This window comes from Mycobacterium sp. Marseille-P9652, from assembly GCF_902652685.1.
GTDB lineage: Bacteria > Actinomycetota > Actinomycetes > Mycobacteriales > Mycobacteriaceae > Mycobacterium.
In genome coordinates this window covers 1-57,671 of the sequence record NZ_CACRUY010000029.1, presented here as the reverse complement: position 1 = coordinate 57,671, position 57,671 = coordinate 1, and the positions used below count along the sequence as shown (strand labels likewise).

Annotated in this window: 52 protein-coding genes and 2 tRNA genes (1 of these 54 running past the window's edge); 29 read left to right on the top strand and 25 right to left on the bottom strand. The window is 68.7% G+C overall.

What is annotated here, in order from left to right; translation table 11 throughout:
• Nucleotides 1–340 carry the 5' portion of a DUF881 domain-containing protein gene (locus GPY60_RS16175; protein ID WP_197283697.1) on the bottom strand. The gene continues 413 nt to the left of window position 1, outside the view, so only the first 340 of its 753 coding nucleotides appear in the window; the start codon lies at nt 338–340; its stop codon lies beyond the left edge, outside the window.
• A gap of 141 nt (nt 341–481) precedes the next feature.
• Here GPY60_RS16175 and crgA point away from each other — a divergent pair, with 141 nt between their 5' ends.
• On the top strand, nt 482–763 hold the full coding sequence (gene crgA, locus GPY60_RS16170) for a cell division protein CrgA (RefSeq protein WP_066951011.1): 282 nt from the start codon (nt 482–484) through the stop codon (nt 761–763).
• A gap of 155 nt (nt 764–918) precedes the next feature.
• Nucleotides 919–1,344 carry a PH domain-containing protein gene (locus GPY60_RS16165; RefSeq protein WP_156688704.1) on the top strand — a complete coding sequence of 142 codons (426 nt, stop codon included), beginning with the start codon at nt 919–921 and terminating at the stop codon, nt 1,342–1,344.
• A 10-nt stretch (nt 1,345–1,354) separates the two neighbouring features.
• Here the strand turns inward: GPY60_RS16165 and GPY60_RS16160 are convergent, their stop codons facing one another.
• Nucleotides 1,355–1,903, bottom strand: a complete 549-nt coding sequence (locus GPY60_RS16160) for a peptidylprolyl isomerase (RefSeq protein WP_156688688.1) — start codon at nt 1,901–1,903, stop codon at nt 1,355–1,357.
• Nucleotides 1,904–2,008: 105 nt separating this feature from the next.
• Here GPY60_RS16160 and cwsA point away from each other — a divergent pair, with 105 nt between their 5' ends.
• Entirely contained in the window at nt 2,009–2,443 is a 435-nt protein-coding gene (gene cwsA / locus GPY60_RS16155; RefSeq protein ID WP_156688687.1) for a cell wall synthesis protein CwsA, read from the top strand.
• A 7-nt stretch (nt 2,444–2,450) separates the two neighbouring features.
• Here cwsA and GPY60_RS16150 read toward each other — a convergent pair whose 3' ends face one another.
• The 13 genes from GPY60_RS16150 to dnaA form a co-directional block, all read right to left on the bottom strand.
• Complete coding sequence (locus GPY60_RS16150; protein ID WP_156688686.1) at nt 2,451–2,804, bottom strand: VOC family protein; 354 nt, start codon at nt 2,802–2,804, stop codon at nt 2,451–2,453.
• A gap of 3 nt (nt 2,805–2,807) precedes the next feature.
• Nucleotides 2,808–3,209: a VOC family protein gene (locus GPY60_RS16145; RefSeq protein ID WP_156688685.1), complete on the bottom strand. Its 402-nt coding sequence runs from the start codon at nt 3,207–3,209 to the stop codon at nt 2,808–2,810.
• A complete protein-coding gene (locus tag GPY60_RS16140) occupies nt 3,163–4,005 on the bottom strand; it encodes a helix-turn-helix domain-containing protein (protein WP_156688702.1) in 843 nt (280 codons plus the stop codon). The genes GPY60_RS16145 and GPY60_RS16140 overlap by 47 nt, the downstream gene beginning before the upstream one ends.
• A 244-nt stretch (nt 4,006–4,249) precedes the next feature.
• Nucleotides 4,250–4,322: transfer RNA gene (locus tag GPY60_RS16135), tRNA-Ala, on the bottom strand.
• Entirely contained in the window at nt 4,313–4,456 is a 144-nt protein-coding gene (locus tag GPY60_RS26660; protein WP_197283696.1) for a hypothetical protein, read from the bottom strand. The genes GPY60_RS16135 and GPY60_RS26660 overlap by 10 nt, the downstream gene beginning before the upstream one ends.
• Before the next feature lie 5 nt (nt 4,457–4,461).
• Nucleotides 4,462–4,535, bottom strand: a tRNA-Ile gene (locus tag GPY60_RS16130).
• Nucleotides 4,536–4,612: 77 nt separating this feature from the next.
• Nucleotides 4,613–5,473: a DUF3566 domain-containing protein gene (locus tag GPY60_RS16125; RefSeq protein WP_156688684.1), complete on the bottom strand. Its 861-nt coding sequence runs from the start codon at nt 5,471–5,473 to the stop codon at nt 4,613–4,615.
• Nucleotides 5,474–5,611: 138 nt separating this feature from the next.
• Nucleotides 5,612–9,382: an intein-containing DNA gyrase subunit A gene (gene gyrA / locus GPY60_RS16120; protein WP_156688683.1), complete on the bottom strand. Its 3,771-nt coding sequence runs from the start codon at nt 9,380–9,382 to the stop codon at nt 5,612–5,614.
• A gap of 8 nt (nt 9,383–9,390) precedes the next feature.
• Nucleotides 9,391–11,412 (bottom strand): DNA topoisomerase (ATP-hydrolyzing) subunit B, encoded by a 2,022-nt coding sequence (gene gyrB / locus GPY60_RS16115; RefSeq protein ID WP_370462739.1) that lies wholly within the window; start codon nt 11,410–11,412, stop codon nt 9,391–9,393.
• 243 nt (nt 11,413–11,655) lie between these two features.
• Nucleotides 11,656–12,210, bottom strand: a complete 555-nt coding sequence (locus GPY60_RS16110; protein WP_156688681.1) for a DUF721 family protein — start codon at nt 12,208–12,210, stop codon at nt 11,656–11,658.
• A complete protein-coding gene (gene recF / locus GPY60_RS16105; protein ID WP_156688680.1) occupies nt 12,204–13,349 on the bottom strand; it encodes a DNA replication/repair protein RecF in 1,146 nt (381 codons plus the stop codon). The genes GPY60_RS16110 and recF overlap by 7 nt, the downstream gene beginning before the upstream one ends.
• Nucleotides 13,350–14,549, bottom strand: coding sequence for a DNA polymerase III subunit beta (dnaN, locus tag GPY60_RS16100; RefSeq protein ID WP_156688679.1), 1,200 nt, complete (start codon nt 14,547–14,549; stop codon nt 13,350–13,352). It abuts the gene before it with no gap.
• Between the two features lie 533 nt (nt 14,550–15,082).
• Nucleotides 15,083–16,603 carry a chromosomal replication initiator protein DnaA gene (gene dnaA / locus GPY60_RS16095; RefSeq protein ID WP_156688678.1) on the bottom strand — a complete coding sequence of 507 codons (1,521 nt, stop codon included), beginning with the start codon at nt 16,601–16,603 and terminating at the stop codon, nt 15,083–15,085.
• Nucleotides 16,604–17,204: 601 nt separating this feature from the next.
• Between dnaA and rpmH the strand changes: the two genes are divergently transcribed.
• From rpmH to GPY60_RS16050, 9 genes are all read left to right on the top strand, one after another.
• Nucleotides 17,205–17,348, top strand: coding sequence for a 50S ribosomal protein L34 (gene rpmH / locus GPY60_RS16090; RefSeq protein ID WP_156688677.1), 144 nt, complete (start codon nt 17,205–17,207; stop codon nt 17,346–17,348).
• Between the two features lie 16 nt (nt 17,349–17,364).
• Complete coding sequence (rnpA, locus tag GPY60_RS16085; RefSeq protein WP_156688676.1) at nt 17,365–17,727, top strand: ribonuclease P protein component; 363 nt, start codon at nt 17,365–17,367, stop codon at nt 17,725–17,727.
• Nucleotides 17,724–18,047: a membrane protein insertion efficiency factor YidD gene (gene yidD / locus GPY60_RS16080; RefSeq protein ID WP_156688675.1), complete on the top strand. Its 324-nt coding sequence runs from the start codon at nt 17,724–17,726 to the stop codon at nt 18,045–18,047. The genes rnpA and yidD overlap by 4 nt, the downstream gene beginning before the upstream one ends.
• The gene (gene yidC / locus GPY60_RS16075; protein WP_156688674.1) at nt 18,031–19,146 is read left to right on the top strand and encodes a membrane protein insertase YidC; all 1,116 of its coding nucleotides are present in this window, start codon (nt 18,031–18,033) and stop codon (nt 19,144–19,146) included. The genes yidD and yidC overlap by 17 nt, the downstream gene beginning before the upstream one ends.
• A 70-nt stretch (nt 19,147–19,216) precedes the next feature.
• Nucleotides 19,217–19,777 (top strand): Jag family protein, encoded by a 561-nt coding sequence (locus GPY60_RS16070; protein ID WP_156688673.1) that lies wholly within the window; start codon nt 19,217–19,219, stop codon nt 19,775–19,777.
• 43 nt (nt 19,778–19,820) lie between these two features.
• Nucleotides 19,821–20,546, top strand: coding sequence for a 16S rRNA (guanine(527)-N(7))-methyltransferase RsmG (gene rsmG, locus GPY60_RS16065; protein ID WP_156688672.1), 726 nt, complete (start codon nt 19,821–19,823; stop codon nt 20,544–20,546).
• Complete coding sequence (locus tag GPY60_RS16060; protein WP_231639683.1) at nt 20,543–21,478, top strand: ParA family protein; 936 nt, start codon at nt 20,543–20,545, stop codon at nt 21,476–21,478. Before rsmG ends, GPY60_RS16060 begins: the two co-directional genes overlap by 4 nt.
• Nucleotides 21,479–21,490: 12 nt before the next feature.
• Nucleotides 21,491–22,474 carry a ParB/RepB/Spo0J family partition protein gene (locus GPY60_RS16055; RefSeq protein ID WP_156688670.1) on the top strand — a complete coding sequence of 328 codons (984 nt, stop codon included), beginning with the start codon at nt 21,491–21,493 and terminating at the stop codon, nt 22,472–22,474.
• 254 nt (nt 22,475–22,728) lie between these two features.
• Complete coding sequence (locus GPY60_RS16050) at nt 22,729–23,475, top strand: acetyltransferase (protein ID WP_156688669.1); 747 nt, start codon at nt 22,729–22,731, stop codon at nt 23,473–23,475.
• On the opposite strand, the gene GPY60_RS16045 is transcribed toward GPY60_RS16050, so the two are convergent.
• From GPY60_RS16045 to GPY60_RS16010, 8 genes are all read right to left on the bottom strand, one after another.
• Entirely contained in the window at nt 23,472–24,692 is a 1,221-nt protein-coding gene (locus GPY60_RS16045) for an N-acetylmuramoyl-L-alanine amidase (RefSeq protein ID WP_156688668.1), read from the bottom strand. The two genes, GPY60_RS16050 and GPY60_RS16045, sit on opposite strands and share 4 nt — an antisense overlap.
• Before the next feature lie 144 nt (nt 24,693–24,836).
• Nucleotides 24,837–25,178 carry a thioredoxin gene (gene trxA, locus GPY60_RS16040; protein ID WP_156688667.1) on the bottom strand — a complete coding sequence of 114 codons (342 nt, stop codon included), beginning with the start codon at nt 25,176–25,178 and terminating at the stop codon, nt 24,837–24,839.
• On the bottom strand, nt 25,175–26,185 hold the full coding sequence (gene trxB / locus GPY60_RS16035; protein WP_156688666.1) for a thioredoxin-disulfide reductase: 1,011 nt from the start codon (nt 26,183–26,185) through the stop codon (nt 25,175–25,177). Before trxB ends, trxA begins: the two co-directional genes overlap by 4 nt.
• Nucleotides 26,186–26,276: 91 nt before the next feature.
• The gene (locus GPY60_RS16030) at nt 26,277–27,005 is read right to left on the bottom strand and encodes a hypothetical protein (RefSeq protein WP_156688665.1); all 729 of its coding nucleotides are present in this window, start codon (nt 27,003–27,005) and stop codon (nt 26,277–26,279) included.
• Complete coding sequence (sigM, locus tag GPY60_RS16025) at nt 26,998–27,603, bottom strand: RNA polymerase sigma factor SigM (protein WP_156688664.1); 606 nt, start codon at nt 27,601–27,603, stop codon at nt 26,998–27,000. Before sigM ends, GPY60_RS16030 begins: the two co-directional genes overlap by 8 nt.
• 64 nt (nt 27,604–27,667) lie before the next feature.
• Nucleotides 27,668–31,306 (bottom strand): murein biosynthesis integral membrane protein MurJ, encoded by a 3,639-nt coding sequence (locus tag GPY60_RS16020; protein WP_156688663.1) that lies wholly within the window; start codon nt 31,304–31,306, stop codon nt 27,668–27,670.
• Nucleotides 31,303–33,645 carry a hypothetical protein gene (locus GPY60_RS16015; RefSeq protein WP_370462738.1) on the bottom strand — a complete coding sequence of 781 codons (2,343 nt, stop codon included), beginning with the start codon at nt 33,643–33,645 and terminating at the stop codon, nt 31,303–31,305. Before GPY60_RS16015 ends, GPY60_RS16020 begins: the two co-directional genes overlap by 4 nt.
• A 44-nt stretch (nt 33,646–33,689) precedes the next feature.
• Nucleotides 33,690–34,424, bottom strand: coding sequence for an NUDIX hydrolase (locus tag GPY60_RS16010; protein ID WP_156688661.1), 735 nt, complete (start codon nt 34,422–34,424; stop codon nt 33,690–33,692).
• Nucleotides 34,425–34,556: 132 nt separating this feature from the next.
• On the opposite strand from GPY60_RS16010, the gene GPY60_RS16005 reads away from it, so the two are divergent.
• The 3 genes from GPY60_RS16005 to GPY60_RS15995 are packed head-to-tail and all read left to right on the top strand — an operon-like array spanning nt 34,557 to nt 37,893.
• Entirely contained in the window at nt 34,557–35,882 is a 1,326-nt protein-coding gene (locus GPY60_RS16005) for a DUF7373 family lipoprotein (protein WP_156688660.1), read from the top strand.
• Nucleotides 35,883–35,925: 43 nt separating this feature from the next.
• The gene (locus GPY60_RS16000) at nt 35,926–37,368 is read left to right on the top strand and encodes a CCA tRNA nucleotidyltransferase (protein WP_156688659.1); all 1,443 of its coding nucleotides are present in this window, start codon (nt 35,926–35,928) and stop codon (nt 37,366–37,368) included.
• An 18-nt stretch (nt 37,369–37,386) separates the two neighbouring features.
• Nucleotides 37,387–37,893 (top strand): pullulanase, encoded by a 507-nt coding sequence (locus tag GPY60_RS15995; RefSeq protein WP_156688658.1) that lies wholly within the window; start codon nt 37,387–37,389, stop codon nt 37,891–37,893.
• 14 nt (nt 37,894–37,907) lie between these two features.
• Here GPY60_RS15995 and GPY60_RS15990 read toward each other — a convergent pair whose 3' ends face one another.
• Nucleotides 37,908–39,755, bottom strand: a complete 1,848-nt coding sequence (locus tag GPY60_RS15990; RefSeq protein ID WP_156688657.1) for a putative alpha/beta hydrolase — start codon at nt 39,753–39,755, stop codon at nt 37,908–37,910.
• 215 nt (nt 39,756–39,970) lie between these two features.
• The gene (locus GPY60_RS15985; RefSeq protein WP_156688656.1) at nt 39,971–40,294 is read right to left on the bottom strand and encodes a DUF2563 family protein; all 324 of its coding nucleotides are present in this window, start codon (nt 40,292–40,294) and stop codon (nt 39,971–39,973) included.
• Nucleotides 40,295–40,989: 695 nt separating this feature from the next.
• Here GPY60_RS15985 and GPY60_RS27140 point away from each other — a divergent pair.
• From GPY60_RS27140 to GPY60_RS15915, 14 genes are all read left to right on the top strand, one after another.
• Nucleotides 40,990–41,184, top strand: a complete 195-nt coding sequence (locus GPY60_RS27140) for a hypothetical protein (protein ID WP_231639682.1) — start codon at nt 40,990–40,992, stop codon at nt 41,182–41,184.
• A gap of 1,465 nt (nt 41,185–42,649) precedes the next feature.
• The gene (locus GPY60_RS27745; RefSeq protein WP_156688654.1) at nt 42,650–43,381 is read left to right on the top strand and encodes a DUF5631 domain-containing protein; all 732 of its coding nucleotides are present in this window, start codon (nt 42,650–42,652) and stop codon (nt 43,379–43,381) included.
• 63 nt (nt 43,382–43,444) lie between these two features.
• The gene (locus tag GPY60_RS15970; RefSeq protein WP_197283693.1) at nt 43,445–44,407 is read left to right on the top strand and encodes a hypothetical protein; all 963 of its coding nucleotides are present in this window, start codon (nt 43,445–43,447) and stop codon (nt 44,405–44,407) included.
• Nucleotides 44,408–44,601: 194 nt separating this feature from the next.
• On the top strand, nt 44,602–45,393 hold the full coding sequence (locus tag GPY60_RS15965; protein WP_197283698.1) for a transglycosylase: 792 nt from the start codon (nt 44,602–44,604) through the stop codon (nt 45,391–45,393).
• 1 nt (nt 45,394) lies between these two features.
• On the top strand, nt 45,395–46,882 hold the full coding sequence (gene eccB, locus GPY60_RS15960; RefSeq protein ID WP_156688652.1) for a type VII secretion protein EccB: 1,488 nt from the start codon (nt 45,395–45,397) through the stop codon (nt 46,880–46,882).
• Nucleotides 46,883–46,884: 2 nt separating this feature from the next.
• Complete coding sequence (eccCa, locus tag GPY60_RS15955; protein WP_156688651.1) at nt 46,885–51,090, top strand: type VII secretion protein EccCa; 4,206 nt, start codon at nt 46,885–46,887, stop codon at nt 51,088–51,090.
• A gap of 161 nt (nt 51,091–51,251) precedes the next feature.
• The gene (locus GPY60_RS15950; RefSeq protein WP_156688650.1) at nt 51,252–51,551 is read left to right on the top strand and encodes a PE domain-containing protein; all 300 of its coding nucleotides are present in this window, start codon (nt 51,252–51,254) and stop codon (nt 51,549–51,551) included.
• A 9-nt stretch (nt 51,552–51,560) separates the two neighbouring features.
• A complete protein-coding gene (locus GPY60_RS15945; protein ID WP_156688649.1) occupies nt 51,561–52,769 on the top strand; it encodes a PPE family protein in 1,209 nt (402 codons plus the stop codon).
• Nucleotides 52,770–52,878: 109 nt separating this feature from the next.
• Nucleotides 52,879–53,205 carry a WXG100 family type VII secretion target gene (locus GPY60_RS15940; protein ID WP_156688648.1) on the top strand — a complete coding sequence of 109 codons (327 nt, stop codon included), beginning with the start codon at nt 52,879–52,881 and terminating at the stop codon, nt 53,203–53,205.
• Nucleotides 53,206–53,237: 32 nt separating this feature from the next.
• Nucleotides 53,238–53,531, top strand: coding sequence for a WXG100 family type VII secretion target (locus tag GPY60_RS15935; protein WP_156688699.1), 294 nt, complete (start codon nt 53,238–53,240; stop codon nt 53,529–53,531).
• Between the two features lie 32 nt (nt 53,532–53,563).
• Nucleotides 53,564–54,394 (top strand): ESX secretion-associated protein EspG, encoded by an 831-nt coding sequence (locus tag GPY60_RS15930; protein WP_156688647.1) that lies wholly within the window; start codon nt 53,564–53,566, stop codon nt 54,392–54,394.
• A 125-nt stretch (nt 54,395–54,519) separates the two neighbouring features.
• A complete protein-coding gene (locus GPY60_RS15925) occupies nt 54,520–55,545 on the top strand; it encodes a MinD/ParA family ATP-binding protein (protein ID WP_156688646.1) in 1,026 nt (341 codons plus the stop codon).
• Entirely contained in the window at nt 55,542–57,071 is a 1,530-nt protein-coding gene (gene eccD / locus GPY60_RS15920; protein ID WP_156688645.1) for a type VII secretion integral membrane protein EccD, read from the top strand. Before GPY60_RS15925 ends, eccD begins: the two co-directional genes overlap by 4 nt.
• Nucleotides 57,072–57,148: 77 nt before the next feature.
• On the top strand, nt 57,149–57,671 hold a 523-nt coding region (locus tag GPY60_RS15915), incomplete at its 3' end, for a S8 family serine peptidase (protein ID WP_370462737.1).

Here is a 57,671-nt window from a genome sequence, read left to right as displayed (position 1 = left end):
CCTGGAGGGTGACGACAAGGCCGGGACCGTGCACGGGATCCATGTCGGCCTCGGCGGCCAGCTCGGCCGAGCGGCGCAGCATGGCGGCCAGCGCGGTGTCCGGGTTGCGGCCGTGCATCGAGTCGATCTTGTTGGAGAGCTCCTCACGGCGGGCGCTCAGGCGGTTGACCGAAGCCTGGGCCTCGCGCACCAGATCGACCAGGCGTGGCGCGTCGCTGCGCCGGATCTCCGTCCCGCCGGACACCCCGTGTGTGGCCGCCAGCAGCAACCCCGCGAGCAGGCAGACCAACGGCACACCGAAGCGCCAGGGTGAGCGCCGCGCCCCGCGCTCATCACTCATCGGCTCTCCATTTCCTGGCCATCCGGCCAGGTGGGTTAATCTCATAGCCAGGCTATTGCGTGTAGCCGCCGTCGTCATCGTTGCATCCCGGCCCGCCGAGCGTGTTGTTCAGGCGGGCCCGAGATAACCCCCGAGGTGATCATGCCCAAGTCCAAGGTCCGCAAGAAGAACGACTTCGCCGTCGGCGCGGTGAGCCGCACACCTGTGAAGGTGAAGGTGGGGCCGTCGAGCGTGTGGTTCGTCGCGCTCTTCGTCGGTCTGATGCTGATCGGGCTCGTCTGGCTGATGGTTTTCCAGTTGGCGGCCGTGGGAAGTCAGGCCCCGACCGCGCTCAATTGGATGGCGCAACTCGGTCCGTGGAACTACGCCATCGCGTTCGCTTTCATGATCACCGGGTTGTTGCTGACGATGCGCTGGCACTGACCGCCGCCGCAGCGATGTTGAATTCATTTCGGCGTCAATCTTTAACTGGCTCAGCAACCTTCGCGCCACCCAATCACACGCGTGTTATTTATCCCCACTGTTGATAGCGCCTGTGGATAACCGCATCGGCAATGGTGGAGGGGGGTAGCTTCCACATGCAGCAAACCCAATGGGCGGCGCCCGCCGCGGGAGTCGCAGGTTGTGGCGTCGCCGGCGTCGCAATGGCTATCGCCTCTGTGACCGTGGTCACAGACCCCCCGGGCCGCGTGATGGCTGGGATAGCCGCCTTAGGATTGCTTTTGTTTGCGGGCGGCACGTGGCGCGCGCGCCCGAAGCTGGCAATTACGCCCGAGGGGCTTGCCATCCGGGGCTGGTTCCGAACGCAGGTATTGCGGCAGTCCGACATCAAGATCATCAGGATCACCGAGTTCCGCCGTTACGGGCGCACCGTCCGATTGCTCGAGGTGGAGACCGTCGGCGGGGGACTGGTCCTGTTCTCGCGGTGGGACCTCGGGACCGACCCGTTGAAGGTGCTCGACGCGCTGACGGCCGCCGGTTACGCGGGTCGCAACCGGCGGTGAACGGGGCCGGTCAGGTGATCGTGATCGACTCGATGACGACCGGCTCTGTGGGCCGGTCGTTGCCGTCGGTGGCAGTCGTGGCGATGGCGTCCACCACCTTCTGTGACTCGGGGTCCGTCACCTCACCGAAGATCGTGTGGCGCCGGTTCAGGTGCGGGGTCTTGCCGACGGTGATGAAGAACTGCGAGCCGTTGGTGCCCGGGCCGGCGTTCGCCATGGCCAGCAGGTAGGGCTTGTCGAACTGCAGCTCCGGGTGGAACTCGTCGGCGAACTTGTAGCCGGGGCCGCCGCGTCCGGTGCCGGTCGGGTCGCCGCCCTGGATCATGAATCCCTCGATCACCCGGTGGAACACGGCGCCGTCGTAGAACGGGCCGGAGGAGCCACCCGAGGCGTTCTGCGTCGAATACTCCTTCGTACCTTGCGCCAGGCCAACGAAATTGGCGACAGTCTTGGGCGCGTGGTTTCCGAACAGGGCGACCTTGATGTCGCCGCGGTTGGTGTGCAGGGTGGCGGTGGCGGTCTGATGGGGGCTGTTGGTCACGACAGGCAAGTCTGCCACCACACGCGGGGCCGTCTGCACCGGGTCCGCCCGGGCCGGGGCGGGGTCCCTAACCGACGCAAGTGCAATGATGAGGCACCGACGAGCGGACCAGAAAGGCGGCAGATGAGCGCGAAAACGGAATCCCGGCTGACCCCTCGACAGCGACTGGCCCGCGGACTGACGTACTCGGCGGTGGGACCGGTCGACGTCACCCGCGGGGTGGTAGGCCTCGGGGTCCAGTCCGCGCAGTCGACCACCGCGGAATTGCGCCGCCGCTACGCCGACGGCCGCCTGGCCCGCGAGATCGCCGCCGCGCAGGAAGCTCTGGTCGAGGAGTTGGCCGCAGCCCAAGATGTCGTCGCCGGGCTGCCACAGGCCTTGCAGGACGCCCGCCGTTCGCGGCGGCGCAGCAGGCGCCCGTGGTTGATCGCGGGGGCCGCGGTGGTCGTGCTGGGCGGTGGCGCCGTCGCGTTCAGCATCGTCCGGCGCTCCATGCGGCCCGAACGTGAGGAGCAGTCGCCGCGACCGCCGAGCGTCGACGTGCAACCGCGTCCGTGACTGCGCCTCAGTCCGGGTGGCCGACGATGTTCAGGACATTGCCGTCCGGCGCCCGCACGAAGAAGCGGCGCACGCCCCACGGTTCGGTGGTGATGGGGTGCACGATCTCGTAGCCGCGTTCCCGCGCCTCTGAGTACGCGCCGTCGACGTCGTCGGTGTGGATGGAGACCACCGAGTCTTCGGGCGCGGTCGCATCGCGCGTCACCAGCTGGACGTGCGCCCCGGTGTCGGGAGAGGTGTACCGCGCCACCCACCCGAGGTTGAACTCCTCGTCGTGCAGCCCGAGGTAGCCGGTATAAAAGCCCATGGCCGCCGCGATGTCGCGGGCGCGAAGGTTGGGCGTGATGCGGGTTACGCGCATGGCTCAGGCCGGCAGTTTCTCGCCGCGGTAGTCACCGAACGACCACAAGTTACCCTCCGGGTCGCGCACCGCGAATTCCCTTGCGCCGTAGTCCGTTTCGGACATGGGTCGGACGACCTCAGCGTCGCGCTCCCGGACGCGCCGGTACAGGGCGTCGGGATCTTCCACCACCACGTAGGCGGCGGCCGTGCCGGGTTCGCGGCACCATTGCGCGCCGGGTTTGTGGCTGCCGACCATCACGCCGCCGCTGCCCTCCGGCCAGTTCAGCTGCGCATGGTCGACGGCGTCCCCGGCGCCGTAGCGCGCGGCCAGCACGAAACCGAAGGTGTGCACGTAGTAGTCGATCAGCGCGGGCGCATCATGGGCTTGCAACGTCAGCCACACGGTCGGATTGGAACCAGTCATGGTCGCAGTCTGACCCGAACGCGTGACCGCCGTCTTGAATGTTTCGGAACTCCTCGGCCAGCCAGCGCCGCGGCGACGTGCCCGCGAACCGGACGAATTCCCGCGTGAGGTGCGCCTGGTCGCTGTATCCCGCCGCGGCCGCGACGGCCGCCAGGTCCACCCGCCCAGTGCGGCGCACCCCATCGGCGATCCGAGCGGTCGCATGCTCGAAGCGCATCAGCATCGCGACGGTCTTGGGCGATTGGCCGACCTCGCGCCGGAACAGCGTCGTCAACTGCCGCGCGCTCAGGCCGACGCGTCCCGCGACCGCGCCCACCGACGCCCGGCCCCGGCTGCGTTCGAGGAGGTGCCAGGCGTGGGCGAGCTCGGGGCGCACCGTCGCGCGGTCGCGTCGTCGTCGCGCGTCGACGAGGTACGCGGTGATGATTTCGAAGGCGGCCCGCCAGTCCCCGGCGTCGGCCACGCGCTCGTGCACGTCCAGGGCGTGGCGGCCCAGCACACCGGTGGCGTCGAAGCCCGCCTGAGCGAACTCGGCGCTCGGCGCCCCGAAGAGCGCCCGCGCGGCGAGGGGGTGAACCGCCAATTGCACGCCGGCCTGACCACGCTCCTGGCGCACATGGGCGGCGGAGACCTGCAGCGCGCCGAGCAGCAGCGGGTTGGGTCGGGCCGTCGCCGCCTCCTGCGGGCTGGCGGCGGCGCGCACGCCCTCGTCGGCGCTGATGATGAACGTCAGCCTGGCCGACGGCATGCCCCGGTGCATGGCGCCCGGTTCCTGCAGGGCGCGGTATCCGACCATCGAGGCGACCCCGGGAGCGCTCCACGCGGGCGCCTCGACGAACTCCCAGACGCGCGGCGGATCGGCGGCAGCCACATTTCCACGTTAGCCGCACGGTCTTTATCCCGGACGCGGCCGCGCAGTACTTGGCCTTCTCGCATCGAGCCCGCGCTCAGCGCCCCGACTCTGCGCACAGATCGAGAAAATCCGCGAAATCGCGCGCTGAGCGCAGTCTCGACGCATGCGGCGTGGAAGGTGAAATTTGTGGAGCCTAGGGGAATCGAACCCCTGACACCCGCCTTGCAAAGGCGGTGCTCTACCAACTGAGCTAAGGCCCCTCGTCGTGCGCGGGTGGCTCGTCCACGGCCACGTGCCAGACCTCGATGCCGCGCCGCGACCACACCACCGCCGCCGCGACGGCGATCAGTGCCAGCGGGGCCGCGAGTCTGACGCAACGTCTTGACGGGCACATGGTTGTGGGCCTAGGAGGACTCGAACCTCCGACCTCTTCGTTATCAGCGAAGCGCTCTAACCGCCTGAGCTATAGGCCCGTACGCGCGCGCACGGCCGAGCGACGAGATTACCGCACCGGGCGCCCTACCCCCAAAACCGCGGTGATCGGCCCGGGCTAATCCCGGTCGGCCAGCGTCACCTCGATGCCGCCGATGAGATCGGTGGTCAGGTTGTAGACGAACGCGGCGACGGTCGCCATCGCCGTCAGCAAAACGATGTTGACCAACCCGATCAGCACCGCGCCGCCGAAGATCGTGCTCGTCGAGATCAGTTCGCCGCTGCTGCCGCTGGTGTTGTTCAGGAGGTCGCCGACGTTGCTGTTCAGCTTCGCCCACACGCCCATGCCGCCGAGCACCAGGTAGAGGAACGCCACCGCGATCATCCACACGAAGAACAACGCCACCGAAAGCAGCAGCGACACCTTCAACGTGCTCCAGGGGTCGATCCGGCGGATCTGCATGCTGGCGCGGACGGGCCCCCGGGTGCGGCGTGTCACGTGCACGCGATTCTCCCGGCTCTCCCTGTCCTCGGTGGCGGCCGCCGGACGGCCCGAGCCGGACGCGCCGGAAGTCTCCGTGCCGCGCTCCGCGGCGGGCTTGCGCTGGGAAACGCGGGGGATGGGTCCGGACAGGTCGGGCAGCTCGCTGGCGTAGGCCTCCGCCGGCGGACCGTCGTTGCGGCCCGGCGCCGGGTCGTGCGGCGGGTTCTTTCCGGGTGCGGCGCTGCCGGAGATGAAGCGGTTCAGCCGGGCGTCGGCGCCGGCTGGTGGGCGCGCTCCGGGCTGGGGATCCGGCTGCCGGGGCGTGGGCTGCGGGCCACGCGGGGCGCCGCCCTGCCACTGCGGCGACTCGCCGGACTCCTGGACGCGGCCGCCCGACGCGGGCGCCGCCCGGTGTGCGCCGGAACGATCGGCCGAACCGTCCCCGTTATGGCCGTCGCCCGCCCTGGGGGCGCCCGGCTCGTTCGGTGAGGTCACCCCGGCTCCTTACTCCTCCTGCACAGTCCTGCGAGGCCGCCCGGCGGTGGCAGTCATGTGTCCAGTCGGGCTGAGTCTAGTTGCCCCTGGCACCGGCCTGGCCACCGCTTGCCCGCATCGTTACCCGGCGGGTGCCGGTCACGACTCGGCGCCGTCCTCATTCCCGACGACCTCGTCCGCGTTTTCTTCCGCGTTGCGCGCGATCGCCAGCAGGTTGTCGCCGTCGCCCAGGTTCATCAGCCGGACGCCCTTGGTCTGCCGTCCGGCCTTGCGCACCTGGCGCGCGGCCGTACGGATGACGCCGCCGCCGGACGTGATGGCGTACAACTCGGAGTCGTCGTCGACGATCAACGCCCCGACCAGGCGGCCGCGCCGGCGGTCGTACATCACCGTGAGTACGCCCTTGCCGCCGCGCCCCTGCACCGGGTACTCCTCGATCGCGGTGCGCTTGGCGTAACCACCGGACGTCGCCACGAGCAGGTAGGTGCCCTCGCGAACGACGTTCAGCGACAGCAGCCGGTCGTCGGCGTTGAATCGCATGCCCTGCACGCCGGAGGTGGCCCGGCCCATCGGCCGCAACGCCTCGTCGGTCGCCGAGAAGCGGATCGACTGCCCGTTCGCTGACACCAGCAACAGGTCGTCGTCGGACGAGCACAACACCGCGCCGACGAGCTCATCGTTGTCGCGCAGGTTGATCGCGACGATCCCCCCGGACCGGTTCGAATCGAAGTCGGTCAGTTTCGACTTCTTGACCAAGCCGTTCTTCGTGGCCAGCACCAGATACGGGGCGTCCTCGTAGCCGCGGATCTGGATGACCTGCGCGATGCGCTCCTCGGGCTGGAAGGCCAGCAGGTTGGCGACGTGCTGACCGCGCGCGGTGCGCGACGCTTCCGGAAGCTCGTACGCCTTCGCGCGATAGACCCGCCCCTGGGTGGTGAAGAACAGGATCCAGTCGTGAGTGGACGACACGAAGAAATGCGCCACGATGTCGTCCTGCTTGAGCCCCGCGCCCTGCACGCCCTTGCCGCCGCGCTTCTGGCTGCGGTAGAGGTCGGTCTTGGTGCGCTTGGCGTAGCCGGTCTCGGTGATGGTGACGACGACGTCCTCGCGGGCGATCAGGTCCTCGTCGCTCACCTCGCCGTCGGCCGCAACGATGCGGGTGCGGCGGTCGTCGCCGTGCTTGTCGACGATCTCGGCGAGCTCGTCGCGCACGATGCCGCGCTGGCGCTCCGGCGTCGCCAAAATGTCTTCCAGATCGGCGATTTCGGCCTCGATCTTGGCCAGGTCGTCGACGATGCGTTGGCGCTCGAGGGCCGCGAGGCGGCGCAGCTGCATGTCGAGGATGGCCTGGGCCTGGATCTCGTCGATGTCGAGCAGCTCGATCAATCCCGTGCGGGCGATGTCAACGGTCTCCGACGCCCGGATGAGAGCGATGACCTCGTCGAGCGCGTCGAGCGCCTTGACCAGGCCGCGCAAGATGTGCGCGCGCTCGTTGGCCTTGCGCAGCCGATACGTGGTGCGCCGCACGATGACGTCGAGTTGGTGCTCGACGTAGTAGCGGATCATCTGATCCAGCCGCAGGGTGCGCGGAACGCCGTCGACGATGGACAGCATGTTCGCGCCGAAGCTGGTCTGCAGCTGGGTGTGTTTGTAGAGGTTGTTCAGCACCACCTTGGCCACCGCGTCGCGCTTGATCTCGACGACGATGCGCAGGCCGACGCGGTCGCTGGACTGGTCCTCGATGTTGGCGATCCCGGCCAGCCGGCCGTCGCGGACCTGCTCGGCGATCGAGGTGATGAAGTTGTCGTGGTTCACCTGATACGGCAGCTCGGTGATGACCAGCGACGTGCGGCCGCGCGAATCCTCTTCCACCTCAACGACTCCGCGCATCCGGATGGAGCCGCGGCCCGTCTTGTAGGCGTCGGAGATGCCCTGCGTCCCCACGATCAGTCCGTGCGTGGGGAAGTCCGGGCCCTTGACCCGTTCCATCACCGCGGCCAGGGTGGCTTCCTCGTCGGCCTCGTGGTTCTCCAGGCACCAGAAGACGGCCTCGGCGAGCTCTCGCAGGTTGTGGGGCGGGATGTTGGTGGCCATGCCCACCGCGATACCGCCGGAACCGTTGGCCAGCAGGTTGGGGAACCGGCTCGGCAGCACGGTCGGCTCTTGCACCCGGCCGTCGTAGTTCGGGATGAAATCGACTGTCTCCTCATCGATTTCGCGGAGCATCTCCATGGCCAGGGGAGTCAGCCGCGCTTCGGTGTTGTGGCTGACGAACCCGTTGGTCAGGAACGCGTGGTCGTCCGTGTCGACACGCAGGCTGTAGACGGACTGGACACCGGCTTCCGTAACTGAGGCGACGCGCGCGTAGTAGAAACGCCCGTCGGTGAGGTCGGTCGCTATGGCGCGGACGTCGGGATCAGCAATGTGCGACAGGATTTCGACGCCACGTGTGCGCCACCGTTGGATGCGGTCGATGTTGTGACGATTGAGCCAGTCACGATCGGCCCACCGTCCACCCGCATGTTTGCGGACGAACGCCGCTAAACCGGGAACATGGTCGCTGTCCCTACCAGCACAGGTCGGCAGGGCACCCAGAATGCTCGTCAGCTTGGCCTGCTTGGCGCCGCCAAAGCCGATTTGGCGTGCGAACAGTTCAGCTTGCGCGCGATTAGTGATGACGACCTTGTGTTCGCCGACCGCATGTCGATAGCGCTTCGACACGACGCCCAGCTCGAGCAGCATCTGCTGCACGTCCGCCGCCAATCGCTCGCTACGAGTCGAGTAAGAAATCTGGATCGTGTTTCGCGGCAATAGCGAGCAGGATCCGTCACCTTCGAACAGCGCCTGCAGGAACGCTCGCTTGACTGGGGCGGAACCTTGCCATAACCAATCCGGGACAGCTTTGTTTGCTGACCGCTGACCGCACAAGTCGCCGAGTCGGGTCTTCTTGAAATCGCGGAGATTTTGAACGTCCAGTTCATGCAGCAGGGAGCCGGACGCGATCGTGCGAGAGGAGATATAGCGTCGGCCTCCGACTACGGCGTCGTAAGCACCCACAACGATGTTGAAGTAGTCGCGGTCAACGTTGTTGAACCCTGCTCGAGTCTGGGATGCGAATCCCTCGCTGATGAATGCTCCGAGCAGCAGCGCTTCCATGGCGTCGTACCAGTCCGCCGTTCCGAGTTCCATCGGTGGCGTGCGCTGCAGGACGACGTAGTCATCGGGCCGGATTTCTTCAATCAGTTTCCACAGAAGCGTGGGCACGCCGCCGACGTCGACTAGGCACAGCAGAGGGTGGTTGGCGGTGCCGGTCACCTCGTACCCGTCTGCCGTGCGCACGGTGTATGTCTGATGCTCGCCTGAGTGGAACAGGCGGTCAGCCACCACCGGGTTCCCATGGCGATCAAGCACTTTTAGTTCAACGGCGTTGTCAGAGTTCGGCTGGACGTTGCCAACGACGTCCTTGATCCGCACGGACTGCCCCAAAGGCAACCGCACCAATGCATCACCGGTTACGCAGTAGCGCATCGCCGCCGGCGGATCGTTGCCCGGGGAGCCGAAGTTGCCCTGCCCGTCGACCAGCGGGTAGCGCAGCGACCACGGCTGCGCCATGCGCACCAGGGTGTCGTAGATCGAGGCGTCACCGTGCGGGTGGTAGTTGCCCATGGTCTCGGCGACCGAGCGGGCGGACTTGGCGTGGCTGCGATCCGGGCGGAACCCCGAGTCGTACATCGCGTACAGCACGCGGCGGTGCACGGGCTTAAGGCCGTCGCGCACCTCCGGCAGCGCGCGGCCCACGATCACGCTCATCGCGTAGTCGATGTAGCTGCGCTGCATCTCCTGCTGGATGTCGACCGGCTCGATCCGGTCGCCGGCCTCGTCGCCCGGCGGCAGCGTGGTGTCAGTCATTTATGTCCTTAAACATCCAGGAAGCGAACGTCTTTGGCGTTACGGGTGATGAAGCTCCGCCGGGCGTCGACGTCCTCGCCCATCAGGATCGAGAACAACTCGTCGGCCGCTGCGGCGTCATCGAGGGTGACCTGACGCAGCACCCGAACCGCGGGATCCATAGTGGTTTCCCACAATTCCTTGGCGTCCATCTCGCCCAGACCCTTATAGCGCTGGATGCCGTCTTCCTTGTTGATCTTCTTGCCCGCCTTGAGCCCGGCTTCCAACAGCCCGTCGCGCTCGCGGTCGGAGTAGGCGAACTCGGGGTCGGTGCGCTGCCACTTGAGCTTGTACAGCGGCGGCTGGGCCAGGAACACGTGCCCGTTCTCGATGAGCGGCCGCATGAACCGGAACAGCAGCGTCAGCAGCAGCGTCGAGATGTGCTGGCCGTCCACGTCGGCGTCGGCCATCAGCACGATCTTGTGGTAGCGCAGCTTGCTGATGTCGAACTCGTCGTGGATGCCGGTGCCCAGCGCGGTGATGATCGCCTGGACCTCGGTGTTCTTCAGCACGCGGTCGATGCGGGCCTTCTCGACGTTGATGATCTTGCCGCGCAGCGGCAGGATCGCCTGGAACATCGAGTCGCGGCCGCTCTTGGCCGAGCCGCCGGCCGAGTCGCCCTCCACCACATACAGTTCCGACTTGCGGGGGTCGGTCGAGCGGCAGTCGGCGAGCTTGCCGGGCAGGCCGCCGAGATCGGTGGCGCTCTTGCGGCGCACCAGCTCCCGCGCCTTGCGCGCCGCGATCCGCGCCTGCGCCGATGAGACCGCCTTGTTCACAACCACTTTCGCGTCGGCCGGGTTCGCCTCGAACCAGTGCGTGAGCTGCTCGTTGCACACCTTCTGCACGAACGACTTGACCTCGGTGTTGCCGAGCTTGGTCTTGGTCTGCCCCTCGAACTGCGGTTGCGACACCTTGACGGAGATGACCGCGGCCAGGCCCTCGCGAATGTCATCGCCGGTGAGGTTGGGGTCCTTGTCCTTCAGCAGCTTCTTGTCTTTGGCGTACTTGTTGACCACCGACGTCAGCGCGCTGCGGAAGCCTTCTTCGTGGGTGCCCCCCTCGTGGGTGTTGATGGTGTTGGCGAAGGTGTGCACAGACTCCGAATATCCGCCGTTCCACTGCATCGCCACCTCGACCTCATGGCCATCGCCCTTGCCCTCGAAACCGATGACGCTCTGCTGGATCGGGCTCTTCGTGCGGTTGATGTGCTTGACGAAGTCCACGAGCCCGCCGGGGTAGTGGAACACCCGGTGCTTCACCTTGTGCGCGCCATCCGATTCGGCGGCCTTCTCCTCCGCGGACTTCGGCGCCTCAGCGGTGTCGCTGACCACCTCGTCGACGACTTCCTCTTTGGTGACCCGCTCGTCGGTGAGCTCGATGGTCAGCCCCTTGTTGAGGAACGCCATCTCCTGCAGCCGGCGGGCCACCGTCTCGAAGTCGTAATCGGTGGTCTCGAAGACATTGGGATCGGCCCAGAAGCGGATGGTGGTGCCCGTCTTCTTGGTTTTCTCGCCCTGCTTGAGGACGCCGGGCACCGAGTTCGTGTACACCTGCGACCACTCGTATCCGTCCCGGCTGATGTCGGCCTCGAGACGAGTCGACAGCGCATTGACGACCGAGACCCCGACACCGTGCAACCCGCCGGACACCTGGTAGGCGCCCTCCTCGAACTTGCCGCCGGCGTGCAGCACGGTCATCACCACATCGACGGTCGGCACACCCGTGGCGTGCATCTCGACCGGGATGCCGCGGCCGTCGTCGACGACCTCGACGCCGCCGTCGTCGAGCAGGCGGACCTTGACCTTGGTGGCGAAACCCGCCATCGCCTCGTCGACCGCGTTGTCCACCACCTCCCAGACGAGGTGGTGCAAACCTCGCTCGCCGGTAGAACCGATGTACATACCGGGGCGTTTGCGGACCGCTTCCAGCCCTTCGAGGACCTTGATTGAATCAGCGCCGTACTGGTTTTTGGCAGCCACGTTCGGAATGCTCTCCTTGGGGTTTCGTGCGAGCGGTCCCGTCACCGCAGCGGTCGCACCGGACAAGTCTACCGTGATCGGCGCTTGGGACCGATTTTCTGGGCGTGTTTCTGCCTAGCTAACTGCGCCGTGCGCACAATATTTTTATTCCGGGTGGGTCCTGACGCTAGTCGCGCCGGTCCGTTTCGTTCTGGCGGCTCTGAGCCGCCTGTTGACGAACGCCCGTCTGGGGATGATCGGACCCCGCCGGGACTAGCCGTAGGTGTCGCGCGGACCGCGGCCGGCGATGTGGCGGGGCCCCTTGCGCCACGACGGCGCCGCCGGTCCGGTGATCTTCAGGGAGGTCACCACGCCGTTGCCCACCGCCGCGGCGATCTTGGCCAGCAGCTGCGCCTGGACCATCCGCAACTGCGTGGCCCAGGCCGTCGACTCGGCGGCCACGCTGAGCACACCCTCGTTCAGCCCGGTCGGCGTCGCGTGGTCGGCGATCTGGTGGCCCACCACCAACGCCCATTGGCCCAGCACCGTCCCTTCGGCCACCCGGCCCGACCAGCCACGCTTCTTGGCGAGGTCACGCGCCACCCTCCCCAAGGGTTGGGGATCCCGGGTATCGGGCCCGGGCCCCGACCAGCTCCTGCGCTGTCCAGCGACCCGGCGCGGGGCAGACGGCACCGCCATACCGCGTCCCGCGTCCTTGCCTTGAGCGCGGGCCGCCGCCCGCGCCTCCTCGAGCGTGCGGCGAACCAGGTCGATGCCGGTCAATCCGCTTGGCAGATTGGGCTTTTCGCCGTCGGCTCCGGTCACGATCGCACCACCGAGATCCGCCCGGTGTCATCGTCGCGCAAGTCAATGTGCACCTTCTTGGCAGCCCAACCCTCCGGAATGTCCTCTTCGACCGCCGCCGTCACCAGCACCTGCTCGGCGGATTCGGCCACCGTGGCCAGGGCGCGCCGGCGCGCGGCATCGAGTTCGGCGAACACGTCGTCGAGCAGCAACACCGGCTCACTGCCCTCCGCACGCAACAACTCGTAGGCGGCCAGCCGCAGCGCCACCGCGAAGGACCACGATTCGCCATGGCTGGCAAAGCCTTTGGCGGGTTGATCACCGAGCCGCAATTCCAGATCGTCGCGATGCGGGCCGACCAAGCACATTCCCCGTTCGAGTTCGGCCTCGCGCCGCGACGACAACGCGGCCAGCAGGGCGGCCTCCAGAAACTCGCGATCACCACCCTCCAACTCGGCGCCGAGGCTGGGCCGGTAGACGATGGCCGCGGGCCGCGACCCGGGGGCCAGCAACTGGTAGGCCTTCTCCACCTCGGGCGCCAACTCGTTCACCAGATCGAGGCGGGCCGCCATCAGTTCGGCGCCGTGCTCGGCCAACCGGCCATCCCACACGTCCAGGGTGTCCAGGGCGCTCGGGTCGGCGCGGTGCCGCACCCCCGAGATCGACTTCAGCAGCGCGGTGCGCTGACGCAGGACCCTGTCGTAATCCGCACGCACGCCGGCGATCGCGGGCCGGCGCACGGTCGCGAGATCGTCGAGGTAGCGGCGCCGATCCGCGGGATCGCCGCGCACCAGCGCCAGGTCTTCAGGAGCGAACAGCACGGCGCGCAGCACGCCGACCACCTCGCGCGTGCCCCGCACCGGCGAGCGGTTCAGCCGGGCCTTGTTGGCCCGTCCCGCCGCGATCTCGAGATCGACCGCGCACTCCCGCCCCTCGTTGACCACGATGGTGGAAACCACCGCCCGGGCGGTGCCGGCGCGGATCAGCGGCGCGTCGGTACCCACCCGGTGTGAGCCAAGCGTGGTCGTATACCACAGCGCCTCAACGAGATTCGTCTTCCCGAAGCCGTTCGGCCCGACGAACACCGTCCGGCCCGGCTCCAATTCGAGGTCGGCGTGTGCCCAGGACCGGAAATCACGCAGTCCCAAATGCCGGACGTACACCTATCCGGGCAACCGAACGGGCATCAACAGGTAGACGTAGTCCGTCGGCAGTGCCGAGAACGGCCCGCTCCCGGAGGGCGGCGCGTCCTCGTCGGACGCCGGCCGCAGCAACGCCGGCTTGCCCGGAGTGGTGAAGCCGAACGACACGCGGTCGGAATGCACCGAGGCCAGCCCGTCAGTGAGATACGTCGGGTTGAACGCGATGGTCAGCGGTTCACCGACGAAGTCCACCGCAAGGTCTTCCTCGGCCCGTCCCACGTCGTCGGCGCCCGCGGACAGCCGCAGCATGCCGTCACCGAATTCCATGCGCACCTGGGCGCCGCGGTCGGCCACCAGCGCCACCAGCTTGATCGCCTCGGTCAACTCGGCCACGTTGATGGTCGCGACCGCGGTGTGCTCGGCCGGCAGCAACTGGCGGAATTTCGGGAACTCCGCGTCGAGCAGCCGCGTCGTGCTGCGCTTGCCATTGCCGCTGATGCCCAGCAGGCCCTCTTTGCCGACCCCCGTGCCGGCGCCCAACGACAGGCGAACCTCCGACCCGTCGGTGCCGGCGCGGGCCGCCTCGGCGAGTGTCTTGGCCGGCACCAGCACGGCGGCCTCGATGTCGGACGACGAGGCCGACCACGTCAGCTCACGAACCGCCAGGCGGAACCTGTCGGTCGCGGCCAAAACGACGGTGTCGCCGGAGATCTCGACGCGGATCCCGGTCAGCATGGGCAGGGTGTCGTCCCGGCCGGCCGCTACCGCCACCTGGCTGATCGCCTCGGCGAACAGGTCCGACGGCAGCGTCCCGGTCTCTTCGGGCAGCGCGGGCAGCGTCGGGTAATCCTCGACGGCCATCGTCGGCAGCGAAAACCTCGCGCTGCCGCAGGTCAGGGCGACGCGGTTGCCGTCCACGTAGAAGTCGACCGGCTTGTTCGGCAACGCGCGCGTGATGTCGGACAACAGCCGGCCGGAAACCAAAACGCTTCCAGGAGAAGCAATTTCAGCAGCGACCTGCGCCTCGGCGGAAACCTCGTAGTCGAAACCCGAGATCGTCAGGCCCTCGTCCGTGCCGGACAACAAAACCCCCGAGAGCACGGGAACCGCCGGCCTGGTCGGTAGGTTGCGCGCCACCCACGACACCGCGTCCGCGAAGGACTCGCGCACGAGGCGAAACTTCAAGTCGGTGAGGCCAGCCGTTGTCGTCGCCACGTCCATAGCGTCCCTTCACCTGCCAAGCTTCGTGATTCATTGACCAACCTCCGCAACGGTGGTCGAAGAACAACCGTAGAGCTTCTGAGGCCATCTTGAAAGCTAATCGAGCAGGCCGACAAGTCGCGTCAGCGACGGCGTCGCGCAGCCGCCTCCACGGATCGTCCCCAACGCCGTATTTCAAAGAGGAAGAGACGAAGATATCTCAGTAACAGTAATAAGGGCTGTGCATGTTGGGGACAGTTGGGTTCCGGTGCTGCTCGGGGGTTTGGTGCCTTGTGGATGCTTGCGTGGACAACCGGGCGTCGGTGTTCGGGCCGCTGGGGATGACGGCCCGTTGTGCACGTCCGTGTGGTTATTCCACGGATGTGTGACCGCCTTGTGCACAGCGCTGCGCACAGGGCCGGGGTGTGACTGCTGTGACAGGGGTGTGAGAAGTTTTTCGGAAAAAAGTTGGCGCGCAAGCGTCATTCGCCCGATATCGGCCGTCGGGACGCGCGCGACGGCCGCCGTGAAGCGGGGGAGGGGACTACAGAACCTCAGCGCTTGGAACGCTGACGGATGCGCGTGGTGAGTTCCTTGACGTGATCGAAGACCTCACGGCGCTCCGCCATCTCGGACAGGATCTTTCGCTGCGCGTACATCACCGTCGTGTGGTCACGGCCGAACGCCTGGCCGATCTTGGGCAGCGACAGGTCGGTCAGCTCGCGACACAGGTACATGGCGATCTGCCGCGATTGCGCCAGCGCCCGCGTCTTGCCCGGTCCGCGTAGTTCCTCCACGGTGGTGTCGAAGTACTCCGCGGTGGCGGCCATGATCGTCGCCGCGCTGATCTGCATGGTGCTCGCGTCGGCGATGAGGTCGCGCAACACGATCTCCGCGAGTGACTTGTCGATCGGGGTCTTGTTCAACGACGCGAATGCGGTGACCCGGATGAGGGCGCCCTCGAGCTCGCGGATGTTGCGCTCGATGCTGCTCGCGATGAGTTCCAGTACATCGTCGGGCACCGCCAGCCGCTCCATCTGAGCCTTCTTGCGCAGGATGGCGATGCGCGTCTCGAGCTCGGGCGGCTGCACGTCGGTGATCAGGCCCCACTCGAATCGCGTCCTCAACCGGTCTTCCAGCGTGGCGAGTTGCTTGGGCGGCCTGTCCGAGGAGATGACGATCTGCTTGTTGGCGTTGTGCAGCGTGTTGAAGGTATGGAAGAACTCCTCCTGAATACCTTCCTTGCCCTCGATGAACTGGATGTCGTCGACGAGCAGCACGTCGACGTCGCGGTAGCTGCGCTTGAAGGCGACTTTGCGGTCGTCGCGCAGCGAGTTGATGAAGTCGTTCGTGAATTCCTCGGTCGAGACGTACTTGACCCGCATGCCGGGGAACAGCCGCTGGGCGTAGTTGCCGGCCGCGTGTAAAAGGTGGGTCTTGCCCAGGCCGGATTCACCCCAGATGAAGAGGGGGTTGTAGGCGCGGGCCGGGGCCTCGGCGATCGCCAGGGCCGCGGCATGGGCGAACCGGTTGGAGGCGCCGATGACGAAGGTGTCGAAGGTGTAGCGGCGGTTCAGGCTGGCCCCGAGGGTGACGACGGGATCGGCGCTGCGCGCGCGATCGGTGAAGTAATGCGGCCAGCTGTCCGCGGCGGCCTCGCCGTTCTCCTCACCGTCGTCGAGCTCGATCCCGGAGTCGTCGTCGGCGATGGCCTCCGGAACACCGTCGGCCGTTGGCGTGAAGGGGATGTCGTCGGCGTCTTCCGCGGGTGGGGCGATGCGCACGCCGAGCTGGATCTGCTGGCCGAGTCGTCGGCTGAGGGCGTCGGTGATCGGCGCGCGCAGGTGACGTTCGATCTCGTTCTGCACGAAGCTGCTCGGCACCGACAGCAGCGCGAACCCCTCGACGATGGTCAGCGGCTGAACGAGATTGAGCCAGGCCCGCTGCTGCGGGGTCAGCGGCGTGATGAGGGTCGTGCGGTTGGCGGAGGCGCCGTCCGCGCCCGCGTCACCGTTGAGTTCGGACACGACGGCGTTCCAGACGGTGCTGAAGCCGGAACCGGGGTCATCGGTCAACGACGCATCCCCCTGGTTCTCACTCGTCCCGGGTCAAAAGTACAAAAGACGCCGGACGACAAAGCAACTGTCCACATAGTTATGCACAGGTGTGGACAGGATGATCGTAAAGCGAGCCGCAACCTATCGGCGACGGCACGCGATCTCCGTGCTGAAGAAAACCCGTTGAGGTCGTCTACGCAGCTAGTCGATCCGCCATCCTCGCTTCGTTGTCGAGCGCCGTTCCAGTCTAAAACGACCTTGGCAGAAGCTAACAGTTTTCCGTGCGGCTGCCAACAGTTCTGCTGCATTCCAATCGAGTTGTTTAGGGTCACTTGGGCCCCGGTTTGACTCACGGCGCGGGCGGGCTTCCCGGTGGGGCGGCGCGGACCGCGAACATTCCCAGCCTAGGCGAGCGGGTGCGTTGCCGCAGGCCAGGTTTGACCCGGCGAGGGCGCGTCAGTACCCTCAAACAGTCGCCCGAAAGTAGGCGATGCGGCTGCGACCTAGGGCATTGTTCCGGGGACCGCGCCGGCCAGCGAGCAAGAACCATCTCCGGCCGACCCGCTCGAAAGCGCGTGCGCGGCCGGTTGGCTGAGCGAGACACAACGAGGAGTACGTCGTGGCCAAGGGCAAGCGGACCTTTCAGCCGAACAACCGGCGCCGAGCCCGCGTACACGGCTTCCGTCTGCGGATGCGGACCCGGGCCGGGCGTGCGATCGTGTCGAAGCGGCGGGCCAAGGGTCGCCGCGCATTGACTGCCTGATCGCACGGATGTTGCGGTGCTTCCCGCACGCAACCGCATGAGGCGGTCAACCGAGTTTGACGCGACGGTGAGACACGGGACGCGGACCGCGCAACCCGACCTCGTCGTGCACGTCCGGCGCTGTGCCGACGCCGGCGAGGGGAGCGCGCCGCGCGTCGGACTGATCATCGCGAAGTCCGTGGGCTCGGCCGTGGACCGACACCGCGTCGCCCGTCGGCTGCGGCATGTGGCCCGCCCGATGTTGGCGGACTTCCGGCCCTGCGACCGCGTGGTGATCCGCGCGTTGCCCGGCAGTCGCACCGCGTCGTCCGCGCGCCTGGAACAACAACTGCGTCGGGCCCTGCGCCGCACCCTCGACGCCGCCGGGGCGGGTCGATGAGGGGGCGCGCCGCGCTGAACGCCGGGGGAGCCGCCGCGGTGCGGGTCGTCGTGTTCGTGATCAACCTCTACCGGCACATGGTGTCGCCGTTGCGACCACCGACCTGCCGCTTCATCCCGACCTGCAGCCACTACGCCGTCGACGCCCTGACCGAGCACGGCTTGGTTCGGGGAGGCTGGCTGGCGGTCGCCCGTCTCGCCAAGTGCGGGCCCTGGCATCCGGGAGGGTGGGATCCGGTCCCGGAGCGCCAGGACCTCGACGACACAAGCGACGCCCGGGTCCGGCCGGCGGCGCGAGGGGAGAGTGAGTCTCTTGTTTGATTTCTTCAGCCTCGACATCGTCTATTACCCGGTGTCCTGGATCATGTGGGTCTGGTACAAGCTCTTCGGCGCCATCCTGGGTCCGTCGAACTTCTTCGCGTGGTCGCTGTCCGTCATGTTCCTGGTCTTCACGCTGCGGGCGCTGCTGTACAAGCCCGTCGTGAGCCAGCTCCGCACGACGCGCCAGATGCAGGAATTGCAGCCCCAGATCAAGGCGCTGCAGAAGAAGTACGGCAAGGACCGCCAGCGCCTCGGCCTCGAGATGCAGAAGCTGCAACGCGAGCACGGCTTCAACCCGCTCCTCGGTTGCCTGCCGATGCTCGTGCAGATCCCCGTGTTCCTCGGCCTCTACCACGTCCTGCGATCGTTCAACCGGACGACGGGTGGCTTCGGTCAGCCGCACCTGTCGGTGGCACAGAACCGGGCGACCGGGAACTACGTGTTCACCCCGGCCGACGTCGGCCACTTCCTGGACGCCAACCTTTTCGGTGCGCCGATCGGGGCGTTCATGACGCAGCACGCGGGGTTGGACGCGTTCACACACTTCAGTCGTCCGGCGGTGATCGCGGTGGGTGCGCCGGTGATGATCCTCGCCGGCATCGCGACGTACTTCAACAGCCGCGCCTCGGTGGCGCGCCAGAGTCCGGAGGCGGCCGCCAACCCGCAGACCGCGATGATGAACAAGCTGGCGCTCTACGTCTTCCCGCTCGGGGTCGTCGTGGGTGGCCCGTTCCTTCCGCTGGCGATCATCTTCTACTGGTTCTCGAACAACATCTGGACCTTCGGTCAGCAGCACCTCGTGTTCCGGATGCTCGAGCAGGAGGAAGAGGCGAAGAAGCAGGAGGCGATCGCGCGCCGCGCCGCCAACGCGCCGGCGCCCGGCGCAAAGCCGAAGCGGGCGCCGAAGGCGACGTCGTCCGGTGGCAACGGCGCGGTGGCCGGTGGCGACGTCCCCACGGAGACCAAGAACGGCGACGGCCAGGGGGCCGACACCGGGGCCGGCATCTCGGAGGAGAAGCCGAGCCCGTCCGGGCGGACCACCAGCCCGGGCAATCGCACCCCGCGTCCCGGGGCGCGACCCAAGAAGCGCAAGCGCTGAGGACTCATTGGGTCGTCGCATCAGGCGACCCCGGTTTGGGCAGTGACCCGTGGATGAGGGAGAGAAAGGCATGACGGACGCCGACACCACCGAGCGTGACGTGGATTCAGACGTCGAGGAGACGGCCGCGGTCGAGGACGAGCAGAGCGAGGGCGGCTTCGACGATCTCGAGGAGCGCTTGGTCGCCGAGGGGGAGATCGCGGGTGATTACCTCGAGGAGTTGTTGGACCTCTTGGACTTCGACGGCGACATCGATCTGGATGTCGAGGGCAACCGCGCGGTCGTCAGCATCGACGGCAGTGACGACCTGAACAAGCTGGTTGGTCGCGGCGGCGAGGTGCTCGATGCGTTGCAGGAGTTGACGCGCCTGGCCGTGCACCAGAAGACCGGGGTGCGCAGCCGGCTGATGCTCGACATCGCGAGCTGGCGCCGGCGACGCCGCGAGGAGTTGGCCGCGCTGGGCGACAAGGTGGCCCGCCGGGTTCTGGAGACCGGCGAGCGCGAAGAACTCCGGCCGATGACGCCGTTCGAGCGCAAGATCGTGCACGACGCCGTCGCCGCGGTGCCGGGCGTGCACAGCGAGAGCGAGGGCGTCGAACCGTCGCGCCGCGTCGTCGTTCTGCACGACTAGCCACGCCGAGTTACAGCCGTGTAGTTCGTGCCGAGCGACGGGAATGTTTCACGTGAAACATGGCGAGACGGGCGGGTGCGCTGAGGCCGTCGACCCCGGCGCCCCGCCCGCCGCGGCGCACGACATCTTCGGCGAACGGCTTCACCTGGCCGAGCGCTACGCGCGGGCGCTCGCCGGGGCGGGTGTCGAACGCGGCCTTCTCGGGCCGCGCGAGGTTCCGCGCCTCTGGGACCGCCACATCCTCAACAGCGCCGTGATCGGCGAGGTGCTCGGCGAGGGGGAGCGGATTGTCGACATCGGGAGCGGAGCCGGGCTTCCGGGGATTCCGCTGGCGCTCGCACGACCCGACCTCGAGGTCGCGCTGTTGGAGCCGATGCTGCGGCGCAGCGAATTTCTCAACGAGGTCGTCGCCGAACTAGGGTTAGCCGTCGAGGTGGTGCGGGGCCGGGCCGACGAGGCATGGGTGCGCGACCGGCTCGGCGAGAGGGACGTGGCGGTGTCGCGAGCGGTGGCGGCGTTGGACAAGCTGACGAAGTGGAGTATGCCGTTGCTACGGCCGGGCGGGCGAATGGTGGCGATGAAGGGGGAGCGCGCTCCCGAGGAAGTCAAACAGCACCGGCGTGTGATGGGTGCTGCGGGCGCCGTTGATGCCAGGGTGGTGACATGTGGCGCGGACCTTTTGCGGCCCCCCGCAACCGTGGTCATCGCGCGGCGCGGCCAGCCGGCACGCCGGCGCCCGAAGCGGACGGGGGAGGGCGGAACCAGATGAGCGCGCCACACGACCGGCCAGCGGGCGCCGCGCCAGCGCCGCATGTTTCACGTGAAACATCGGACGAACTGGACACCCCGATCGGGGCGGCCGCGGAGCGGGCGATGCGGGTCATCCACACGACCTACGAGCCCCTGCGACGGCCGTCGCACCGCCGCGTGTTCACGGTCGCCAACCAGAAGGGCGGCGTCGGGAAGACCACCACGGCCGTCAACCTGGCCGCCGCGCTCGCCATCCAGGGACTCAAGACGCTCGTCATCGACCTCGATCCGCAGGGCAACGCGAGCACGGCACTCGGCATCGCCGACCGGCAGTCGGGCACGCCGTCGTCCTACGAGGTGCTCCTCGGCGAGGTGTCGCTGAAGGAGGCGATCCGGCCGAGCCCGCACAGCAGCCGGCTGTTCTGTGTGCCCGCGACCATCGACCTCGCCGGCGCCGAAATCGAATTGGTGAGCATGGTGGCGCGGGAGAACCGGTTGCGCACCGCGCTGGCGGGGCTGGACGACTTCGACTTCGACTTCGTCTTCATCGACTGTCCGCCGTCGCTCGGCCTGCTGACCATCAACGCGCTCGTCGCCGCGCCCGAGGTGATGATCCCCATCCAGTGCGAGTACTACGCCCTCGAGGGCGTCTCGCAGCTGATGCGCAACATCGAGATGGTGAAGGCGCACCTCAATCCGCGGCTCGAGGTCAGCACCGTCATCCTCACGATGTATGACGGGCGGACCAAGCTCGCCGACCAGGTGGCCGAGGAGGTCCGCCGGTACTTCGGGCCGAAGGTGCTGCGGACCGTGATCCCGCGCAGCGTCAAGGTTTCCGAGGCGCCGGGCTACAGCATGACGATCATCGACTACGACCCGGGTTCCCGGGGCGCGATGAGCTATCTCGATGCGAGCCGCGAGCTCGCGCAGCGCGACGAACACCAGTCCTAAAGAGGGAGCACCATGACGCAGCCGTTACGGAAGAAGGGCGGCCTCGGCCGGGGCCTGGCATCGCTGATCCCGACCGGCCCGGCGGAGGGCGACGCGGGCCCCGCGACGCTGGGCCCGCGGATGGGCGACGCGGCGGCCGACGTCCTGATCGGGGGACCGTCGCCCCAGGCGGCGGCCGTGGGTGCGGTGTACCGCGAGATCGCGCCGGGCGACATCGAACGCAACCCCCGTCAGCCGCGGCAGGTCTTCGACGAGGAGGCGCTGTCCGAGCTCGTGCACTCCATCCGCGAGTTCGGCCTGTTGCAGCCGATCGTGGTTCGCGCGATCCCCGCCACGCCGGGTGGGGCGCGCTACCAGATCGTGATGGGGGAGCGGCGCTGGCGGGCGGCCCAGGAGGCCGGCCTGGCGACCATCCCCGCGATCGTGCGCGAGACCGGCGACGACAACCTGCTGCGCGACGCCCTCTTGGAGAACATCCACCGGGTGCAGTTGAACCCACTCGAAGAGGCGGCGGCCTACCAACAGCTGCTCGACGAATTCGACGTCACCCACGACGAACTGGCGTCGCGCATCGGCCGCTCGCGGCCGCTGATCACCAACATGATCCGGCTGCTCAAACTACCGATACCGGTGCAGCGGCGGGTGGCTGCCGGCGTGCTGTCCGCCGGCCACGCCCGCGCGCTGCTCGCCCTCGAGGCGGGCCCGGAGGCGCAGGAAGAGTTGGCCGCCCGGATCGTCGCCGAGGGATTGTCGGTCCGCGCAACCGAGGAGGCGGTCACGCTCGCCAATCGCGGCGGCGCGACGCCACCACCGCCGCAGCGCCGCAAGCCCATTCACATGCCCGGGTTGCAGGACGTGGCCGAGCGGCTCTCGAACGCCTTCGACACCCGGGTGACCGTCAGCCTGGGGAAGCGCAAGGGCAGGATCGTCGTGGAGTTCGGCTCGGTCGACGATCTGCAGCGGATCGTCGACGTGATGACCACGCCCGAGGCGTGACCCACCACCCCGTGTAATTACGTCACTGTGACAAACATGGATCTTTTTCGCATCGACCGACCGGACGCCAGCGCAAACCCCCTGGCGCGCAACCCGTTTCGCGGGCCGCAGCCGATGGCGCCGCGCTCGCACCCTGGCCGGGCCGTGCCGCCCGTGCGGCGTCCGAAAAGGTGGCCGCGTCAGCGCCAACTCTCCTATCCTGGAGGGGTTGCCGGCGCAATCGGCTCGCCTACCGGAGGGAAGCCAGGAGGCTAGTGTCCGCTCGAATCACGCCACTGCGGCTCGAGGCCTTCGAGCACCTTCCCAAGCACGCCCGCCGCTGCGTGTTCTGGGAGGTTGATCCGGCGACCCTCGGAAACCAGGACCACCTCGCCGACCCCGAGTTCGAGAAGGAAGCCTGGTTGTCCATGGTGATGCTGGAGTGGGGTTCGTGCGGACAGATCGCGACCGCGGTCCCCGACGACCGCAGCCCCGCCGAGCCGCCGTGCCTCGGGTACGTCCTCTACGCCCCGCCGCGGGCCGTGCCCCGCGCGCAGCGCTTCCCCACGGCACCCGTGTCGGCGGACGCGGTGCTGCTGACCTCCATGGGCATCGAGCGGGGGCAGGCCTCCGACGACCTGCCGCACGGGCTCATCGCCCGCGTCATCGACGAGTTGATGCGGCGCGGTGTGCGCGCGCTGGAGGCTTTCGGACGCACGCCGGCCGCTTCGGAACTCCAGGACCCGCGCGCTGTGAGCCCGGACGTCCGCCCGGTGCTGGAGGCGCTCGGCGACTGCTCCGTCGACCACTGCATCATCGACGCGGAGTTCTTGAAGGACGTGGGTTTCGTTGTGGTGGCGCCACATTCGTACTTTCCGCGCCTGCGGCTGGAGCTCGACAAGGGTCTAGGCTGGAAGGCGGAGGTCGAGGCCGCGCTGGAGCGTCTGCTGGAAAACGCCCAGCTGCAGCAGCCGGTGGGCGCGGGTTCCACCGCCGGCAACACGCTGAAGACGGGCGGTTAGCTGCCGCCGAGCCGCGTGGTGCGTTCCACCGACAACTCGTGTGCCAACAGTTCGGCGAAGGTGAATGTGCCTGTGGGACGGTCGTTTTTGCCGAGAAGGTACAGGCGCTTGACGGCGGCGAGGATTCCTTCGGCGATCGCGTCGCGGGTCTGCGTCGAAAGCAGCATGGCGCGATCGCGCGGATTGGTGATGTACCCGACGTCCACCTGAACGGTGGGCATCCGGGTGAGCCGCAGCAGATCCCACGTCCGACCGTGCGTACGGCAATCGCGTAAGCCCGTGCGTGCCACCACTTCTCGTTGAATGAAGTCGGCGAGATTGCGGCCGATCGTGGACACCGAACCGTGCGAGTTGCCGAAGTGGAAGGACGCCACGCCATTCGCCGACGGGCTCACCTGGCTTTCACAGCGCAGGCTGATCATCAGGTCCGCGCCCACGTTGTTGGCGGTAGCGGCGCGTTCGGCGTCCGACGGGCTGCGGTTCGCGGGACGCGACAGGAAGGTCTCCATGCCGATGGCCGTCATCCGGCCCTCGAGTCGGCTTGCCAAGTCCCACAACACATCCGCTTCACTGATGGGTCCGCTCGGCCCCTGCGAGATGAGGCCGTGGTCGGCGCCGCCACGGCCCGGATCGATGATGATCCGCTTGCCCGACAGCTTGGGGCCCGACCGGCGGACGAGCTCCTCCTCGCGGATGGCGTGCGGCGAGCCCCCGGTCACGCGGGAACTCAGAAAGTACAAGGAGCGCAAGGTTTCCGGGCCGCAGATGCCGTCGGCAGCGAGCCCGTACTCGCGCTGGTAGGACATCAGGGCGTTGTGGGTCTGCAGACCGAAATACCCGTCGACGAGGCCGGTGTAGAAGCCGAGATCCTGCAGCCGCGCCTGCAGCGTGGCGACGTCGTCACCGTAGAGCGGAGCGCCGAACTGGTGGAACAGCGTCCGCGCTCCCAGCCGGTAGGACGCCTCCTTCAGCGCGCGGTAGGTGGCCTCGCCGACGACCCCGTCCACGAGCAGGCCCCGGTGCTGCTGGAACGCCCGCACCGCCTGATCGAGTTCGGCGTCGAACAACTCCACCGCCACGTGCTGGCCGGTGGTCAGGTCGTCGTCGGGAATCTCCAGTAGACCCAGGGAGGCCAATGTCGCCCGGATTTCGGTCACAGCTGCGCCGCGGTCACCACAGCGCAGCGCGTCGCCGTGTTCGCGGCGCGGACTCGACATACCAAGGGCCCTCCGGGACAAGCTGAACCAGCTGAGATTGGGCAGCAGCTATCGGTTATTGTCGCAGACGCTTCTCGATTTCGGGAAAACCCCAGGCTAACCGCGGGGCGTGGTGCGTCTAACGAATTGGCCTCGGGGAGGTCGTCAGACGGCGTCGGAGAGCTCGCGCAGCAGCGCCGCCTTGCCCTTGGCGCCGACGATCCGCTTCACGGGCTGACCGTCTTTGAAGAGGATCATCGTGGGGATCGAAACCACCTGGAAATCCCGCGCCGTTTCGGGATTGGCGTCGACGTCGAGCTTGGCGACGGTCAACTCACCCGCGCGCTCGGCGGCGATCTCCTCGAGCACCGGCGCCACCATCTTGCAGGGCCCGCACCACGTCGCCCAGAAGTCAACCAGCACAGGCGTATTGCTCGACAGCACTTCGCTGGAGAAGGACGCGTCGGAGACTTCTATTGTGGCCTTGGCCTTTTCGGCGTCGGTCATTGCGGTGCTCCAATCAATGTGTCGGTACTGCCGGGAAATTCGGTCGCATCGCCTTGCGCCGCGGCGCTGGACGCCGCATGTTCTGCCAACCACCGCTCGGCGTCGATGGCCGCGGCGCAGCCACTGCCCGCGGCGGTGATCGCCTGCCGGTAGGTGCGGTCGACCAGGTCGCCGGCGGCGAACACGCCCTCCAGCGAGGTGCTCGTGGTGCGACCCTTGACCAGGACGTAGCCGTCGGGGTCGACGTCTAGCACGTCACGAACCAGCGCCGAGCGCGGCTCGTGGCCGATCGCGACGAACACCCCGGTCACCGGCAATGTGGTCTCCTCACCGGTCACGGTGTGTCGCAGCTTCAGCCCGGTCACCGTCTCCTGACCCTCGACCGCGGTGGGGATCTGGTTGGTGAGGAAGGTGATCTTGTCGTTGTTGCGGGCGCGGTCGAGCATGATCTTCGACGCCCGGAACTCCTCGCGGCGGTGCACCAGGGTGACGCTGCGGGCGAACCGGGTCAGAAACAGCGCCTCCTCCATCGCCGAGTCACCGCCGCCGACGACGGCGATGTCCTGGTCGCGGAAGAAGAAGCCGTCGCAGGTGGCACACGAGCTCACCCCGCGGCCGAGCAGCTCCTGTTCGCCCGGGACCCCGAGGTAGCGGGCCGCCGCGCCCATCGCCAGGATGACCGCGCGGGCGCGATGGGTCTGCCCGTCGGCCGTCACCACCGACTTGACCGGGCCCTCCAGAGACACCGACTCGACGTCCTCCATCTGCAGGTCGGCGCCGAATCGCAGCGCCTGCTCACGCATCTGGTCCATCAGCTCCGGGCCGGTGATGCCGTCGCGGAAGCCGGGGAAGTTCTCCACCTCGGTGGTGGTCATCAGCGCGCCACCGAAGGCGGTGCCCTCGAACACCAGCGGGGCCAACTGCGCCCGGGCGGTGTACAGAGCCGCGGTGTATCCGGCGGGACCCGAACCGATGATGATCACGTCGTGGACGGTGTCAGCAGTCATGCCAGCCTTTCGAGGTTGGATTCTCCGGTGTCGGAGATACCTACAAACGTCAGCGTAAGCCCGGGTGTTCCCGCGCGCGGGTGCCGGCACACTAGGGCCGGTTGACCTGCGTGTTGGCCAGCAGCCCGGTGTCGGCGGCGGTGCAATTGTCCGCCACCACGAACACCGCGAGGGCGTCGGGCGTGTCGCCCGGCAGGACGAGCAGCTCGCCGGGCCGGGCGTTGATGTCGACAGGCCGGGCGCCCAGCACCGGGGTCGACGCGGGGTAGCCCAGGCCGCTGAGGCACGAGGCGCGCCGGCCGGGGTCGCCGAGCGGACCGAAGTCTGGCGCGGCGCCGAGCAAGGCCAGGATCTCGTCCCGCGACAGCGGGATCGCCGCGGGCGGCCTCGACACCATGTGTTCGGCCGTGGTCGGCGTGCTGGGAGCCGGCGCCGAGTCGCGCAGCAGCGCCGCCGTGCCGAAGCCGCCGGCGGCCAGCACCGCGCACACACCCGCCCCGGCCGCGACGACGCGGGCGGGCCGGATCTGCGGGCGGGCGGAATGCGCCGCCAGTGCCGACGCGACGTTCGCGGCGGTCTCCGGCTCCACGTCCGGCGCCGATTCCGGGTCCGCGCCGACGGCGGCGACGTCGCGGCGGGCCTGGTTGAGCGCGCGAAGCACACCCTGGGCGTCGGGGTCGGCGCGCACCCGGCGGCGCACGCGCGCGGCGGCGTCGTCGTCCAGGAGGCCGGCCTGAAGGTCGGCGAGGAGGTCGACCGTCAGGGGCGGATCGGCTGGCGCGCGGCCGGGGTCGTGGTCGGTGTCGTCGGTCTCACCCATCCGCCCCAGTGTCCGATATGTACCGGCGGTTGGCCACGGGGCGTGGCCCGCCGGCGTCGAGGTAGCCAAGCAGCTCGGCGAGGCGGACCCTGGCGCGGGCGCAGCGGCTCTTGACGGTGCCCTCGGCGACCCCCAGCAGGGCGGCGGTGTCGGCGACCGAGTAACCCTGCATGTCGACGGCCACCACGGCGGCGCGCTGCTCGACGGGCAGGCGCATCAGCGCGCGTTGCACCAGGATCGCGGTGTCGACGTGGCCCGTGCGGTCGGGCACCGGGTAGACGTCGTCGAGCGGGGTGGTCGGGTAGGCCTTCGCGCGGCGCAGCCGGTCCAGGCAGGCGTTGACGACGATGCGGTGCAGCCAGCTGCCGACGGCGGCGTCGTGCCGGAATGTCTTCGCGCCGCGGTGCGCGGACAGCATCGCTTCCTGCAGCGCGTCCTCGGCGTCCTCCCGGTTGCGGGTGGTGAGCCGGGCGAGCCGGTGCAGCTGGCGTTGATGGCGGCCGAACAGCTCGCCGAACGCGTAACGATCGCCGGCGACGTGAGCGGCCAGCAGTTCGGCGTCGGTGCGTTCGCGCTGGTCGTGTCGCCCGAAATCCACGGCCGGACCATAACCAGTCGGGTATCGGGCGGCACTTCACCGCCGCGCCCGGCTGTGAGCGCCGTCAGGACGCGGCGTGCACCGCGACTTCGGAGAAGCTGGCCTGGCTCTTGCCGTTGGTGGTTCCCAGGGTCGAGATCCACACCAGCAGGTTGGAGGTCGGGGCGCCGGACCGGACGGGAATGACGTTGTGGCCGGGCTTCAGGGTGAAGGCGGGCGCCAGCACGGTGGTGTCTTCCAGGCGCGACGGTGACGGCGTGGACGCCGAGCGGATCTCCACCTTGGTTCCGGTGCTGGACACGTCGATGTCGACCTGGCCGACCACGGTGGGGTTCGGCAGCTGCAGCATCAGCCCTTCGCCCTGCTTGAAACTCGGGAACGGCACCGCGTCGGTGTAGGTCTCGGTGGACCAGGATGTGGAGGGGTCGCCGTCGATCGCCTGACCGGCCTGGCCCGGGTTGTCGGGGTCGCCGTCGGGCGAGAAGACCGACGCCTTGGTCGGTTTGACGGTGCTGCCGGCGGGGGCCGAGCTCACCGACGAGGACGTCGACGAGGACGGCCCGTTGAGCCCGAGTTCGTCCTTGTTGAGGCCGCCGCCGAGGTTGCCGAAGATCTTGCTCACCACCGACGCGATCACCAGCAGGGCCACGATGATGACGGCGAGGCCGGCACCCACGCCGATCAGCACGTTGCGGCGGCGGCGCGCCATCGCGGCTTCGTCGCGGACGGTCTGCGTGCGGGAAGGCGGCGGCGGCGCCGAATCGTCGATCGGGCCGAGCACCTCGGTGCGGTCGGCCACCGCGGTGGCCTGCTGGAGTAGGTTCAAAAGTGTTGAGGCGCTGCGGATCCCACCGTCCTCCTGCACCGCCCGGACGGCGACGGCGGAGATCTGGAAGGGGATGTCACGGTCGATGGTCATGGGTTCGACGGGAGTGCCGGAGGCGTCCCGCTCGGCGGGCGCCAGCCCGCTGCGTACCCCGGACTCGCGCAGCGGCCAGCGGTTGACCAGCAGGGCGTACAGCGCGGCGCCGATGCCGCGGATGTCGTCCTGCGGGTTGGCGTCGGGCATGGTCGCCGGATAGGCCAGCACCACGTCGCCCTCGATGCTGACCCGGACGCGGTTGGGGTGGTCGATCGACAGGGCCACGCCCGCGCGGTGGGCCGCCTCGGCGGCCGCGGCCAGCGACTGCACCGCCCGGACGGCGCCGACGGGCGACGGCGAGGTGTCCGCCACCTCCTGCAGCGAGCCGCCGCGGATCCACTCGGACACCACCAGCCCGCCCGACCCGGTGTGGACGACGTCGAGCACCCGGGCGACCCCCGGCTTGTCGACCCGGCTCAGCCGCAGGGTGCGGGCCAGGATGTCCTGCAGCACGTCGCTCGGCAGCGAGCCGTCCGGGTCGACGAACGTCAGCGCGACCTGCCGGTCGAGCGCGGTGTCCAGCGCCTGCCAGAACTGCAGCGGCGGCGCGCCGCCGTGGAACACCAGGAGCCGGTACCGGCCCCCGGAGATCCGGGCGCCCGGAACCAGGTGGACGTCGTCCGCGGGCGCGGCCGGCTCCCCGCCCCGCTCGCGGGGCGCGTCGAACGGGATGGGCCCGCGCGTCGATTCGGCGGAGAAATCGCCGTTGGGCTCGTCGGACGGGCGCGACGTGGACGGTTCGGCGGCGGGGGCGGCCGGGATGTCGGGCTGGAAGTCGTCCGCGACCGGCCGCCGGGGCGCACCGGACGCCGAACCGGATGCGGCGCTATCTACTGGGCGGTCGGTCACCTCCGGTCCTTTCGTTAGGGGGGCGCTGGCTCCCGGCTCCGACGGCCTCTCCAGATGCCTGTGCCGGATCGGCTCCTGAACCGCCTTGACCCCCGGCGGGGACGAAATCCTCTGCTCAGGGTACGTGACCCGATGCTGGCCAGACGATAACTCCGCCTCAGCGGCATTCCCGGCGTCCCCGCGGCCGCCGAATCGGCGCCGGACGAACGCCAGGGCGGCCAGCGCCTCGGGGACGCCGGCGCGCAGCATGACCGCGGCGATGATCGGCAGCATGATCGTCGCGAGGATGAACAGGCGCAGCAACGAGCCGCCGGCTCCCCAGTCCGCGGTGAGCCGGCCCAGCTGCAGAAGGCGGTCGGCGACGTGCGCGACCAAACCGGCCGCCATCGACGCGGCGGTCGTCACGAGGATCGTGCGGGCCTCGCTGTGGCCGATCAGGTGCCCGCCGGCAGGTCGGAGCGCCCGCCGCAGCAGCTGGTAACCGACGATCGCACCCGCCAGGAAGCCGACGCCGTTGGCCAGCCCGAGGTAGCCGGCGACCAGCTTGTGATCCCCGGTGAGGTGCGGCGCCAGCACCGAGCCGGCGATCTTGACCGCCGTGATGACGAGGATGATCACGATCGGCGTCCAGGGCTGCTCGCGCGCATAGAACACCCGCAACTGCAGCAGCACCAGGCCGTACGGGATCAGCGTGAACGCCGACAGCGCGATCGCGGCGCCGAGGTATCCGGCGTCGACATTCCCGAAGTGCCCGTAGGCGAACAGCGCGCTGCCGATGGCCGATCCGCCGACCGTCATGAAGGCGACGATCGGGATCAGCGTGATCAGCGTCAGGCGGGTCGCCAGCGACAGGTCGGCGAGCACAGCGCGGGTGTCGTCGGCGGCGGCGTTGCGGCTCAGCCGGGGCATCACGACCGTCAGGACCGTGACGCCGATCATGCCGAACGGCAGCATCAGGACGAGCCAGGTGTAGTTGTAAATCGCCGGGCCGGACGCCGCCGCGGTGCTGGCGATCTGGTTGCCGACGATGAGGCCGAGCTGGCTGATCAGCACGTAGAGCACCATGGCGGCGGCCATGGTGCCGAAGCGTTTGAGGCGCTCGTCGATTCCCCACAGCGGCCGCAGGCTCACCCGTTGGCGCCGCAGCGCGACCAGCAGCACCGCGGTCTGGGCGAACACGCCCAGCGTGGTGCCGATGGCCAGCACCAGCAGCTTGGCGTTGCCCATCCGGACCGGGTCGACCGACAGCTCGCCGGGGACGGCCAGGTACACCCCGAGGGTGGCCAGCGCGACGACGTTGTTGACGGCGGGCGCCCAGGCGGTGGGCCCGAACACGTTGCGGGTGTTGAGGATGGCCATGAACACCGAGGTGAGGCCGTAGGCGAGCACCTGGGGCAGCAGCAGGTACGCGAAGGCGGTGGTCAGTGGCTCGTTGACCTGCGGGGTGCGGCCGAGCATGAGCCGCACCAACAGCGGGGCGGCCACCACCGACAGCGCCGTCGCGAAGACGAGCAGCGCCGTCGTCAGCGTGACCAGCCGCCGCACGAACGCCGCGCCGCCGTCGGGGTCGCTTTGCTCGGCTCGGGCCAGGACCGGCACGAAGATCGCGGTGAACGTCGCCTCGAGAACGAGCGCCGCGACCAGGTTCGGCAGCTGGTTGGCCACCGAGAACGCGCTGGACAGCGCCGCGCCGAGGATGGCGGCCAGCAGCACGATCCGGGCGAAGCCGGTGAGCCGGCTGACCAGCGTCGCCAGCGCCATACCCCACGACCGCGATACGAGGGCCGCGTCGGAGAGTTCGGGTCGCCGGCGGTCGATCCCCGCGGGGACGGGGGGCAGGGGGCCCGTCGGCGGCGATTGCGGGTCGTGCCGCCGCGGCTGGATTTTGTGGGGCAGGCGTCGCGGCTGCGCCTGCCGGGAGGCGGGGTTCATACCCGGTGCTCGTGATCGACCCGCCGCTCGGGCTCCTCGTGCACGCGGACGCGCATCGCGTCGTGCGGGTCCGGGCGGTCCAGGTCGGCCGGGTCGGGTTGACCGCGAAAGCGGTGCCACAGACGGCGCCCGGCGAGCACGACCAGCACGGCCGCGGCGGTCATGGTGATCGCGAACAGCACCTTGCCGTAGGCGTTGGAATGCACCGACAACCGCACGGGGTCACCCAACCGCATGCCGTCGGGGGTCCGCAGCGTGACGTCGACGGCGACCCGCTGGGTGAAGTTGACCTCGATCGGCACCCGCAACGGCAGGTAGCCCGGCGGCAACTCGATGACGCCGACGTCGGTCACCGTCATGCCCGGCGGGGCGTCCACCTGCAGCCGCACGCGGATGGGGACGGCGAGGCCGTTGTGCAGCGCCAGCGGCAGGGGGCTGTGCTCGGTGGCCAGGGTGTAGGAGCCGCCGGGGTTGACGATCGTGACGGCACCGAACAGGTCGTTGACCGTCGTGCCGACCACCGCGAGCCGCTGCTGGGCCATCCCGTTGCGGACGTCCGGCGGTTCCGACTGGCTCAACGCGCGGAGCATGTCCTCGCGCAGCGGGGCGGTGTATTGGACGCCGGTCAGTCCGGTGCGTTCGTCGGTGGTGAGCGCGGAGGTCAGGCCCCACACCCGTCCGACCTCGCCGGCGATGTCGGTGGTGAGGGCGTCGCTGAATCGGCCGCGCGCCTTTGAATAGGCGCCGGGCGGCTGCTGTGGCTCGGTGCGAGACGCGGCCTCGGCGATGACGGCCGGCAGCGGGCGCGGAACCGCCAGGCCCGAACGGATGCTGGTCGACAACGCCGAGAGGATGATGTGCGCGTCGTCCGCGCGCAGGGTCCAGGTCGCCGGCGGGACCAGCAACTGGGTGCGCGGCGCGTCATCGTGCTGCAGGGAGTGCCAGAACATCGAGCCCAGCGCGTCCTGACGCCGCGCGGTTTCCGAATCGTGGGAGAGCCGGATCGTCAGAGAGGAGTCGAGGTAGGTCGGGACCTCCGGGTTGGTCCCGGCCCCGGCGAGCGCCGCACCCACGGCCGGGTCGAAGGGAGCCACCACGACCTGGGGGGAGAGTCGCCGGGGAGCGGTGTCCAGGCTCTGTGTGGTGTCGCTCCCGGAGTCCTGGGCGGAGAGGTCGCCGGCGGCGATCGCCACCGTGCTGTCGTTGCCGCTGAGCAGATTGACGGCGCGGTTGGTGAGTGGGCCGTCGGGGAGCAGGGTGGCCCCGCGGGTCGACCCCACGTCCAGGATGTGGTCGACGATGCTTCCGGCGTTGGTGGTGGCGGCCGCGCTGAGCCCCGGGTCGTTGACGCGCTGCAGGGCGTCGAGGTCGGCTTGCGCGTAGGGCAGCGGCGCCACGCACGTCCGGTGGGCCAGGGCGCGCAGCCGGTTCAGCCAGTCGACCGCCGCCGCTTGGCCGGTGCCCGGGTGCGTGGGGGTGCCCGGCATCTGGGCCGGCCCGTCGGGGGAGTTCGAGACGACGTAGCCGTTGGTCATCGCGTTCACCGTGACCAGCAGGTCAGGGTCGACGGCGAGGCACAGCGCGTGGTTCACCGCCCCGTCGGGGTCGGCGTCGCGGCCGGTGGCGAACTCCGCGGCGGACAGCAGGATGTCCAGGCGCCCGCCGGGGGCCAGGGAGGAGGCGAGGTCGTCGTCGACCAGACGGACCGGGATCGTGCCGCCGGGGACGCCGGGCGCCAGGCGGGGCCGGTCGGCCAGCGGCCACAGCATCGTGATCCAGACCGGTTTGGAGGTGTCGGGGGCGACTGCGGATTCCTCGTCGTCGCCGGTGTCGGGTGGGACGCCGACCGCGGGCAGCAGGAACCGGGCGTTGTCCAGTCGCGCCGGGGCCCCGTAGTCGGGTGTGCCGTTCACGTTGACCAGCACGGGGTAGATGCCGGGTTTGTCGATGCCCAGCGACGGCTTGGCGAGTGAGCGCAGGGGCGCCGACAGGGTGAAGCCGACCTCCTGCCCGCGCTGCAGCTCGGGGGAGACGGTGAGGAAGTCCGCGGCCGCCTGGTACTGGTCGGTGTTGCCGTCCAGGGAGGTGCGCAGGCCCGCCGACTCGGTGACCGCGCCCGCGTGCTCGAGGCGGACCATCACGTCGCGCACCGGGCGGTCGCCGACGTTGGTCACCATGCCGCTGACGGTGACGACGGGCTGGCTGGTGGTGGTGACCACGTCGGGCGTGACCTGGTCGATGCGGACGCGGACGAAGGGCGTCTCCGCCGGCTCGCCCGCCCCCGCGCGCGGCGTGACGAACCCGGTGAGAGTCGCGATGACGGCGACGATGCCGACCACTGCGGCAAGGCGCGAGAGGCCGGCCCAGCGGGATTGCGGCGCAGTCACGACCCGGGCCCGTGGCCGTTCTTCCGGCCCGTTGCCGGCTTGTCGGAATGGCGGGTCCGCGAGTGCGTCTGCGGGCGCCGCCGCGGCGAGCTGGGCGGCAGCGGCGGAAGCGCCGCCGGCCCGTCGCTCTGCAGCTTGTCGATGAGCTCGTCGGCGACCTGCGCGAGCCGGCGCTCGTCGGCGTAGGCCAGCCGCGACGGCAGCTCGTGCATCGGCACCCACGCCACCTCGGCGACTTCAAGGTCCTCGTCGCACAACTCCCCGCCGGAAAAGCGCATCAAATAGTGGTGCACCGTCTTGTGCACCCGGCGGCCGTCGGTGACGAACCAGTAGTCGATCCGCCCCAGCGCCGCGAGCACGCTGCCGCGAATACCGGTTTCCTCGGCGACCTCTCTGATGGCGGTCTGTTCGGCGGTCTCACCCATCTCGATGTGCCCCTTGGGCAGCGACCACAGCATGCGTCCGCGCCGGTCGATGCGGCCGATCAACGCGGCGACCTGCTCGTCGCGGGGGCCGTCGATGCCGTCGATGACCAACCCGCCGGCGGAGGTTTCGTGGACGGTGCGCAGCCGGTCCTGTTCGCGTCTAGAGGGGCGGGACCGGCGGGGTTTGGTGGCCGTCGAGTCGCCGGCCGGCTGGCCGTTCGTGTGGTTCTCGGACGCACCCGCCGCCCCACGGCCGCGGCGCCGACCCCGGCGCCGGCGCGGTTTCGCTTGTTCGCCGTCCGACACCCAAGCGATAGTAGCTGGCACGACCCTGTCTTCCGGAGACGCTCGCCGCTTGGCGGGGTCGCGACGAACCCGCGGAATCGCGCCGGCCGCCGCCTAGTATTGGCTGGTCCATCTGTGGGAGTCGTGGGGGCTATGGCGGCAAGGGGCTGGGGAGCGGTGCCGGCCATGGTGTGCGCGGCGCTGATCGCCGGCTGCACGAACACCACGGACGGCATCGCCGTCAAGGCGCCCGGGCACGCGGGCGATGCGGTCGTCTCCCTGATGAACACGGGCAGTTACCGAACGACGCCGGGACCGCCACCGGGCAATGCGGGCGGCGACCGGATTGCGGCTGCGCAGGCGGAGGTGCAGCGGATGGCTCCGTTCGTGCTGGGCCCCTGGCAGGTGGATGCGGGACTCAACGACTTGGATTTCCTGGCCACTTCACCGTTGGCGGCGCCGTTCAACGTCGCAACTGCGCTGTCCTACCCCCTCACCGGCGACGCTCTCGCCCAACAGACAGGCGACGTCGCCGCGGCCCACGGGTTCATCGCCGGCCTGACCACGGGCCGCACCGGAGCGGGTGACCCGGCACGCGTGCAGAATGCCGTGCTGCGGTTCCCCGACGCGGATGCGGCGGGCGCGGCGGCGCGCGAGCTGTCGGCCGTGGTCGCCAACGACACGATCCGGCCGGTGTCCTTCGCACCGATGCCGATATCCGATCCGCAGACGTTGACCTCGCCGTGGCAGCCGCGCGCCTGCATGGAGTTCGGCCCGAGTTCCGCCCAACCCGATGCGGGGGCCTCGGCGGGCCTGGGTGACCGAACGGTGGTGCGGACCTTCACCGCGCATGGCGCCTACGTGCTGTACCAGTTCGTCATCGCGCGAGCGCTTTCCACGGCGTGCACGACGATCGCGCAAATCTTGAACAACCAGGAGGCGCTGATCGACCGGTTCACGCCGACGGACCCGTCCAAGCTGGGCGACCTACCGGTAGACCCGTCGGGTCGGCTGGCGGCACGCACCCTGACGGGGCCGTCCGGCCGGACGCCGTTCAGCGGAGGGGTATGGCAGCCCGACGGGTGGCTGCATTTCGCGCGCCGAGACCCGAGCACGGTCCAGGCATGGCTGAGTTCGGCGGGTGTGGACTGGGTTTCGCAGGCGCTCACACGCGTCTACGAGGCTCGCGATCCCGCCGGCGCCGGCCAGCTCCTCGATCGCTTCGTCGCCGAGACCCAGGCGCTGCCCGACGTCGAGGCAACGGGCGCCGGCGTGCCCGGGTTTTCGGCGGCGAAGTGTTTCGACCGGCCGCAGTGGCGGCAGTTGACCAGCCCGGTCATGGTGGCCAATGACAGCGTGTATTGGCATTTCACCTGCCTGGCCCAAACCGGCCGCTACGCGTTCATGGCGTACTCCGACCAGGAGCAGGACGTCAAACAGCAGATTTCCGCGCAGTACCGGATCCTGGCGGGGGAGTAGACGGCCGCCGTCCCCGGTGAGGAGCCGACTAGGCTGACCGAACGTGCCCGAAGCCGATGCCGAGTTGCTGACCGCCGCCGCGGTGGCGCTGAATCGGCACGCGCCCCTGCTGCGCGAGCTCGGCGCGGCCTTCGATGCCGCCGGCCACGAGCTGTACCTCGTCGGCGGTTCGGTGCGGGACGCGCTGCTGGGCAGGCTGAGCCCCGACCTGGACTTCACCACCAACGCGCGTCCGGAACAGATCCAGCAGGCGGTCCGCGGATGGGCCGACGCCGTGTGGGACACCGGGATCGAGTTCGGCACCATCGGCGTCGGCAAGGACGGGCATCGCCTGGAGATCACCACGTTCCGCGCGGACGCCTACGACCAGGTGTCGCGGCATCCCGAGGTGCGTTTCGGCGACCGCCTCGAGGACGACTTGGTGCGCCGCGACTTCACCGTGAATGCCATGGCCGTGCGCGTCACGCCGACGGGCCCGGGCGAATTCCTTGATCCGCTGGGCGGTTTGGCGGCGCTGCGGGATCGGCTGCTGGACACCCCGTCGTCGCCCGGGATCTCGTTCGGGGACGATCCGTTGCGGATGCTGCGCGCCGCGCGGTTCGTCTCGCAGCTCGGTTTCGCTGTGGCGCCGCGGGTGCTGACGGCGATCGAGGAGATGGCCTCGCAGCTGGGCCGGATCAGCGCCGAACGGGTGGCTGCCGAGCTCGACAAGCTGCTGCTGGGCGCGGATCCCGTGGCGGGCATCGATTTGCTCGTGCGCACGGGCATGGGTGAGGTGGTGCTGCCCGAGGTCGGCGGTATGCAGATGGCCATCGACGAACACCATCAACACAAGGACGTCTACCAGCACTCGCTCACGGTGCTGCGCCAGGCAATCGCCCTCGAGGATGACGGCCCCGATCTGGTGTTGCGCTGGGCCGCGCTGCTGCACGACATCGGCAAGCCGGCTACCCGGCGGCACGAGCCCAACGGGGGCGTGAGCTTTCACCACCACGAGGTGGTCGGCGCGAAGATGACGCGAAAGCGCTTGCGCGAGTTGAAGTATTCCAAGCAGATGGTCGATGACGTCTCACAGTTGGTGTATCTGCACCTGCGCTTTCACGGTTACGGCGACGGCAAGTGGACCGATTCGGCGGTGCGCCGCTACGTCACCGACGCGGGACCGCTGCTGCCCCGGCTGCACAAGCTGGTGCGCGCCGACTGCACCACCCGCAACAAGCGCCGCGCCGCCCGCCTGCAGGCGAGCTATGACCGGCTCGAGGCACGGATCGCCGAGTTGGCGGCCAAGGAGGACCTCGCGCGCGTGCGGCCCGACCTCGACGGCAACCAGATCATGGAGCTGCTGGGCATCCCGGCGGGGCCTCAGGTCGGGGAGGCGTGGAACTTCCTGAAGGAGTTGCGGCTCGAGCGCGGCCCGTTGAGCGCTGAGGAGGCGACCGACGAGCTGCTGGCCTGGTGGCGCTCGCGCGGGAACCCGGAGGCTTAGCGGCGCGTCTTCTTACCTGTGGAGTACTGCTTGGCCGGTGACGGCGGCGCGTCGATTCTGCACGGTCAGCCCGATCTTGACCTCGACGGCGACGGCCATTTCGATGCTATTGCAATGGATTTCGACGGAGACGGGCTGCGCGACGACGCGCTGGCCGACGTAGACGGTGACGGGGTGGTCGACCATGCGGTGCTCGACCTCGACAACGACGGCACGCCGGAGGCCTACTTCACCGACGACGGAACGGGAACGTGGGCGGTGGCGGTCGACCGCGGCGGGCAGGTGCGCTGGTTCGGGCTCGACGGCGTGGAGCACACCGGCGGCCCCCTAGTGGATTTCGATGGCCACGGCCAGGCCGATGATCGCCTCGTCGACGGTGACGGCAACGGGGTGGCCGACCAGGTGTGGTGCACCGGTGAGAACGGAGCGACCGCGTATGTCGACACCGACGGCGACGGCAAGTGGAACGTGAGGCTGACCGACTCCGACGGTGACGGTCTGGCCGACGGCGCTAATGCGTTGTAACTGAGGCGGTTTCGTTAAGGATTACCGTGCCAGTGCCCCGTCGTTGGGAGACGCCAGGCCTCCGGGTCGATTCCTTGTTCCAGCCCGTACTCGCCGCGGTGGCGCGCGGTCATGCCGTCGCGCTGCAGGGCGTTGCCGTGGCCGGACACGACGTCGGCGATGCTGAACAGCGATTCGGAGCCGCCGTCGAAATATCGCAGGTGATCGTTGACCGGATTGATTGAGGCTCCGGGGATCTCGGCCTTGAAGCGCGTCGAGCCGTAACCGTCGACGGCGGGGTCGGCGCCGAGGCCTCCGAGCGTGGGCCCGATCAGCCCCGGGCCCATCACGCGGCTCGGGGCCCAGGTGACCGGGTCGGCCGATGCGGAGCCGACGTACAGGTGCCCGTTCCTGGGTAGGCGAAAGTCATTGGCGGAGTGAGCCATATCGGTGCCGGGGGAGCCGACCAGCACCACGTCGTCGGCGCGCATCCCGTAGGCCGCCGCGTCTGCGACCGTGGTGGACCCGTAGGAGTGCCCGATCACCGTTATGTGTGTCGGCGTACTGAGGTGCGTGGCCCTCAAGCCGTTGACGTCGGCCGCCAGTGCATGCGCGCCGGTCCGTGCCATGTTCGGCCGCCAGAGCCCTGGGTCATGCCAGGTGTCCGGGGCGTCGTAGCCAATCCACACGATGACGGCGGTCTTCTTGTTCGCGTCGGCCCGCGTGGATTCCTTGTAGATGTGCGCCCCGTCCGGGTCGGACAACGTTCCGTCCAGGACGTTGGATCCGAGCCCCGGCACGAGGATGGCGGTGTTGTCCGCCGTGTCGGGGTTGCCCAGCGCGATGGCCGCGGCGCCCTCGCCGTCGAACGCTTCCGGTTGATATTTCATGAGTAGGACATCGGCGCCCACCGTTGCCTGCTCCGTCAGCCCCTCGCGCGTGCGACGTGCGTTGGCATAGCGGGTGATCGCCGGCGTCGACAGGCCATACTGGCCCGGGTTGCGCGTGATGTCGTTTGTCGTCATCCCGTGTTTTGCGGCTGCATCCTCGACGCGACGAAGGTCCGCGTCCATCACTTGCGTGTTGATGCGGCTGCGGGTTTCGACGGGAACGCCGTTCAAATTGCCGAGCTCCCAGGGGTATTCGGCGATTAACGCCTCGCGCTGTTCCGTGCGCATCGTGCCCCACCACCTGGTGACGTCCTCGGGAGTGGAATCCGGCGGTGGAAGTGCCAGGGGCTCTGGGGGACCAGCCGGCGCGTCGAACGCCTGGATGGCCGTGGGCTCGTATCCCTCGGTGCGCAGGACCGTCACCTCAGCGAGTAGGCGTCTCGAATAGTCGTGCCGAATGCTTTGTAGCCGAGACAAACTGGCGCTCGCGTCGTCGATCGCATCTCGCTCGAGGGTGTCGATGAGGGCTTCTAGTGCCTGTTGATCGATGGCGGGTATCGTCCTTTTGCGTTCGAGCGCCAGGACCGCACCCATTTCGTTGTCGGTCTGCTGCAGTTGCGCTTCGAGCGACGCGATTGATATCGCGCCCGCACGCTGCGCCTCGGCGAGGGCGACCGCGATGCCCTCCAAGGTGATCGCGACCTTGGGGATTTGTACGGAGTACAGACCGAGTTCCCCGCTAACGCGTTGAACTTCCGCCGCGTCGTTGATCGGATCGTCACCACGCTTGCCGTCCCAGGAGGCCGCGAGTCGGCGGCGTCCGTCGTCGAATGCGGATACGGCTTCTTGGGTACAGATGCCCGCACGGTAGAACGCCTCGGCGAGAGAGGAGATCTCACCGGGTCGACCCGTCTGCAGGCCGGCGTTGACCGCCCAGGGATCGCCGCCGACTTCGCTTATGAGAAGCGGCACGCTGATATGGCGGAGTTTCATTGCAGCGCAGTCGATCCAGGAGTTTGACGTGTGGACTGACTACGCAGAATATTGTCGGTGACGACCATCGCAACCCTCCCGGATTGCGTGCAACGCTACGTCTGGCGTTGAGCCGAGGGTCAATTCGGTTGGGGAGGGTGATGGGGAATGCGCAGGAGCTGTGGATATCTCGGAGCAGTCGGCGAACCGGCGATACTCGGTATCGGCCGGATCGATCAGATGTTGGGCTCGGGTGATTGACGAAGCACGTCGCGCATTTCGGCCGCGTTGTGGTTGTCCATGTCGATGAAGCCGTTGGCGGTTTGGTCAGCCTTCGTGCCAAACGAGGCGAGCGCCTCGTGATGGGCAGTCAAGTTGGCGATGTGCTGAGCGTGCGCGGAGCTGATCGCCTCGTGGAATGCGTCGGCAGCGGCGAAATCACCGAACATCCCGGACGACAGCGGTCCGCGCGAGAGTGCAGCGGCGCCCTCGTGCGCGTGATCGCCCGCGCGGCGCGAGTCGTTGCCGCCCATGCGCAGGAGCTTCGGATCGACGAACATCGGCACCCCTTCTGATCTGGAAGTAAGGGTAGTGCCGAGAGCCGAAGCGTCAATTCACCTTGCTCGGGTAGGCGCTGTTGCCGATGACTGTCTCGATAGCGGAGTACAAGCCCTTGGCCTGCCGCTGCTCCGTGGCAAAACAGGATGTGGCGTCGGTCCGGCGAAGGCGTCTTATGACTTTCGTAGCCGAGACCATATTCAAGCGAGCGACGCAGATTTCTTGTGATTTGCCCCCGGGGCGACTGGCTCGCCACTATGGATTCTGATGACCTATGGGTAACGCAGATTTGATCCCGGCGTTGAGGGACTAGGAGGGACGCATGGAGGGGGAGATTCCTCATGCTCCGGGTGGTCAAGGAGCAGCCGACCGCTCGCCCGCAGGACACTGGGGACCTCCATATGTGGCCCAGCCTGCGCCGCCTGCCCGTTCAGGGCGAGGCATCGCTATCACGGCCCTTGCCCTTGCTGCCGTAGCTACCATTGCGGCGACTGCCGGGCTGGTTCTGACGTTTACCCGACAAGCGCCTTCTCCGACACCGGTCGGTGACACGACCCCTACCTACACCCCCGCCGAGACAGCAAGAGCGCAGCAACAACTTTGCGACACTTACAAACTGGTGGCGCATGCAGCACAGGTTGATACCACCGGCGGTGACAAAGCCCTCGCACGTATCGCTACCTCCAATGGAGCCCTAATGCTGTACATGGCGGCTGCAAACCCTGCTTTAGATGGCGAGCGTCGCGATGCGGCACGCGCTTTAGCGATCGCCTATGGGACGCTCACCGCCAAGGGCAGCTACGGGGTTGCGACCGACAGCGAGTACCACGCTGCGCTCGATGACGCGATTGCCAAAGATTCGGCAATGAAAAAGGAATGCGGTGGTAGCTGACCTTCCTCCGGGAAATTGGTCCATGGCGCTGGTGGGACCATGGTGGCCTGCACCATCGGCGCCACTGCGCGCCGCCGCCGCTTCCTGGCAGGGGGCATGCGCTCTGCAACAGCAGTACGCTCAGGATCTGCGCAATCAACGAACTCTGGTTGTGGCGAACAACCGAGGACAGACTGCGGAAGACCTGACTTCTCGTATTCAGCAGGGCGAGAAGTATCATTTGGATTTGGCCGAGAAGTACCAAGTCAAGGCCAAAGCATTTGACTCGAGTGCGGACGCAATCGATTACCTGCGGAGCCGCTTAACTGAAATCGCAGCAAAGGGCAATCACGATATTGATCAGATTATCGCTTCGCAGAAGCCGATCGTTGAAAAAGTAGCGGAAGTGCAGGCAGTGCAGTTGCGCTGCAACGCCGACGCGACCAATGCGAGCCTCACAGTTGTCGACAAGTTGGTGGCAGAAACGCAGAAGATCCTCGATTCTGAGGGCTTAGGTGCTGATGCTCGTACCTGGGCGCGGGAACACGGCATAGAAACTGACAAGAACCCATCACCACGACCAATCGGCGTGGATGACTTGAACCCGTCGTCCCTCGGTTCTGATGGTCGTGGCGGACCTAGCGGTGGCGCCTACGGCGTCACAGGGCAAGGAGGCCAGGAGACGGCTGCGCCTCTTGGTGATAACGGGCTCGGCGGTGCTAGCGGCGGGAGCAGCGGAGTCGTCGCAGCACCCCATCGGCCTCCGGAAATGGTGCTCGGCGCTAGTGGACTTGATAACCACGGAGCGGGGCCCGTTGGACCCACAATCCCTTCGCCCAATAGCGGCGTCACGCTGCCGGGCACTAGTGGCCCAATAGCGCCCGGACTTCCAACTGTCCCAAGCGCGCCGACGTCGCCCGCAAGCATTGGCCAAAGTCTCTCATCCGGCCCACTTGGCCAGTCCGTCATGACCGGCATGACGAGTGGGCAGCCACTCGCCGGCCCTGCGCAGGCGTTGACCCAGGGTGCGGTGAACGCAATGGGTCAAGGGACGCCACCGCCTCCGCAGGTAACTGCCCCGCTGTCGGCGCCGCCAGTCTTGCCCGCGCCGCCGCTGTCGAGCGGTGACGCGTTCCACGGGGCATATGCCTCGGCCGACGTGCCCGCACCGACCTCCGCGCCGGTCGCACCGACTGGCGGTGGTGTCGCTCCGGTGGCGCCTTTGATGACCGGCGGCGGTTGGTCCGCCCCCGCGCCCGCCGCAACCCCCGTCGTCCCTGCCGGACCGCTGCCCGCCTACGGCTCGGACCTACGGCCGCCGGTGGTGACGCCTCCGGCCTTACCTTCGGTATCGGCGCCGATCTCCGGCGCCCCGGTCTCGCCATCCGCCTCGTCGTCGCCGTCGGCGGGCGGACCGCTCGTGTCTCCCGTTGAGCGTGCGGCATCCGCCTCCGCACCTGGCCAACCCGGTACGGCCTCGCCCACGATGGCCGGTGCATCGGCACTGTCCGCAGCGACGGGCGCAACGGCCGGTGCGGCATCCGCTCGCTCGGCCGAACAGCAGCGGCTGCAACGCCTGGTCGATGCGGTGGCCCGGCAGGAGCCGAGGCTGTCATGGGCGGCGGGCCTAAGAGACGACGGAACGACGACGCTGCTGGTCACCGATCTCGCGGGCGGATGGATCCCGCCGCACGTGCACCTGCCGGCTCACGTGACGTTGCTCGAACCCGCGACGCGGCGCCGCGATGCCAGCGCTGTTGATCTGCTAGGCGCAATAACAGTTGCCGCGGCGCATCATCCGCACGCCTACGTCGCCGAACCCGATCGCGATGCGCCGGCCCTGACCGGTGACCGGGTAGCCCGCTCGGCCGCCCGAAAAGTCGACGAGCTTGGGCCAACCCTGGTAGACGCCGTCCGCCGCCGCGACGGTCTGCCGCGGATCGCGCAGGCGCTCGCGGCGCCTGCGGTGCGCAACACGGGCGTACTCGAAAACGAAATCGAGCTCCTACGGGAGCGCATCGCCGACGTCCGGGATTCGGTCCTGAGCGCCTACCCGAACCACAACCTGGCGGCAGTCGGGGATTGGATGCTGCTGGCATCCATCGAAGCGTTGATCGACTCCCACGAGTACTTGGCGCACTACCACGTCGCCTGGTTCGGCGCGCTCAGCCGCGCTGAATCGCGGTCCGAAATCAACGTGAATACCGGTCCGCGCTAGTTGTGCCAGAATTGTGTTTCTGCCTTGCACGGGCGTCGGGGCGTCTGACGGGGAGGTGATTCCATGACGATCCAAAGCGTTCCAGAGGTCTACGGCGTCTTGGCGGATGCGCCTCCACCTCCAGCCATACCGCCGGGCGGAATGCCATCGCCTGATCCGTCGGCAACCGGCGGAGCCCGGGCGGCACTGGATGCCGCGGCCGCGGCCGGTGTCCCCGGCGACGTCGCCGAGAGCACACAGCGAGACGCCGACCGTCGTACCGCCGCCGCCGACGCCGCCGCGAAATTCCCCGCGAACGAAGCCGACGCGGCGCAGCAGTTCCAAGGCGTTGGCGCGCAAGGCAATACGCAGATGATCCAGCAGCTGGTCTCGAGCATCACGGGCGCGATCGGCGGCGCGATTGGCGGCATCCTGGGTCCGCTGACTCAGCTCCCGCAGCAGGCCATGCAGGCGGGGCAGGGCGCGATGCAGCCGCTGATGAGCGCGCTGCAGGGCGCCCACGGCGCCGCCGGGTCCGAGGCCCTTGAAAGCGCGCGCCTGGCGGACAGCCTCGGCGGTGAGTCCGGCGGTGCCGCTGGCATCGGGGGCGGTGGCGCTGGGCTTGGGTCCGGTGGTGGCGGGGGCGGTGGCCTCGGTGGCACCACCCCGGCCGGCTTTATGGGTCCGCCGCCCGTCCCGTCGTCGTCGCCGCCCACGACCCCGGCAGGCGCATCGGCGAAGCCGGTGCTGATGGGCCCGACCGGTGGCACCCTGCCGATGTCGGGCCAGTCGGGCATGACCGGGATGCCGATGATGCCGCCGGGCGCGATGGGCGGCCACGGCGAGGCGGGTGGCAAAGAGAAGCCGCCCGAAAAGCGGGTTACGGCCCCGGGTGTGCCGCACGGCCAGCCGGTGAAGGGGCGACTGACCATCCCGCCCAGCGCTCCGCCGGCCGCCAAGCCTGGGGAGCAGAAGCCGACGGTCGTGACCAACAGGCCGGCCCGGCGGATCGTCATCATGCCGAGCGACGAAGACGCGAAAGACTAGCTCGTACGCAATCGGCCAATGAAGGTGACTGGCCGAGCGCGCGCTCACGGCACTAATGTCATTCGGTAATTGCGGCCCTCGCGGTCGCCTTAAGGTGCGAAACGGCGAGGCAATTCGCGCCCAGGGAATGTGGAAGTAGTGACAAGAGTGTCCAATGGGGATGCGGTGCGGGGGATTCGTTGCTTGACCCGCTTATGAGGCAGGCGCTGGCCGCGCTGTCCCGCGGCCACGATCTGTTCGCCGGCGGCGCCACCGTCGACCACCTCGGTGATACGCCCGCGCAACTTCAGGCGCTCGCTCACCGGATGTCGCGCGTCGGGATGCAGCAACTACACCGGATGGCCGAATCGGACCGGGCGCTGGCACATACGATGGCGGCCGCCCGCGCCCACCACGCGAGCGCGAGGACGGCGACGGGCGCGGTGCTCGAGGCGGCCAGGAGCGACGCGGTCCCGGCCGCCGACACCCCAATCGGCCGCCGCGAGGCCATGTCCCGGATGGCGGCGCGGCTTCGCGCCCAACACCGGCACATCGCGGCCTCGCACACCCGCGCGCGGCAGACGGCCCAGCGACTGCGTCGGTTGCAATACCCCCGACACCACGCCACCGGCCGCCCGGCCGTCCTCGCCGCAATCCAAAGGGCTCTAGAAATAAAGGGAATTCACGACCCGGCGGCGCGCGCCCGCTGGGCCCGCGGCATGGACCTGGTGGCGCGTCGCGAGTCCAACTACGACGCAGGCGCCGTCAACCGATGGGACGTCAACGCGTCACGGGGGACGCCCAGCCGGGGCGCCTGGCAGTTCATCGCGCCCACCTTCGCCGCCTACCATCAGCCCGGAACCTCCCACAACATCGACGATCTGGTGGCGCAGGCGTGCGCCTTCATCAACTACGCGCGCGGCCACTACGGCGTCGCCGCGGACGGGTCGGATCTGGCAGCGCGCATTCAGCAGGCCGATCCGCGCCGCCCGGCCAAGGGGTACTGAGATGCCGCTGAGTCTGTCCAACCGCGACCAGAATTCGGGCCACCTGTTCTACAACCGCCGCCTGCGGGCGGCAACCACGCGCTTCTCGGTGCGGATGAAACACGACGACCGCAAGCAGACCGCCGCGCTCATCTTGTCGATGCTCCTGGTCGCGATCGCCGGCGGCTGGATGTTGCTCCTCAACGTCCTCAAACCGACTGGTGTGGTGGGCGATTCGGCGATCATCGGCGACCGCGACTCCGGGGCCATCTACGCCCGCATCGACGGACGGCTGTATCCGGCGCTGAATCTCACGTCTGCACGGCTGGCGACCGGAACGGCGGGACAGCCGACCTGGGTGAAACCCGCCGAGATCGCCAAGTATCCGACCGGGCCACTCGTGGGAATCCCCGGTGCGCCGGCGGCCATGCCCGTCAACCGCGGTGCCGCTTCGGCATGGGCGGTGTGCGACACGGCGGGCCGCCCCCGCAGCGGCGACAAGCCTGTCGTGACGTCAATCGCCGGTCAGCTCTACGGCGGCGGCCGCGCCATGCCCATGCGCGACGACGCCGGCCTGCTCGTCACCTTCGAGGGCAACACCTACGTGATCTGGGGCGGCAAACGGTCCCAGATCGACCCGACCAACAGGGCGATCACGTTGAGCCTGGGCCTCGACCCGGGAGTCACGCTGCCCGTTGAGATTTCGCGCGCCCTCTTCGACGGCCTGCCCGCGACCGAACCGCTGCGCGTCCCGCAGGTGCCCGAGGCCGGGACACCGTCGAAGTGGGTACCGGGCTCGCAGGTGGGCGCCGTCCTGCAAGCGCAGACGGCGGGCGGCGGCAGCCAGTTCTACGTCCTGCTCCCCGACGGCGTGCAGAAGATCACCAGCTTCGTCGCCGACCTGCTGCGCAGCGCCAACTCGTACGGCTCGACGGCCCCGCGCGCGGTGACCCCCGACGCGCTGGTCAACATCCCCGACGTCAGCCCACTGGCGCTGGATTACTACCCGACCGGCCGCCTCAACTTCATTGACACAGCGGCGAATCCGACGACGTGCGTCGGCTGGGAGAAGTGGTCGACGGATCCGCAGGCCCGCATCGCGGTCTACAACGGCCGGGGGCTGCCCGTATCGCCGGCCATGGACAACCGGATCGTGCGCCTCGTGCGCGACGACCGTGACCCGGCGTCGGTGGTGGCCAATCAGGTCTTGGTCCTGCCAGGGGCGGCGAACTTCGTCACTTCCACCAGTGGCGTGGTGACCGCCGACTCCCGGGAGGCGCTGTTCTGGGTGTCTGACAACGGGGTGCGATTCGGGATCGCCTCCGACGACATGACGTTGCGTGCGCTCGGCCTGGACCCGTCGTCGGCGGTGCAGGCGCCTTGGCCGCTCTTGCGGACTTTCGCTGCGGGCCCGGCGTTGTCGCAGCAGGCGGCGCTCGTGGCCCGTGACACCGTGCCGACGCTGGGCCCGGTAGCCGTGGTGACGACATCGGCGAAGGCTGGAGGCTAGAGATGTCCAAGAGAGCGTTCCCGATCAACCGCGTCAAGATCGAGCCGCCGAAGCCGGTTCGCGTGGCGCCGAGCGCGCCGATTGCCCTGCCCGAACGCGAGCCGCGGAACATCTGGGTGATGATCGGGGTGCCCGCCCTCATCGTGGCGCTCATCGGCACCGTCGTGATGCTCTACGTCTCCGGGGTGCGCAGCCTCTCCACGGGATTCTTCCCGTTGATGGGGATCGGCGCGTTCAGCATGCTGGCGTTTTCGGGGCGGTTCGGGCGGGCGCGCAAGATCACCTGGGGCGAGATGGAACGCGGGCGCCGCCGGTACCTGCGCGACCTCGACGTCAACCGCGACGAGATCCAGAATGCCGTTTGCGCCCAACGTGAATGGCAGCACGCCGTGCACTCCGACCCGCGCGGCCTCGGGGCCATCATCGGCGGACCGCGAATGTGGGAGCGCGGTCGCGGCGACGTCGACTTCCTCGAGGTGCGGGTGGGCACCGGCGTGCAGCACGCGCCCGACTCGGTCCTGTCGGTGACGTGGCCGGACATCGCCTCCGACGAGGAACTCGAACCGGTCACCGGGCAGGCCCTCCGCGATTTCATTTTGGAGCAGCGCAAGATTCGCGATATCGCGAAGGTGGTCAACCTGCGTTCGGCGCCCGGCTTCAGCTTCGTGGGCGAGGACCTCGACCGGCTGCGATCGCTGATGCGGTCGGTGCTGTGTTCGCTCGCGGTTTTCCACAATCCCCGCGACGTGAAGCTCATGGTCGTCACGCGCAGCCCCGACGTGTGGTCGTGGATGGTGTGGCTTCCGCACAACCTGCACGACGAGCTGTTCGACGCATGTGGTTGGCGGCGGCTGATTTTCGCGACGCCCGAGGAGCTCGAGGAGGCGCTCGGCGCCGAACTGCACATGAAGGGCAAGCGCGGTGCCTGGACGCCGCCGGCCGCGGCCAGCCCGACCGCCATGGGTTCGGCCCTGGAAACGGGCACGGGCACCGTCGACCTCGGCCCGCACCTGGTGATCGTCGACGACAACACCGGCAGCCCCGACGCGTGGGAGAGCGTCGTCGGGCAGGTGGGCAAGGCGGGAATCACCCTGCTGCGCATCGCGTCCCGGGTCGGCGCGGGCGTGGGCTTCGCCGTCGACCAGGTCTTCGAGATGACCGAACGGCACGCCAACCCGAAGACGAACGGCGAAGCCGGGGCGCGCCACAACGGTGCCGCCGACGCCGACGGCGAGGACGATCGGCCCGCGCCCCTGCTGCGCGTGCGGGGCAAGTTCTTCGCGCACGCCGACCAGCTGTCGATCCACCGGGCGTACCGCTACGCCCGGGCGATGGCGCGGTGGTCGCCGACGAGCCGCAGCGAGATGGCCGATTCCACCGGCGGCGCGGCCGAGCTTCTGCGGGCGCTGGGCATCGCCGACCCTCGCGAGCTGGACGTCGACCGGCTGTGGGCCGAGCGGCGCGGCCGCGGCGACGAGCGCTGGTGCGAGATCCCGGTCGGCGCCAAGCCGAACGGTGATCTGCAGAACGTGATCATCCGTGCGAAAGACTTCGGCGGCTTCGGTTTTCACTCCGTGGTGATCGGCACCAGCGGCTCGGGCAAGTCGGAGTTCTTCCTGTCGCTGGTCTACGGCATCGCGCTGACGCATTCGCCCGAGACGTTCAACGTCATCTTCGTCGACATGAAGTTCGAGTCGGCCGCCCAGGACATCCTCGGGATCCCGCACGTGGTGGCGGCGCTGTCGAACCTCGGCAAGGACGAGCGACACCTGGCCGAGCGCATGCGCCGTGTCATCGACGGCGAAATCAAGCAGCGCTACGAGCTTTTCACCTCCGTGGGCGCGCGTGACGCCAACGACTACGAAGAGATCCGCCTCGCCGGGCGCGACCTGCCACCCGTGCCGGTGCTGCTCGTGATCGTCGACGAATACCTGGAGCTGTTCGCCAACCACGAGAAGTGGATCAACCTGATCATCCACATCGGCCAGGAGGGCCGCGGCGCCAACGTCTTCTTCATGCTGGGCGGTCAGCGCCTCGACCTCTCGTCGCTGCAGAAGGTCAAGTCCAACATCGCTTTTCGCATCGCCCTGCGCGCCGAGTCGGGTGACGACAGCCGCGAGGTGATCGGTTCCGACGCCGCCTATCACCTGCCGTCGAAGGAAAACGGCTTCGCCCTGCTGAAGGTGGGCCCGCGCGACCTCGAGCCGTTCCGCTGCTTCTACCTGTCGGCGCCGTTCGTGGTGCCCAAGACCAAGGAGGTGGCGACGACCGTCGACATGACGCTGACCAAACCCCGCCTCTACAACTGGCAGTACCAACCCTTGGACGCCGCCGACTCGGCGGCGCTGGAAGCGGCCGCCGCCGTTGACGCCGAGCCCGACGAATTCCTTTACCACGAGGACGGATTCAAGCGGAAGAAGATCGTCGACGTGCTGCGCGAGTCACTGCACGAGGTGCCGCACCGGTCACCGCGCCGGCCGTGGCTCGAGCCGCTCGAGATCCCCGAGTCGGTGGACGCCCTGGTCGCCGGGTTCCGGGGCAAGCCGTGGCATGTCGACTACGGGCGCAACCCGGGGCTGATGTTCCCCGTGGGCGTGATGGACATCCCGGAGGAGTCTCGGCAGATCGTGCACGCCGTCGACGCGTTGCGCAGCAACATCATCGTGGTGGGCGCGAAGCAGCGCGGCAAGACGACCACCCTGATGACGTTGATGTGTTCGGCCGCAACGATGTACAGCCCGGCGCGGGTGACGTTCTTCTGCATCGGCGGGGCAACCCTGGCGCAGGTGGCGTCACTGCCGCACGTCACCGACATCGTCTCGCCGAAGGACCGGGAAGGCGCCGAGCGGATCCTCAGCACCATGGACGCGCTGATCGACGCTCGGGAAGACTCCTTCCGTCGGCTGAGGATCGACCTCGACGGCTTCCGCGAGCGCCGGTTCGGCGTAGGCAGCGACGGCCTGGGCGGCACGGACCCCAACGACCCGTTCGGCGACGTCTTCGTCGTGGTCGACGACTACGACGACGTGTACTCCAAGGACACGCTGCTGGGCGACCGCATCATCTCGCTGAGCAGCCGAGGCCCCGAATACGGGGTGCACGTCATCTGCAGCGCCGGCGGCTGGATTCACGGGCAGCGCCAAAGCCTGTTGCAGAACGCGACCGCGCGCATTCAGCTGCGCCTGGCCGACCCCAGCGAAAGCCAGATGGGGCACTCGTCGATCGAGTCCCGCGAGGCCGCCCGGCGAACGCTGAACCGGCCGGGATTCGGGCTGACCGACAGCCTCCACGAGCTGCTGGTCGGGGTGCCCGCGCTAACCGACCCCGCCACCGGCGCGCTGGTCGGCATCAACGACGTCGGCGCGCGCATCGCCGAGGTCGCCGGGGTCACCAAGCACGCGAGCCTCAAGCGGCTGCCGCAACGCGTCGAACTCAAGTCGATCCTCGACTACGCGGCCGCCCACCCCAGCGGCGACGACCTGTCGATCGCCTTCGCCATCGGCGAGCGGCACGACCTCGGTCCGGTCCCCCTCAGGCTGCGGCAGAGCCCCGGCCTGACGATCCTGGGCCGGCAGGGATGCGGCAAGACCACCGCGCTGGTGGCCATCGGCGAGGCCGTGATGAGCCGGTTCAGCCCGGAGGAGGCGCAGCTGACGCTGATCGACCCCAAGACCGCTCCCCACGGCCTGCGCGACCTGCACGCACCCGGCTATGTGCGCGCGTACGCCTACGACCAGGACGAAATCGACGAGGTGATCACCGAACTGGCGCAACAAGTCCTGCTGCCGCGGCTACCCCCCAAGGGACTGAGCCAGGAGGAGCTGAGGGCGCTCAAGCCGTGGGAAGGCTGCCGCCACTTCGTGCTCATCGACGACGTGCAGGACCTGCGCCCGGAGCAGGGCTACCCGCCGCGGCCGCCGGTGGGGGCGGCGCTGTGGAAGCTGATGGAGCGCGCCCGCCAGATCGGGCTGCACGTCTTCACCACCCGTAACAGCGCGAACTGGGCGACGCTCACCATGGACCCCTGGATGCGATTCCAGACCGCGGCGAAGGTGAGCCAGCTTTACATGGACAACGACCCCGAGAACAAGATCAGCCGTCTCATCCGGGCCCAGGCGCTGCCGCCGGGACGTGGTCTGCTCGTGGGAGCCGACGGTGACGTCGAGGGAATTCTGGTCGGCCAACCCGCTTCTTCAACAAATGCATAATAAGGCGGGAAATTGCTGGCAGAAGGCGGAAATCGGGGCGCCGGCGTGATCAATTCGAGATCGGCGGCGGAGGGCCAAAACTGCTGAATAGCGCATCCGCCGGACCGCACTAGACTTACGCGTTAACGTGTCTTATTCCTAAGACCAATCGGAGGGAAATCATGTCGTGGTTGGTGCAACCCGAGGCGGTTCTGGCCTCGGCGGGGGCTGAGTCGGCGATCAGCGCGGAGACCCAGGCGGCGGCCGCGTCGGCCGCACCGGCCCTGCTCGGAACGACGCCGATGGGTGCCGACCCGGACTCGGCGATGTTCTCCGCCGCCCTCAATGCCTGTGGCGCCAGCTACCTGGGTGTGGTCGCCGAGCACTCGGCTCAGCGCGGGCTTTTCGCCGGGGCGCAGGGCATGGCGTCGGGTGTCTACGTAGCCACCGAGGCGGCACGCGCGGCGGCGCAAGCGCTCTAGGGATCCCGCATGGCAGATCCCGGGTGGGCCGCGCGCACCCCCGAGGACAACGATCTGCTGCTCAAGGCGGGCACCGGGGTGGCCACGCAGCTGGCCAACCAGACGGCATGGACCGCGTTGGGCGCAGCCCATCACGCCTCGGGTGTCGCGTCGGCGATCAACACCGCCGCAACCTCCATGAGCTGGCTGGGCGCCGGCTCGGCGGCCTCGGCGGCGAACGTCACGATGCTCAACGCCTCGCTGCACGGCCTGGCCGGATGGGTGGACGTCAAGCCGGCGGTCGTCGCCACGGCGATCTCGGCCTACGAGATGGCGAACGCCGCGATGCGCCCGGCTCCCGAGTGCATCGCCAATCGCGACGAGTGGGGCGTCGACAACGGCATCAATCCGAGCGTGCTGTGGACCCTCACGCCGCGGATAATCTCGCTTGACGTCGAGTATTTCGGCGTCATGTGGCCGAACAACTCCGCCGTCGGCGCCAGCTACGGCGCGATCCTGACGGCCCTGGCCGAGAGCCTCGCCATCGCGCCGCCGATCGCCACCATGGGCGCCTCGCCCGCGGCGCCCGCGCAGGCCGCCTCGGCGGTCGGGCAGGCGGCGGCCGAGGCGGCGGCCGGCGACGGAATGCGCGCTGCGTTCCAAGGGGCCCAGACGGGGACGTCCGGGGCCGGCCAGGCGGCGTCGACCGGCCAGGGCATGGGCGACCAGCTCGGCACCTTCATGCAGCCGGTCCAGACGCTGATGGGGGCCGTCCCCCAGGCGCTGCAGGCGCCCGCCCAGCTGATGCAGGCGCCGATGAGCGCCATGCAACCGCTGCAATCGATGATGGGCATGTTCGCCAACCCCGGCGCCCTCGGGATGGGCGGCGCCACCCCGGGCGTCTCGGCGGCGTCCGCGGCGGGCGGCATCTCCGCCGCTGAGGCGGGGGCGTCGGCCGGAGCCGGCGGCGGGGGTGCGGCCCTGGGCGGCGCCGGTGTGCCGGCGACCACCTTCACCCGCCCGGTCAGCGCCTTCGAGCCCGCAACCGGCGGACGGCCGGTGGGCTTGCGGCCGAGCGGCGCGTTGGGTGCGGACGCGGTACGGCCGCAGACCACGACGGCCGTGGGCGGAACCCCGATGGGCGGGATGCCCGTCGGGCACGGGGGAGGAGGTCAGCGCGGGTCCAACGGCAAGTCGGAACAGCCCGCGACGGTGCGGGTTGTAGACGCCCGCGTTTAGTAATTCACCCGTTCACAGGGTGAACTGACACATCTGAATACCGCTCATACACTGCCACGCATACCCGGATGATCTTCACGGGAGCGACCGGCCGGAAAAGGAGAAATAAGTGCCCAGCAGAATCATTGTCGACGCAAATTTGTTGCGCAGCACCAGTGACCAAATTCAGGCCAACATGGAGCATGCGATCGCCATCGCGAAGGGATATCTGTCGAACCACGAGAACGCGATGAGCCCCACCACGTGGTCGGGCGCCGGCGTCGTCGCCTCGCACGTGACCGCCACAGAGGTTGCCAGCGATCTGAACAAGGTGCTCAACGGCGGTACGCGCCTGGCCGAGGGCCTCAAGCAGGCCGCGGCCCTGATGGAACACCACGAAGCCGACTCGCAGGCCGCGTTCCAGGGCCTGTTCGGCGGCGGCGCCCACAACGTTTAGTCACTGATCCGCAATTCTTCGAAAGGACTTCAATCATGGACCAGATCGCCTACGACCACGGCGTGGTGGCCGACTACGCCAGCGACACCGTCTCGCGCGCCGGCCAACTCGAGCAGCTGCACGCCGACACCGCCAAGCTGACCAACGCCCTGCAGGAATTCTTCGAGGGCCACGGCGCGACGGGCTTTTTCGACGCCCAGTTCCAAATGCTCTCGGGGCTGCAGGGTCTCGTGGACACCGTCCGCCAGCACGGCATGACCACCAACCACGTGCTCGGCAACGCCGTCAGCGTTGACCAGCAGATGCCCGGCCTGTTCTGGACCTGAAACCCGAAGTGCCGCAACAGAGCTAGGCCGCCATGCTGACGACGACGGTCGACGGGCTGTGGGTGTTGCAGGCGGTGACCGGGGTCGAGCAGACCTGCCCCGAGTTGGGCCTGCGGCCCCTGCTGCCGCGACTCGACACCCCGGAGCGCGCCCTGCGCCATCCGGTGGTCGCCGAGCTGATGGCCGCGGGCGCTCTCGACGAGGCCGGCGACGCGGACCCGATGATCCGCGAATGGCTCACCGTGCTGCTGCGGCGCGACCTGGCTCTGCTGGTGAACATTTCGGTGCCGGGTCGCGAGCCGACGCGGGCGTCCATCTGCCGGTTCGCCACGTGGTGGGTGGTCCTGGAGCGCCACGGCGAGCTGGTTCGGCTCTATCCGGCGGGCACGGCGAGCGACGAGTCCGCGGCCAGCGATCTCGTCGTGAGCCAGGTCGAGCGGCTGTGCGGGGTGGCGGAGGCGGCGCCGCTGCGGCCGGTGACCCTCGACACCGAGGAACTGCTGGAGTCGGTGCGCGACGCGGCAAGCCTGCGCAAGTTCCTTGCCGCCCAGCGCCTCGACGTCGATCAGATGCAAATCCTCATGACCGCAACGGATCCCGCGCGATCGGCGGCCGCGACCATCGTAGGGCTGCAGGCCGGGGTCGGACCCGAGCAGACGGCGCGCATCGCCGTCGGGGATTCGACGGTGGCCGTCGTCGACACCCCCGCGGGCCGGCTGTGCGTCGAGGGCCTGCTGTCGGGGCAACGCCGCTACCAGGTTGTCTCCCCGGGCTCGCGCAGCGACATCTCCGGCGCGGTGCAGCGGCTCATCCGCCGCCTGCCGGCCGGAGACGAATGGTACTCATATCGACGCGTGGTCTAAAGCCGCACCACATAGAAGAAAACCAACGCGATTTCGCGAATGCCGTGGAATGGCAAAGCCTTACGCGGTTTCGGGCCCATCAGATCGTGTAAACGGGGCCCCGGAATTCGTGTTAGCATCGCGTCGTGACGAGCCCTTGGAATGACCCGAATATGTCGGACGAAGGGGCGCTCGGACGGGGGGATCCGTCGACGGGGCGCACCTTCCGAGATTCGGTATCCGACACCATGCGGATTACCGATCTTGCCGCGCCTCGGAAGATTCCGCCCGGGTCCGGATGGCGGAAATTCATCTACACCGCGTCGTTTCGGAAAATAAACCTCGGCGAATCGCCCAGGGAACGGCACTATCGCGATCTGCAGAACCGCATCAGGCGCCACATTCGCCGGCAATACGTCATCACCGTCGTCACCGGCAAGGGCGGCGTCGGGGTGACCACGCTGGTGGCCTGCATCGGCGGCGTCTTCCGCGAGTGCCGGCCGCAGAACGTGATCGCAATCGACGCGGTGCCGGGCTTCGGCACCTTGGCCGACCGCATCGACGAGACGCCGCCGGGGGACTACAGCGCCATCATCAACGACACGGACGTCCAGGGTTACGCCGACATCCGGGAACATCTGGGGCAGAACGCGGTCGGACTCGACGTCCTCGCGGGCAACCGCACGTCAGACCAGCCCAGGCCGCTGGTCCCCGCCATGTTCTCGGGCGTCCTGTCGCGCCTTCGGCGGACGCACACCGTGATGATCGTCGACACCTCGCCGGACCTCGAGCACGAGGTGATGAAGCCGGTGCTGGAGAACACCGACACCCTGGTGTTCGTCTCGGGCATCACGGCCGACCGGTCCAAGCCGGTGCTGAGGGCCGTCGACTACCTGAGGTCCCAGGGCTACCACGAGCTGGTCTCGCGCAGCACCGTCATCATCAACCACACCGATCACATCACCGACAAAGACGCCCTTGCCTATCTGACCGAACGTTTCACCAAGGTCGGCGCAATCGTGGAAGTGATGCCGTTCGACCCGCACCTGGCCAAGGGCGGGATCATCGACACGGTTCATGAACTGAACAAGAAGACGCGATTGCGGCTATTTGAAATCACCGCCGGCCTGGCCGACAAATACATTCCCGACGCCGAACGGGCGGTGCCGTGACGGCGCCGCATAAGGTTGCCTTCCCGGCGCGATGTGCGGTCAACATTTCCTACGAGAAGCACCTGTGTTCGCAAGTGTTCCCGGCTGGAATTCCGGTCGAGGGCTTTTTCGAGGGAATGGTCGAGCTGTTCGACGCCGATCTCAAACGCAAAGGCTTTGAGGGCGTAGCGCTTCCGGCGGGCAGCTACGAACTCCACAAGATCAACGGCGTGCGCCTTGACATCAACAAGAGCCTCGACGAGCTCGGTGTGCAGGACGGCGACACGCTGGTGCTGGTGCCCCGGGTCGACGGCGAATCCTTCGAGCCGCAATACGAGTCGCTGTCCTCCGGCCTGGCCGCGATGGGCAGGTGGCTGGGCCGCGACGGCGGCGACCGGATGTTCGCGCCAGTCACCCCCCTGACCGCCGCGCACACGGCGATCGCCGTCGTCGCCATGGCGGCCGCGGTCGTGGCGGGCCTGACGCTGCGGGCGCGCACCTTCAGCGACGGCATCGTCCCGACCGCGGTCGCCGGGGCGACCGGCGCCCTGCTGGTGGTGGCGACGGCGGTGGTGCGGTCGGGCTGGCGGGAGCGGCGCGACATGTTCAGCGGGTTCGCCTGGCTGTCCGTGGTGCTGCTGGCCGTGGCAGGCGCGTGCGCACCGCCGGGACGGCTGGGGGCGCCGCACGCGCTGATCGGGCTTGTGGTCGTCATCCTGGGTGCGGTCGCGATCGGGGTCATGACACAGAAGCGTTGGCAGACAGCGGCCGTCACCGCGGTGGTGACGGTGTGCGGGATCGTTGCGGCCGTCGCGCTGGTGCGCATGTTCCGGCCGGCCGCCCCGCAGGTGCTGGCGATCTGTGTGCTGGTGCTCTTGCTCATCCTGGTGCGGATGACGCCGATGATCGCGCTGTGGGTGGCCCGGGTGCGGCCGCCGCACTTCGGCTCGATCACCGGACGCGACCTGTTCGCGCGGCGCGAGGGGATGCCCGTCGACACGGTGTCACCCGTGAGCGAGGACGAGACCGAGGACGAGGACAACGAGCTCACCGACATCACGGCGCGAGGCGCCGCGATCGCCGCCTCGGCGCGACTGGTCAACGCGGTGCAAGTCGGTGTCTGCGTGGGGGTTTCGATCGTCCTGCCCGCGGCGGTGTGGGGCGTTCTGGCCCCCGGGCGCCCGTGGGAGTGGCTGGCGTTACTCGTGGCCGGATTGGTGGTGGGCATCTTCATCACCCAGGGCCGCGGGTTCGCCGCCAAGTATCAGGCCGTCGCGCTGGTGTGCGGCGCCTCGGCCGCCGTGTGCGCCGGCGTGGTCAGGTACGCGCTGGCCGAGCCCCGCGACGTCGCGGCCGGTCTGCTGTGGCCCGCGGTGGCGGTGGCGTGTTTCGCCGCGCTGGGCCTGGCCGCGGCGCTTCTGGTGCCGGCGGTGCGGTTTCGGCCATTCATCCGCCTGGCCGTGGAGTGGGCCGAGGTGCTGGCGCTCATCGTCCTGCTGCCGGCGGCCGCGGCCCTCGGAGGGCTGTTCTCGTGGCTTCGACACTGAGCGGGGCACTGAGCCGCGCGTGCGTGCGGGCCACGGCCCTCGGCGCCGCCGTCGCGCTGGTTGCGTTGGTCGCGAATATGCCTGCGGCGCGGGCGATTACGCCCCCGGCGGTCGACCCCGCCCTGGTGCCGCCCGACGGTCCGCCGCGGCCCGAGCAGCCGATGCGACGCGCCAACAGCTGCTCCACGCCGATCACCGTGCGCAATCCCGACGTCGCGCAGCTCGCGCCCGGCTTCAACGTGCTCAACATCAGCAAGGCGTGGCAATACAGCACGGGCAACGGCGTATCGGTGGCGGTCATCGACACGGGGATCACGCCCAACCCCCGGCTGCCTGCTGTCCCGGGCGGCGACTACATCATGGGCGAGGACGGCCTGTCCGACTGCGACGCGCACGGGACGATCGTCGGCTCGATCATTGCCGCTGCGCCGCAAGGGATTCTGCCCATGCCGCGGCCCTTACCGGCGGCTCCGGCGTTCCCACCGCCGGCCGCGCCGCCGCCGGTCAGCGGCGGGCCGCCGCCACCGGTCGAGGTCCCGCCGCCGGTCCCACCACCGCCGCCGCCCAGCCCCGTCACGATCACGCAGACCGTCCCGGCGC

Excerpts from the sequence above, each read along its gene's own strand:
- crgA (WP_066951011.1), top strand. The coding sequence starts at position 482 with ATGCCCAAGTCCAAGGTCCGCAAGAAGAACGACTTCGCCGTCGGCGCG.
- GPY60_RS16165 (WP_156688704.1), top strand. The coding sequence starts at position 919 with ATGCAGCAAACCCAATGGGCGGCGCCCGCCGCGGGAGTCGCAGGTTGT.
- cwsA (WP_156688687.1), top strand. The coding sequence starts at position 2,009 with ATGAGCGCGAAAACGGAATCCCGGCTGACCCCTCGACAGCGACTGGCC.
- GPY60_RS16150 (WP_156688686.1), bottom strand. The coding sequence starts at position 2,804 with ATGCGCGTAACCCGCATCACGCCCAACCTTCGCGCCCGCGACATCGCG.
- GPY60_RS16145 (WP_156688685.1), bottom strand. The coding sequence starts at position 3,209 with ATGACTGGTTCCAATCCGACCGTGTGGCTGACGTTGCAAGCCCATGAT.
- GPY60_RS16140 (WP_156688702.1), bottom strand. The coding sequence starts at position 4,005 with ATGGTCGGATACCGCGCCCTGCAGGAACCGGGCGCCATGCACCGGGGC.
- GPY60_RS26660 (WP_197283696.1), bottom strand. The coding sequence starts at position 4,456 with ATGTGCCCGTCAAGACGTTGCGTCAGACTCGCGGCCCCGCTGGCACTG.
- gyrA (WP_156688683.1), bottom strand. The coding sequence starts at position 9,382 with ATGACTGACACCACGCTGCCGCCGGGCGACGAGGCCGGCGACCGGATC.
- dnaN (WP_156688679.1), bottom strand. The coding sequence starts at position 14,549 with ATGGACGTGGCGACGACAACGGCTGGCCTCACCGACTTGAAGTTTCGC.
- yidD (WP_156688675.1), top strand. The coding sequence starts at position 17,724 with ATGAGGGGGCGCGCCGCGCTGAACGCCGGGGGAGCCGCCGCGGTGCGG.
- GPY60_RS16070 (WP_156688673.1), top strand. The coding sequence starts at position 19,217 with ATGACGGACGCCGACACCACCGAGCGTGACGTGGATTCAGACGTCGAG.
- rsmG (WP_156688672.1), top strand. The coding sequence starts at position 19,821 with ATGTTTCACGTGAAACATGGCGAGACGGGCGGGTGCGCTGAGGCCGTC.
- GPY60_RS16060 (WP_231639683.1), top strand. The coding sequence starts at position 20,543 with ATGAGCGCGCCACACGACCGGCCAGCGGGCGCCGCGCCAGCGCCGCAT.
- GPY60_RS16055 (WP_156688670.1), top strand. The coding sequence starts at position 21,491 with ATGACGCAGCCGTTACGGAAGAAGGGCGGCCTCGGCCGGGGCCTGGCA.
- GPY60_RS16045 (WP_156688668.1), bottom strand. The coding sequence starts at position 24,692 with ATGTCGAGTCCGCGCCGCGAACACGGCGACGCGCTGCGCTGTGGTGAC.
- trxA (WP_156688667.1), bottom strand. The coding sequence starts at position 25,178 with ATGACCGACGCCGAAAAGGCCAAGGCCACAATAGAAGTCTCCGACGCG.
- trxB (WP_156688666.1), bottom strand. The coding sequence starts at position 26,185 with ATGACTGCTGACACCGTCCACGACGTGATCATCATCGGTTCGGGTCCC.
- GPY60_RS16030 (WP_156688665.1), bottom strand. The coding sequence starts at position 27,005 with ATGGGTGAGACCGACGACACCGACCACGACCCCGGCCGCGCGCCAGCC.
- GPY60_RS16020 (WP_156688663.1), bottom strand. The coding sequence starts at position 31,306 with ATGAACCCCGCCTCCCGGCAGGCGCAGCCGCGACGCCTGCCCCACAAA.
- GPY60_RS16005 (WP_156688660.1), top strand. The coding sequence starts at position 34,557 with ATGGCGGCAAGGGGCTGGGGAGCGGTGCCGGCCATGGTGTGCGCGGCG.
- GPY60_RS15990 (WP_156688657.1), bottom strand. The coding sequence starts at position 39,755 with ATGAAACTCCGCCATATCAGCGTGCCGCTTCTCATAAGCGAAGTCGGC.
- GPY60_RS15985 (WP_156688656.1), bottom strand. The coding sequence starts at position 40,294 with ATGTTCGTCGATCCGAAGCTCCTGCGCATGGGCGGCAACGACTCGCGC.
- GPY60_RS27140 (WP_231639682.1), top strand. The coding sequence starts at position 40,990 with ATGCTGTACATGGCGGCTGCAAACCCTGCTTTAGATGGCGAGCGTCGC.
- GPY60_RS27745 (WP_156688654.1), top strand. The coding sequence starts at position 42,650 with ATGGCCGGTGCATCGGCACTGTCCGCAGCGACGGGCGCAACGGCCGGT.
- GPY60_RS15970 (WP_197283693.1), top strand. The coding sequence starts at position 43,445 with ATGACGATCCAAAGCGTTCCAGAGGTCTACGGCGTCTTGGCGGATGCG.
- GPY60_RS15965 (WP_197283698.1), top strand. The coding sequence starts at position 44,602 with ATGAGGCAGGCGCTGGCCGCGCTGTCCCGCGGCCACGATCTGTTCGCC.
- eccB (WP_156688652.1), top strand. The coding sequence starts at position 45,395 with ATGCCGCTGAGTCTGTCCAACCGCGACCAGAATTCGGGCCACCTGTTC.
- eccCa (WP_156688651.1), top strand. The coding sequence starts at position 46,885 with ATGTCCAAGAGAGCGTTCCCGATCAACCGCGTCAAGATCGAGCCGCCG.
- GPY60_RS15950 (WP_156688650.1), top strand. The coding sequence starts at position 51,252 with ATGTCGTGGTTGGTGCAACCCGAGGCGGTTCTGGCCTCGGCGGGGGCT.
- GPY60_RS15945 (WP_156688649.1), top strand. The coding sequence starts at position 51,561 with ATGGCAGATCCCGGGTGGGCCGCGCGCACCCCCGAGGACAACGATCTG.
- GPY60_RS15930 (WP_156688647.1), top strand. The coding sequence starts at position 53,564 with ATGCTGACGACGACGGTCGACGGGCTGTGGGTGTTGCAGGCGGTGACC.